Source organism: Ruegeria sp. YTSC003, assembly GCF_059609785.1.
Map to the genome: position 1 here is coordinate 112,991 of NZ_JBXWMK010000007.1, position 55,802 is coordinate 168,792.

At 58.4% G+C, this 55,802-nt stretch carries 58 protein-coding genes, 1 other RNA gene and 1 riboswitch (2 of these 60 running past the window's edge); of the genes, 28 read left to right on the top strand and 31 right to left on the bottom strand.

Annotated features, from left to right (window positions below; genetic code table 11):
- The 3 genes from AC2FFH_RS14330 to rsgA all read left to right on the top strand — a co-directional run.
- Positions 1-1,182, top strand: the 3' portion of a protein-coding gene (locus AC2FFH_RS14330; protein WP_496768464.1) for a bifunctional 2',3'-cyclic-nucleotide 2'-phosphodiesterase/3'-nucleotidase. Its footprint begins 648 nt before the window's first position; only the last 1,182 of its 1,830 coding nucleotides appear in the window; its start codon lies beyond the left edge, outside the window; its stop codon occupies positions 1,180-1,182.
- A 39-nt stretch (positions 1,183-1,221) separates the two neighbouring features.
- Positions 1,222-1,320, top strand: an RNA gene (gene ffs / locus AC2FFH_RS14335) — signal recognition particle sRNA small type.
- A 158-nt stretch (positions 1,321-1,478) separates the two neighbouring features.
- The gene (gene rsgA / locus AC2FFH_RS14340; protein ID WP_496768466.1) at positions 1,479-2,507 is read left to right on the top strand and encodes a ribosome small subunit-dependent GTPase A; all 1,029 of its coding nucleotides are present in this window, start codon (positions 1,479-1,481) and stop codon (positions 2,505-2,507) included.
- Positions 2,508-2,515: 8 nt separating this feature from the next.
- On the opposite strand, the gene AC2FFH_RS14345 is transcribed toward rsgA, so the two are convergent.
- Positions 2,516-3,373, bottom strand: a complete 858-nt coding sequence (locus AC2FFH_RS14345) for an alpha/beta hydrolase family protein (protein WP_496768469.1) — start codon at positions 3,371-3,373, stop codon at positions 2,516-2,518.
- A gap of 144 nt (positions 3,374-3,517) precedes the next feature.
- A riboswitch (cobalamin riboswitch) is annotated at positions 3,518-3,737 on the top strand.
- 84 nt (positions 3,738-3,821) lie between these two features.
- On the opposite strand from AC2FFH_RS14345, the gene AC2FFH_RS14350 reads away from it, so the two are divergent.
- Positions 3,822-4,229, top strand: coding sequence for a hypothetical protein (locus AC2FFH_RS14350; protein WP_282120274.1), 408 nt, complete (start codon positions 3,822-3,824; stop codon positions 4,227-4,229).
- Positions 4,230-4,236: 7 nt separating this feature from the next.
- On the opposite strand, the gene AC2FFH_RS14355 is transcribed toward AC2FFH_RS14350, so the two are convergent.
- On the bottom strand, positions 4,237-4,734 hold the full coding sequence (locus AC2FFH_RS14355; RefSeq protein WP_496844638.1) for a protein-tyrosine phosphatase family protein: 498 nt from the start codon (positions 4,732-4,734) through the stop codon (positions 4,237-4,239).
- Positions 4,735-4,891: 157 nt separating this feature from the next.
- On the opposite strand from AC2FFH_RS14355, the gene AC2FFH_RS14360 reads away from it, so the two are divergent.
- The 3 genes from AC2FFH_RS14360 (at position 4,892) to recR (ending at position 8,033) form a co-directional block, all read left to right on the top strand.
- Entirely contained in the window at positions 4,892-6,643 is a 1,752-nt protein-coding gene (locus AC2FFH_RS14360; protein WP_496768474.1) for a DNA polymerase III subunit gamma/tau, read from the top strand.
- Positions 6,644-7,030: 387 nt separating this feature from the next.
- Positions 7,031-7,375, top strand: coding sequence for a YbaB/EbfC family nucleoid-associated protein (locus AC2FFH_RS14365; RefSeq protein ID WP_496726610.1), 345 nt, complete (start codon positions 7,031-7,033; stop codon positions 7,373-7,375).
- Positions 7,376-7,439: 64 nt separating this feature from the next.
- The gene (gene recR, locus AC2FFH_RS14370) at positions 7,440-8,033 is read left to right on the top strand and encodes a recombination mediator RecR (RefSeq protein ID WP_496726609.1); all 594 of its coding nucleotides are present in this window, start codon (positions 7,440-7,442) and stop codon (positions 8,031-8,033) included.
- Positions 8,034-8,103: 70 nt separating this feature from the next.
- On the opposite strand, the gene AC2FFH_RS14375 is transcribed toward recR, so the two are convergent.
- Positions 8,104-8,601 (bottom strand): lactoylglutathione lyase family protein, encoded by a 498-nt coding sequence (locus AC2FFH_RS14375; RefSeq protein WP_496726608.1) that lies wholly within the window; start codon positions 8,599-8,601, stop codon positions 8,104-8,106.
- 198 nt (positions 8,602-8,799) lie between these two features.
- Here AC2FFH_RS14375 and AC2FFH_RS14380 point away from each other — a divergent pair, with 198 nt between their 5' ends.
- Positions 8,800-9,288, top strand: a complete 489-nt coding sequence (locus AC2FFH_RS14380) for a hypothetical protein (protein ID WP_496768476.1) — start codon at positions 8,800-8,802, stop codon at positions 9,286-9,288.
- On the opposite strand, the gene AC2FFH_RS14385 is transcribed toward AC2FFH_RS14380, so the two are convergent.
- The gene (locus AC2FFH_RS14385; protein ID WP_496726606.1) at positions 9,285-9,926 is read right to left on the bottom strand and encodes a ribonuclease T2 family protein; all 642 of its coding nucleotides are present in this window, start codon (positions 9,924-9,926) and stop codon (positions 9,285-9,287) included. The genes AC2FFH_RS14380 and AC2FFH_RS14385 overlap by 4 nt on opposite strands.
- Before the next feature lie 129 nt (positions 9,927-10,055).
- Between AC2FFH_RS14385 and AC2FFH_RS14390 the strand changes: the two genes are divergently transcribed.
- Together AC2FFH_RS14390 and AC2FFH_RS14395 are read left to right on the top strand one after the other, a co-directional pair.
- Positions 10,056-10,817 (top strand): DUF1013 domain-containing protein, encoded by a 762-nt coding sequence (locus AC2FFH_RS14390; RefSeq protein WP_496844641.1) that lies wholly within the window; start codon positions 10,056-10,058, stop codon positions 10,815-10,817.
- A gap of 51 nt (positions 10,818-10,868) precedes the next feature.
- Positions 10,869-11,258, top strand: a complete 390-nt coding sequence (locus AC2FFH_RS14395) for a hypothetical protein (protein WP_496768480.1) — start codon at positions 10,869-10,871, stop codon at positions 11,256-11,258.
- Between the two features lie 38 nt (positions 11,259-11,296).
- Here the strand turns inward: AC2FFH_RS14395 and AC2FFH_RS14400 are convergent, their stop codons facing one another.
- Together AC2FFH_RS14400 and AC2FFH_RS14405 are read right to left on the bottom strand one after the other, a co-directional pair.
- On the bottom strand, positions 11,297-12,325 hold the full coding sequence (locus AC2FFH_RS14400) for a permease (protein WP_496844642.1): 1,029 nt from the start codon (positions 12,323-12,325) through the stop codon (positions 11,297-11,299).
- The gene (locus tag AC2FFH_RS14405) at positions 12,318-12,626 is read right to left on the bottom strand and encodes an ArsR/SmtB family transcription factor (protein WP_058272522.1); all 309 of its coding nucleotides are present in this window, start codon (positions 12,624-12,626) and stop codon (positions 12,318-12,320) included. The genes AC2FFH_RS14400 and AC2FFH_RS14405 overlap by 8 nt, the downstream gene beginning before the upstream one ends.
- 134 nt (positions 12,627-12,760) lie before the next feature.
- Here AC2FFH_RS14405 and pdxR point away from each other — a divergent pair, with 134 nt between their 5' ends.
- From pdxR to AC2FFH_RS14435, 6 genes are all read left to right on the top strand, one after another.
- Complete coding sequence (gene pdxR / locus AC2FFH_RS14410; protein ID WP_496726604.1) at positions 12,761-14,221, top strand: MocR-like pyridoxine biosynthesis transcription factor PdxR; 1,461 nt, start codon at positions 12,761-12,763, stop codon at positions 14,219-14,221.
- Positions 14,222-14,345: 124 nt separating this feature from the next.
- Positions 14,346-16,121, top strand: a complete 1,776-nt coding sequence (xsc, locus tag AC2FFH_RS14415) for a sulfoacetaldehyde acetyltransferase (protein WP_496768485.1) — start codon at positions 14,346-14,348, stop codon at positions 16,119-16,121.
- A gap of 4 nt (positions 16,122-16,125) precedes the next feature.
- Positions 16,126-17,148, top strand: a complete 1,023-nt coding sequence (gene pta / locus AC2FFH_RS14420) for a phosphate acetyltransferase (protein ID WP_496844643.1) — start codon at positions 16,126-16,128, stop codon at positions 17,146-17,148.
- 78 nt (positions 17,149-17,226) lie between these two features.
- Positions 17,227-20,040, top strand: coding sequence for a molybdopterin oxidoreductase family protein (locus AC2FFH_RS14425; protein WP_496844644.1), 2,814 nt, complete (start codon positions 17,227-17,229; stop codon positions 20,038-20,040).
- Between the two features lie 91 nt (positions 20,041-20,131).
- A complete protein-coding gene (locus AC2FFH_RS14430; RefSeq protein WP_058279787.1) occupies positions 20,132-20,881 on the top strand; it encodes a 4Fe-4S dicluster domain-containing protein in 750 nt (249 codons plus the stop codon).
- Positions 20,881-21,753 (top strand): dimethyl sulfoxide reductase anchor subunit family protein, encoded by an 873-nt coding sequence (locus tag AC2FFH_RS14435; protein WP_496782798.1) that lies wholly within the window; start codon positions 20,881-20,883, stop codon positions 21,751-21,753. The genes AC2FFH_RS14430 and AC2FFH_RS14435 overlap by 1 nt, the downstream gene beginning before the upstream one ends.
- A gap of 130 nt (positions 21,754-21,883) precedes the next feature.
- Here AC2FFH_RS14435 and dapA read toward each other — a convergent pair whose 3' ends face one another.
- A complete protein-coding gene (gene dapA, locus AC2FFH_RS14440) occupies positions 21,884-22,756 on the bottom strand; it encodes a 4-hydroxy-tetrahydrodipicolinate synthase (RefSeq protein ID WP_496782800.1) in 873 nt (290 codons plus the stop codon).
- A 133-nt stretch (positions 22,757-22,889) separates the two neighbouring features.
- Between dapA and AC2FFH_RS14445 the strand changes: the two genes are divergently transcribed.
- Complete coding sequence (locus AC2FFH_RS14445; RefSeq protein WP_496782802.1) at positions 22,890-24,854, top strand: lytic transglycosylase domain-containing protein; 1,965 nt, start codon at positions 22,890-22,892, stop codon at positions 24,852-24,854.
- Here AC2FFH_RS14445 and AC2FFH_RS14450 read toward each other — a convergent pair.
- Both AC2FFH_RS14450 and mnmC2 read right to left on the bottom strand, forming a co-directional pair.
- Positions 24,828-25,697 (bottom strand): DMT family transporter, encoded by an 870-nt coding sequence (locus AC2FFH_RS14450; RefSeq protein ID WP_496768491.1) that lies wholly within the window; start codon positions 25,695-25,697, stop codon positions 24,828-24,830. The genes AC2FFH_RS14445 and AC2FFH_RS14450 overlap by 27 nt on opposite strands.
- Positions 25,697-26,359, bottom strand: a complete 663-nt coding sequence (mnmC2, locus tag AC2FFH_RS14455; RefSeq protein ID WP_496844645.1) for a tRNA (5-methylaminomethyl-2-thiouridine)(34)-methyltransferase MnmC2 — start codon at positions 26,357-26,359, stop codon at positions 25,697-25,699. The genes AC2FFH_RS14450 and mnmC2 overlap by 1 nt, the downstream gene beginning before the upstream one ends.
- Positions 26,360-26,408: 49 nt before the next feature.
- Here mnmC2 and AC2FFH_RS14460 point away from each other — a divergent pair, with 49 nt between their 5' ends.
- Complete coding sequence (locus AC2FFH_RS14460; RefSeq protein WP_496768495.1) at positions 26,409-27,449, top strand: NAD(P)/FAD-dependent oxidoreductase; 1,041 nt, start codon at positions 26,409-26,411, stop codon at positions 27,447-27,449.
- On the opposite strand, the gene AC2FFH_RS14465 is transcribed toward AC2FFH_RS14460, so the two are convergent.
- From AC2FFH_RS14465 to AC2FFH_RS14480, 4 genes are all read right to left on the bottom strand, one after another.
- Positions 27,441-28,241: an HTD2 family dehydratase gene (locus tag AC2FFH_RS14465; protein ID WP_496844646.1), complete on the bottom strand. Its 801-nt coding sequence runs from the start codon at positions 28,239-28,241 to the stop codon at positions 27,441-27,443. The two genes, AC2FFH_RS14460 and AC2FFH_RS14465, sit on opposite strands and share 9 nt — an antisense overlap.
- Before the next feature lie 49 nt (positions 28,242-28,290).
- Entirely contained in the window at positions 28,291-28,833 is a 543-nt protein-coding gene (locus AC2FFH_RS14470; protein ID WP_496768498.1) for an NADPH-dependent FMN reductase, read from the bottom strand.
- 114 nt (positions 28,834-28,947) lie between these two features.
- Positions 28,948-29,619 carry a YiaD family glycine zipper/OmpA-like lipoprotein gene (locus tag AC2FFH_RS14475; protein ID WP_058272535.1) on the bottom strand — a complete coding sequence of 224 codons (672 nt, stop codon included), beginning with the start codon at positions 29,617-29,619 and terminating at the stop codon, positions 28,948-28,950.
- Between the two features lie 108 nt (positions 29,620-29,727).
- A complete protein-coding gene (locus AC2FFH_RS14480; RefSeq protein ID WP_282152998.1) occupies positions 29,728-30,417 on the bottom strand; it encodes a helix-turn-helix transcriptional regulator in 690 nt (229 codons plus the stop codon).
- 103 nt (positions 30,418-30,520) lie between these two features.
- On the opposite strand from AC2FFH_RS14480, the gene AC2FFH_RS14485 reads away from it, so the two are divergent.
- Positions 30,521-30,706 carry a hypothetical protein gene (locus AC2FFH_RS14485; protein WP_496844648.1) on the top strand — a complete coding sequence of 62 codons (186 nt, stop codon included), beginning with the start codon at positions 30,521-30,523 and terminating at the stop codon, positions 30,704-30,706.
- 2 nt (positions 30,707-30,708) lie between these two features.
- On the opposite strand, the gene AC2FFH_RS14490 is transcribed toward AC2FFH_RS14485, so the two are convergent.
- Complete coding sequence (locus AC2FFH_RS14490; RefSeq protein WP_496768502.1) at positions 30,709-31,356, bottom strand: RluA family pseudouridine synthase; 648 nt, start codon at positions 31,354-31,356, stop codon at positions 30,709-30,711.
- Positions 31,357-31,453: 97 nt separating this feature from the next.
- Between AC2FFH_RS14490 and AC2FFH_RS14495 the strand changes: the two genes are divergently transcribed.
- Together AC2FFH_RS14495 and AC2FFH_RS14500 are read left to right on the top strand one after the other, a co-directional pair.
- Positions 31,454-31,864, top strand: coding sequence for a nuclear transport factor 2 family protein (locus AC2FFH_RS14495; protein ID WP_058279776.1), 411 nt, complete (start codon positions 31,454-31,456; stop codon positions 31,862-31,864).
- 2 nt (positions 31,865-31,866) lie between these two features.
- Positions 31,867-32,577: an SGNH/GDSL hydrolase family protein gene (locus AC2FFH_RS14500; RefSeq protein WP_496768505.1), complete on the top strand. Its 711-nt coding sequence runs from the start codon at positions 31,867-31,869 to the stop codon at positions 32,575-32,577.
- Here AC2FFH_RS14500 and rarD read toward each other — a convergent pair.
- The 10 genes from rarD to AC2FFH_RS14550 all read right to left on the bottom strand — a co-directional run bounded on the left by rarD (position 32,568) and on the right by AC2FFH_RS14550 (position 43,646).
- Positions 32,568-33,473, bottom strand: a complete 906-nt coding sequence (rarD, locus tag AC2FFH_RS14505) for an EamA family transporter RarD (protein WP_496844650.1) — start codon at positions 33,471-33,473, stop codon at positions 32,568-32,570. The genes AC2FFH_RS14500 and rarD overlap by 10 nt on opposite strands.
- Positions 33,474-33,618: 145 nt before the next feature.
- The gene (locus AC2FFH_RS14510; RefSeq protein WP_496768509.1) at positions 33,619-36,072 is read right to left on the bottom strand and encodes a GcvT family protein; all 2,454 of its coding nucleotides are present in this window, start codon (positions 36,070-36,072) and stop codon (positions 33,619-33,621) included.
- Between the two features lie 89 nt (positions 36,073-36,161).
- Positions 36,162-37,136, bottom strand: a complete 975-nt coding sequence (locus tag AC2FFH_RS14515) for a GlxA family transcriptional regulator (protein ID WP_496844708.1) — start codon at positions 37,134-37,136, stop codon at positions 36,162-36,164.
- Between the two features lie 10 nt (positions 37,137-37,146).
- Positions 37,147-38,040 carry a homocysteine S-methyltransferase family protein gene (locus AC2FFH_RS14520; protein WP_496768513.1) on the bottom strand — a complete coding sequence of 298 codons (894 nt, stop codon included), beginning with the start codon at positions 38,038-38,040 and terminating at the stop codon, positions 37,147-37,149.
- A gap of 12 nt (positions 38,041-38,052) precedes the next feature.
- Positions 38,053-39,105 (bottom strand): zinc-binding dehydrogenase, encoded by a 1,053-nt coding sequence (locus AC2FFH_RS14525; protein WP_496768515.1) that lies wholly within the window; start codon positions 39,103-39,105, stop codon positions 38,053-38,055.
- Between the two features lie 2 nt (positions 39,106-39,107).
- Complete coding sequence (locus tag AC2FFH_RS14530; protein WP_496768517.1) at positions 39,108-39,584, bottom strand: cupin domain-containing protein; 477 nt, start codon at positions 39,582-39,584, stop codon at positions 39,108-39,110.
- A gap of 18 nt (positions 39,585-39,602) precedes the next feature.
- On the bottom strand, positions 39,603-42,053 hold the full coding sequence (locus AC2FFH_RS14535) for a GcvT family protein (protein ID WP_496768521.1): 2,451 nt from the start codon (positions 42,051-42,053) through the stop codon (positions 39,603-39,605).
- 15 nt (positions 42,054-42,068) lie between these two features.
- Entirely contained in the window at positions 42,069-42,449 is a 381-nt protein-coding gene (locus tag AC2FFH_RS14540; protein WP_496844652.1) for a GFA family protein, read from the bottom strand.
- A 4-nt stretch (positions 42,450-42,453) separates the two neighbouring features.
- Entirely contained in the window at positions 42,454-43,077 is a 624-nt protein-coding gene (locus tag AC2FFH_RS14545; protein ID WP_496768524.1) for a LysE family translocator, read from the bottom strand.
- On the bottom strand, positions 43,077-43,646 hold the full coding sequence (locus AC2FFH_RS14550; RefSeq protein WP_496768525.1) for a helix-turn-helix domain-containing protein: 570 nt from the start codon (positions 43,644-43,646) through the stop codon (positions 43,077-43,079). The genes AC2FFH_RS14545 and AC2FFH_RS14550 overlap by 1 nt, the downstream gene beginning before the upstream one ends.
- A gap of 117 nt (positions 43,647-43,763) precedes the next feature.
- On the opposite strand from AC2FFH_RS14550, the gene AC2FFH_RS14555 reads away from it, so the two are divergent.
- Positions 43,764-44,045, top strand: coding sequence for a DUF1294 domain-containing protein (locus tag AC2FFH_RS14555; protein ID WP_496844653.1), 282 nt, complete (start codon positions 43,764-43,766; stop codon positions 44,043-44,045).
- A 112-nt stretch (positions 44,046-44,157) separates the two neighbouring features.
- Positions 44,158-44,547: an SHOCT domain-containing protein gene (locus AC2FFH_RS14560; protein ID WP_058279764.1), complete on the top strand. Its 390-nt coding sequence runs from the start codon at positions 44,158-44,160 to the stop codon at positions 44,545-44,547.
- Between the two features lie 50 nt (positions 44,548-44,597).
- On the opposite strand, the gene AC2FFH_RS14565 is transcribed toward AC2FFH_RS14560, so the two are convergent.
- Both AC2FFH_RS14565 and AC2FFH_RS14570 read right to left on the bottom strand, forming a co-directional pair.
- Positions 44,598-45,050 carry a GAF domain-containing protein gene (locus AC2FFH_RS14565; protein WP_496844654.1) on the bottom strand — a complete coding sequence of 151 codons (453 nt, stop codon included), beginning with the start codon at positions 45,048-45,050 and terminating at the stop codon, positions 44,598-44,600.
- A gap of 53 nt (positions 45,051-45,103) precedes the next feature.
- Entirely contained in the window at positions 45,104-46,276 is a 1,173-nt protein-coding gene (locus tag AC2FFH_RS14570) for a thiolase family protein (protein ID WP_496844655.1), read from the bottom strand.
- A gap of 102 nt (positions 46,277-46,378) precedes the next feature.
- On the opposite strand from AC2FFH_RS14570, the gene AC2FFH_RS14575 reads away from it, so the two are divergent.
- From AC2FFH_RS14575 to ggt, 3 genes are all read left to right on the top strand, one after another.
- Positions 46,379-46,717 carry an STAS domain-containing protein gene (locus AC2FFH_RS14575; RefSeq protein WP_496844656.1) on the top strand — a complete coding sequence of 113 codons (339 nt, stop codon included), beginning with the start codon at positions 46,379-46,381 and terminating at the stop codon, positions 46,715-46,717.
- 28 nt (positions 46,718-46,745) lie between these two features.
- Positions 46,746-47,207, top strand: a complete 462-nt coding sequence (locus AC2FFH_RS14580) for an ATP-binding protein (protein WP_496768538.1) — start codon at positions 46,746-46,748, stop codon at positions 47,205-47,207.
- Positions 47,208-47,403: 196 nt separating this feature from the next.
- Positions 47,404-48,981: a gamma-glutamyltransferase gene (gene ggt, locus AC2FFH_RS14585; protein WP_496844657.1), complete on the top strand. Its 1,578-nt coding sequence runs from the start codon at positions 47,404-47,406 to the stop codon at positions 48,979-48,981.
- A 34-nt stretch (positions 48,982-49,015) separates the two neighbouring features.
- Here the strand turns inward: ggt and hspQ are convergent, their stop codons facing one another.
- The gene (hspQ, locus tag AC2FFH_RS14590; protein WP_058272652.1) at positions 49,016-49,342 is read right to left on the bottom strand and encodes a heat shock protein HspQ; all 327 of its coding nucleotides are present in this window, start codon (positions 49,340-49,342) and stop codon (positions 49,016-49,018) included.
- Positions 49,343-49,422: 80 nt separating this feature from the next.
- Here hspQ and AC2FFH_RS14595 point away from each other — a divergent pair, with 80 nt between their 5' ends.
- Both AC2FFH_RS14595 and AC2FFH_RS14600 read left to right on the top strand, forming a co-directional pair.
- The gene (locus AC2FFH_RS14595) at positions 49,423-50,304 is read left to right on the top strand and encodes an AEC family transporter (protein WP_282120309.1); all 882 of its coding nucleotides are present in this window, start codon (positions 49,423-49,425) and stop codon (positions 50,302-50,304) included.
- A 60-nt stretch (positions 50,305-50,364) separates the two neighbouring features.
- The gene (locus AC2FFH_RS14600; protein ID WP_058272557.1) at positions 50,365-50,946 is read left to right on the top strand and encodes a transglycosylase SLT domain-containing protein; all 582 of its coding nucleotides are present in this window, start codon (positions 50,365-50,367) and stop codon (positions 50,944-50,946) included.
- Between the two features lie 12 nt (positions 50,947-50,958).
- Here AC2FFH_RS14600 and AC2FFH_RS14605 read toward each other — a convergent pair whose 3' ends face one another.
- The 4 genes from AC2FFH_RS14605 to AC2FFH_RS14620 form a co-directional block, all read right to left on the bottom strand.
- Positions 50,959-51,555, bottom strand: a complete 597-nt coding sequence (locus AC2FFH_RS14605) for a LolA family protein (RefSeq protein WP_282120310.1) — start codon at positions 51,553-51,555, stop codon at positions 50,959-50,961.
- A gap of 40 nt (positions 51,556-51,595) precedes the next feature.
- Entirely contained in the window at positions 51,596-54,493 is a 2,898-nt protein-coding gene (locus AC2FFH_RS14610) for a DNA translocase FtsK (protein WP_496768546.1), read from the bottom strand.
- A gap of 14 nt (positions 54,494-54,507) precedes the next feature.
- Entirely contained in the window at positions 54,508-55,689 is a 1,182-nt protein-coding gene (locus AC2FFH_RS14615; RefSeq protein WP_496844660.1) for an aminotransferase class I/II-fold pyridoxal phosphate-dependent enzyme, read from the bottom strand.
- Between the two features lie 108 nt (positions 55,690-55,797).
- A protein-coding gene (locus AC2FFH_RS14620; RefSeq protein ID WP_496844661.1) for an amidase crosses the window boundary here: on the bottom strand, positions 55,798-55,802 show its end. 1,324 nt of this gene lie beyond the right edge of the window; only the last 5 of its 1,329 coding nucleotides appear in the window; its start codon lies off the right edge, out of view — the gene reads right to left on this strand; it ends in the stop codon at positions 55,798-55,800.

The window sequence follows — 55,802 nt, forward strand, 5'->3', positions numbered from 1 at the left end:
AACGCGATAATCCCCCTTGCCGCGATTGAAGGCATTGACGCCATCATCGCCGGGCACACGCATCTGACCTTGCCGGGGAAGTCACACGCTGGGCTGGAACACGTCGATGCCACTGGCGGTATGGTGCATGGCACACCTGTTGTCATGCCGGGATCTGCCGGATCTCATCTTGGCGTGATTGATCTGACGCTGTTTGCCTCGGCAGAAAAGGGCTGGTCGGTCGCGGCTCATCGCACTGAACTGCGCCCGGTCTCAGGTGCTGAACCTTCGGCCGAAGACACGCTGTTGGTGGCGCTATTTTCGGATGTGCATTCCGCAACACGAAAACGGGCCGACGAACCGATTGGGCATACGGATCAGCACCTGCACAGCTATTTCAGCTTTTGCGCCAAGGATCGAGGGCTTGCGATGGTGGCCGCAGCACAGGCTTCGGCCGTGCGCCAGATCCTGAAGGGCACACCCCATGAAGCGACACCATTGCTGTCTGCCGTAGCGCCTTCGAAATTCGGCGGTCGCGCCGGGCCTCGCTTTTACTCGGACATTCCTGCGGGCGTAATGCGCATGCGCCACGTGGCCGATCTGAACATCTTTCCAAACGAACTTCGTTCGGTCGCGGTGTCAGGAGAGCACATCAGAGATTGGCTTGAAATGTCTGCGGGCGTTTTCAATCAGGTGAAACCCGGCGCGCAAACTGAATTGGTCAATCCTGATCGAGCCGGACACAATTTCGATGTTCTGTTCGGGCTAAGCTACGTGATCGACCTCAGCGTACCGCCTCGGTTCGATGCGGAAGGGCGACTGGTAAATCCGGCATACCGGCGCATCTCAGATCTTCGTTTCCAGGGCCACGCAGTGACGGCCGAACACCGCTTTGTCGTTGCACTGAACAATTACCGCGCCAGCGGCGGTGGACATTTTCCGTTCATACAAGACGCCGAAGTCATCAACGTTCCAGCCTTGCCGATCCAACACGCGTTGAAGGGCTACCTGACCGGTGCAATGCCCACAGAATCGCTGGAACAAGGTCCCTGCCCATTCCGTTTTGCGCCCATGCCAGGGTCCACTGTCCTGTTGAAGACCGGTCCAAAGGCACAGCGTCATCTCGCGGACATCGCAGAGTTCAGCCCAAAGCTGGCTGGCACGGATGCCGAGGGGTTTTTGCACATACAACTGTCACTGTGACGGGTTGTCATCTCTGCGTGTCTTCCCTATATCAAAATTCGAGAGGTTGGCGCGGGCGAGCGCCTCGCCAACCTGGTCAGGTCCGGAAGGAAGCAGCCACAACGAGCCCCGCTTGGGTCGATGTCCAACCTCTCACTTACTTGAACCGCTAGCCGCAGGAGGGCTTTTATGATTGTAGCAAAAACCCTTCAGGCAAAGCGTTTCTGAGGCCGACCCTCACACCTGCCTGAACACATTACCGCTGGATGCGCGACCGCCATCCAGACGGATTGCTGTACCTGAACACAGGCAGAACAATGTCTTTTACACTTTCGGACCTGGGATGGTCCTCACACTTTGCCGCCCAACATGCGGCCAATCCTTCGTGCGTTCCCTTTCGCATCACAGCCGTTCACCGTGATCGTCTGATCGGTGCAAACATCAACGGTGAAACACCTCTGCTCACCCTGGCCCAGCCGACGGGCGACTTCGCCGTCGGCGACTGGGTATTGGCGGATGATCATAACCGCGTTCAACAGCTGCTGGAACGCCGCAGCCTTTTGAAACGCCGCGCCGCCGGAACCGGGGCCCAGGCTCAGTTGATTGCTGCTAATGTGGATGTGCTGTTCATCGTCAGTTCCTGCAATGCTGACTTCAATCTGGCCCGACTGGAACGGTATTTGGCTTTGGCACACCAGGCCGGGTGCTATCCGGTGATCGTTCTAACCAAGGCCGATACCTGCGCCGATCCTGATAATTTCTCCAAAGCAGCCGAGTCGCTGGCTCCGTTTTTGACCGTGCTGGCTATCAATGCTTTGGATGCCCTGGACGTGCAGCAAGTTCTGTCCTGGTGCTCCACCGGGCAGACTGCCGCAATGGTCGGCTCATCCGGTGTCGGCAAGACAACATTGGTCAACGCCATGACGGGCCTGGATGAGGCAACGTCCGGCGTTCGCGCGGACGACGCGCGCGGGCGGCACACGACAACTGCCCGCGCGTTGCATCCGATGCAGAACGGCGGATGGCTGGTCGATACACCCGGCATGCGGGCTTTGCGGTTGCTGGATGCGCAGGATGGCGTCGATGAGGTCTTTTCTGACATTCTGGAATTGGCTCAGACCTGCCGCTTTTCCGATTGTCAGCATCAGGCCGAGCCGGGCTGCGCCGTGCAGGATGCGATTGCAAACGGATCACTGGACACCGAGCGGTTGGAGCGCTGGCGAAAGCTGCGGCGCGAAGATGAAAGGAACTCGGAAACCGTTGCGCAGTCTCGTGCGCGCGACAAGGCCTTTGGTAAGATGGTACGATCGGTGATGCAGGACAAGAAATCCCGCAAAAAGCTGTAAGTACCGGCTCAGGCGATTAACCGGGGCCATATGGCCGCATTTCGGCGCGCAAATGCGCCGATGTGACCGACCTCGGCCAATCCAAAGTCTTTCGGCGACAACTGATGCCGGCGGGCTTTGGGACCGTAAAGATCGGCCAGGCGCCAAACCGCGTTCGGGGGCACCACCTGATCATCGTCCATTGTGAACAGATCGACGGGTGTTTCCGACGCAGCCCAACGGGCGTCTGGAAGGCTTTTGCCGATATCCGGCACATAGCTCAGCGCAGCGGTGCACCATTTGCGCCACTGCCAGTAGACACGTGCCGGAAGGTCCGAGCCGAACCCAAGTGCCTTGCCCGGCAGGTATCCCAATGCCTTAACCAGCAATGGCGGGTGGGCATACCAGAACATTGTCGCCAGTGCGCGATACGGCCAGGGGTGGTCGGATACCGTCACCAAACCTGAACAGACACAGATCATCCGGTCGATCTGCTCAATATCGGGCTGAATTGGCCCCAGCATTCCACCCACCGAATGGCCAATGCTCCACTGCTGGGCGGCGGGAAATCTGCGCCGCATTTCGGCGCGAGCAGCGGGCATGTCGATCAACGCCCAGTCAGCCATCGTGGCCTGCGAATCGCGCAGGCGCCCGTGTAGAGAGTGGCCAAAATCGCGATAGTCATAGGTCAGACAGGCCATACCCTGTTCTTCCACCAACCACCGCGCAAAATGCTGGTAATAGTCGCGCGGTACGCCTGTGGCTGCATGGACTACAACCGCCACATCAGGTGCCGAGGCAGGCATATACAGCCGTGCCGACAGTTCGGCCTCTCCGGCAGAAAACGTGAAATCTTCGGTCAAAACGACCGGAGTGTTGTCCAACATGGTGCCCTCGCAAGCATCTGAACTATTCGGTTCACATATGGCATATCGGCGCTTTTGCGCGACTAGAGTCAACAGATTTTCAAAGTGACCAAGCGTCCACTTGAACGATGGAAAACAGCCCGCTTGACTCAAGCCACCTACAACCGCTAGCGATGAGGTGATGGTTCTCGTCCTTATATTGGGGCGGGATGAAAAGGGAACTCGGTGCGGTCCAGCCCGGCAATGCCGGAACAGACCAAGGCCGCGACTGCCCCCGCAACTGTAAGCGGTAAGCAATGCCGAAATACCACTGGCCGAAAGGCTGGGAAGGTCGGCAAAGCAATGACCCGCAAGTCAGGAGACCTGCCATCAAAGTAAAAACCGAAACTCGGGCGGGGTGTCCGGGCAGGTCTTCAGTACGCTGAGTTCCCTGTTCCACGTCCCCCGCTCACCGCGCGGAGGGCGCATTATGATCTGGAAGACAACGACCCACGAATTCACCGCCACCCTGTGCCAGAAAACGGGGAAAACATGCCCCGCATTGGCCCAAATGGCTCGGGCATTGGCCGAGGCGATGGCAACAGCACAACCAATGACGACCAGCGAATTTGAGGTGGACGGCTCCAGCGAACTGACCCATTGCGATGAGGGTTGCACCGCACGGTTTCGCGCCAGCCCGGCCCGGATCAGGGTCTATTGCGGGGCAAACACGGGCGACTCGGCCGACACGTTGGACGAATACGCCGATATGATGTTCAACCCTGACTTTTCCACTCTGCCTGCTGGTGTTTTGGCGGCCTTGCCTTGCGCCATGCTTCAGGCATCGGCCCTTGCACCGCGTCCATCGCATCAGGTTGTTCAACAAGCCACGGCCTGATCCTAGTTCACCGATCGCTCTGGGCCGGTTTCATGGCCCAAGCCATCTGCTCATCCGTTTCCACCGCGCATGGTCGGGCCAAGCGCAGCCGGTTTAGCGCGTGGTTTGGATCTTCACCGCTTTCCACCATGAGCCTCAGCGCGACCATCCCCGACCGCCCACAACCGCCCCGGCAATGCACCAGCACGCGTCCACCGCCGGACAGCACCTGCCGGGCGGCTGCGCTGGCGTCGGGCCAAAGAGTTTCGATTGGCAGGGGCGGCGTGCCAAAATCCTCGACCGGAAGATGCACCCAGGTCGCGGACCTGCTTTGAACGTCTCGACCAAAACCGCCTGCGCCGACCTGCCGCATCTCGGCCTCGGTGGTCATTGAAATCACCAGATCGGGGTTCCAGTCCTGTATCACCCTCAGATCATCCACATACCCACTGCCGCCGCTAGGCAAGGGGGACAGCGCCAAGGTGCCTGTGCCAACAGGCAGCGCGTAGATTGCAAATTTTGCCAAAGCTTATGCTCCTACTGCCACCGGCCCACCAGATTTTGACAGCCTATTTATCCCGCTTACAGACGCTGTCCAAACCGAAATTCCACAAAGCATGCTGTGGACGCGGGCGGCCCGGGTCTCTACGCTGCATTTCTGACACGAATCTGACAGAGCAGACATGACCGAAACGCCCAGCCCCGCCTATCAGGTTCTTGCCCGCAAGTACCGCCCTGAAACCTTTGCAGATCTGGTTGGACAGGACGCAATGGTGCGCACGCTGAAAAATGCGTTCGAAGCGGATCGGATCGCGCAGGCCTTTATCATGACCGGTATTCGCGGCACCGGCAAAACCACCACTGCCCGGATTATCGCCAAAGGTATGAACTGCATCGGTCCCGATGGTGAAGGCAAGCCAACGACCGAACCTTGTGGTCAGTGCGAGCATTGCGTTGCCATCATGGAAGGCCGGCATGTCGACGTGATGGAGATGGACGCCGCCAGCCGCACCGGCGTGAACGATATCCGCGAGATCATCGACAGCGTTCGCTATCGTGCCGCCAGTGCGCGTTATAAGATTTACATCATCGACGAAGTTCACATGCTGTCGACCAGCGCTTTCAATGCGCTGCTCAAAACGCTTGAGGAACCGCCCGAACATGTAAAGTTCATCTTTGCGACGACCGAAATCCGCAAGGTCCCGGTGACAGTGCTGTCGCGCTGCCAGCGGTTTGACCTGCGCCGGATCGAACCCGAAGATATGATCGGTCTGCTCAACAAGATCGCCGCGGCGGAAAACGCACAGATCGCCGAAGACGCGCTTGCTTTGATCACACGTGCGGCCGAAGGCTCTGCCCGCGATGCGACCTCGCTGTTGGATCAGGCGATCTCACATGGTGCAGGGGAAACCAGCGCCGATCAGGTTCGGGCAATGTTGGGCCTTGCAGATCGCGGGCGCGTGCTGGATCTGATGGACATGATCCTGCGTGGCGATGCGGCTGGGGCATTGACTGAGTTGAGCGGCCAGTATGCCGAAGGGGCCGACCCGCTGGCCGTGCTGCGCGATCTGGCCGAGATCACCCATTGGGTTTCCGTGGTCAAAATCACGCCCGATGCCGCCGATGACCCCACCGTCTCACCGGATGAACGTGCGCGCGGTCAACAGATGGCCGAGGCGCTGCCGATGCGGGTGTTGACGCGGATGTGGCAGATGTTGCTGAAAGCGCTGGAGGAGGTCTCTGCAGCACCCAACGCGATGATGGCCGCCGAAATGGCAATCATTCGTCTGACTCATGTGGCCGATTTGCCAAGCCCCGAAGAACTTATCAAACGACTACAGGATGCGCCTCCACCCCCACCGAACGGGGGACCTGGCGGTGGTGTGGCTGTGCCAACTCATGCACCTACGCAGGCGACTTCCTCTACGCATCTCTCGGCCCAGCGCGGGCCGGCAGGGGCACCCACCGCAGCGCTTGCTCAGGACATCCAGACCGCGCTGGCACGCTATCCAACCTTCGAACACGTGGTCGAGTTGATCCGCACCAACCGGGACGTAAAACTGTTGGTTGAGGTCGAAAACGGTGTGCGTCTCGTCTCGTATTCCCCGGGACGGATCGAGTTCACGCCGACGGACAAAGCGCCGACCGATCTGGCGCAAAGGCTTGGTTCAGCCTTGCAACGCTGGACCGGAAACCGATGGGCCGTCTCAATCGTGGCCGATGGGGACGCGGCAACAATCGCCGAGGTTCGAGACGCGGCTGATCTGGCGTTGAAAGCGCAGGCCGAACAACACCCATTGGTTCAAGCCGTTCTGATGCAGTTTCCCAAAGCGCGCATCAAACGGATCGAAACCCCGGAGGAACGCGCCGCCAAGGTAGAAACCGAAGCACTGCCTGAGGTCGAAGACGAATGGGACCCGTTCGAGGAGGATTAACACCTGCACTTTGCACACATCGATGCGGTCTATTACGAAGCATGCGAAGTATTTAACCCTGGCTGGGATGGCGAACCGGTTAGCGAATTGGTCGAAGCAGTTGCTCTCACCTTGCATCCGGTATCCATGGTCTTGCTGGTGTTGTCTGCTATAGCAATCTGGCGCGGAAACCTATGGATCGCATTGGCGACGTCCTTCGCTTGGGCGATTTGGGCGGCTCACATTTTTGTCGACGACTTGATGGATGACTCGCGTAGATCGGCGGCAGACATCGGGTGCATCGGTCATTCCAGCCTGATCATAGGGCTGACAATTGCGCTATGTGCGTCGATGACACTTTACGCTGTATATGTTCGCCTAAGGCGATCACAATTTAGGAGACAGTAAATGCTCAAAGGACTCGGCGGTCTGGGCGATATGGCCAAGATGATGAAATCCGCACAGGATTTGCAGACCAAGATGACGGATATGCAGGAAGAGCTGAACAACATGATGGTTGTGGGCGAATCCGGTGCGGGGCTGGTGAAGGCTACCGCCACCGCAAAAGGCGAGCTGAAGGGTTTGGACATCGATCCGTCGATCTTCAACGGCGACGATAAGGAGGTTGTCGAAGATCTGATTCTGGCCGCTATCAAGGACGCGCAAACCAAAGCGGCCGAGCGCTCTCAGGCCGAGATGGCAAGGCTGACCGAAAGCATGGGTCTGCCCGCAGACATCAAGCTGCCGTTCTGATAGACACTCCTGACGACCCAAAGGCCGGGCACCCCTGTCCGGCCCTTTTGCAGGAGCACACGCCGTGAGTTCGAACAGCGATATCGACAATCTGATCGACCTGATGGCCAAACTGCCCGGCCTCGGCCCCCGCTCGGCCCGCCGCGCAGTGCTGCACCTGATCCGAAAGCGCGCCCTGCTGCTGACGCCCCTGTCGGACGTAATGCAGCAGGTGGCTGCCACCGCCCGCGAATGCCTGAATTGCGGCAACGTAGGCACGACAGATATCTGTGACATTTGCGATAGCGAGGATCGTGCAACCGGAGAGTTGTGCGTGGTCGAAGATGTGGCTGATCTCTGGGCGATGGAACGCGCTGCAGTTTTCAAGGGTCGCTATCACGTTTTGGGCGGCACATTGTCGGCTCTGGATGGGGTCGGACCGGACGAACTGCGCATTCCCCGACTCAAGGATCGGGTGATGGCCGAAGGGATTTCTGAGGTCATTCTGGCCCTAAATGCCACTGTCGATGGCCAGACCACCGCCCACTACATCGCGGATCAGTTGGAGGGACAGGTCCGCCTGACCTCACTGGCGCAGGGTGTTCCGATTGGGGGCGAGCTTGATTATCTGGACGACGGGACGATTACGGCGGCGCTGAGGGCACGAAAAGAACTCTGAGTCTTGCGATACGGCGACAACCGGAAAGGATTCGCCTCTTCCGGTTGCACACCAAGGTCTGTTCCGATTGTCAGGTGTAAGCACCCGACGAATACGTCAATTCATAGGAATGGCTGTATATCTCGAAGACGATACCAAATGGGTCTTCGACGTAGACCATGCGATAGGGTTTCTCACCGGGATAATAGTATCGGATCGGCATCCGTTGTTTGCCGCCAGCCGCCACGATTTTTTCTACCAAGCCTTCGACATCCGGGTCCTGGACGCAAAAATGAAACGTACCGTTCTGGCGAAAGTCGATATTGTTTTCAGGCACATAGTTCCCGTGAAACTCGAAAAGTTCAAAACCAACGCGATCAGCGGTCGCGAGATGCGCAATACGCAGTTTTTTCCATTCCGGACCAAACACATCAGTGCACATGACACCGATATCCGTGTCATCCTCTACCACGTCCGTTGGTGGCATGATTACGTAAAAACCAAGGACTTCAGAGTAGAACTTTACAGCCTCGTCAACGTTTGGGACGGACAATCCGATGTGAGAAAATGTTCTTGGATGTTGCGGCATGGCACGCTCCTTAATTTTATGGGGCGAAAACTATTGTGCCACAGCCGAGTTTCAAGCGTTTGCCCTGTGAGGCATAGCCGGGTTCCGCTGTGCACATAGGTCTTTGTTCGCGGCCGCATTAATCAAGAATGGCCTTTGCCTCTTGCACGCGGCGTGTACTATGGCTGCGACCTTATCCATTTGATATTGGAAACTGTTATGAAACGCCTATTTGCCCTCGCGCTTGCCGCCTTTACAGCCACCGCCGCGTTTTCGCAGGAACTGATCGACAAAGGCTTTGTCGAGGGCTGGAACATTATGATGGACCCAGCGCTCGGAAACGGCTGTCTGATTCAAACGATCTACCAAGACCTCTCGGTCGTGCGGTTGGGCTATGATGCGCTGGATAATCGCGGGTATTTCGCCGTCTACAACAAGGCGTGGGGCGATATCAAACAGGGCGAGAGTTATCCGATCCGGTTCGATCTGGACGGCAAAAGCTATGACGCCACGGCCATCGGCTTCAATCAGCGTGACGTGCCTGGCGCGACTGTGTTTTTCACCGACCGCAGCTTCGTCAACGCAATTGCCCAGAACAAGACCATGACGGTTTACAACCCTGCGGGTGAGACGGTGATGGCGATTGATCTGAAAGGTACGGCCAAAGCGCTGGAATATGCGCGAGAGTGCCAGAACAGGAAACTCTAACGAATCGGATCGAAAAGCGCGTCTTTGGCCGTACAATCGCGGATCACGTCACGACCACAGGGAACGGGTTCAAGGTCGCGCGACAGGCACAGTCGGACCTCTTCTATATAGCCCTGCTTGCAGGTCACTGTGATCATATCGCGCTCAAGGCCGGGGTTGGCTTTCAGAAAGGCTTCTTCCACGACCGATGCAGGCAGTTTGACCGAGGCGTCCAGCTTGCGGAATACCTGAGGACGCTCAACCGCCTCATACGCCTGCCGGGACAGCGCATAATAGTCGGACGCACTGAGGCCCGAGCAGGTTCCATGCTTTTTCCATTGATGCCACGCCAGACCGGAACTGCCCTGAATATCGGTCATTTTGCGTGACATAGCCCGCGATGGCGGCGCCTCGGGCGTACGGCAGAAGGCGGGCCAGCCCTGATGGTACTGAGGCCACAGACCATGCAGGATCCAGCCATGGTCATGCCGGGTGTCGCATTGATCCGATCCGCGCGCGTCGCCTTCGCGGGCGCACCAGTTTGGCGACCAGCTAAGCGACAAGACGTAGTAGTCAAACTCGCCTGCCTTTTCGCCATCGCCCAGCGCCGCCATTGCACCGAAAATCCACGAAACCAGCCCCAAAACAACCCAGCGCATTCGCCTCTTCCCTTCTTGCCTTGGCGCGACTATATACGGACCAAGTTCCCCGACAACGGAAACCTGCCCCAAAAAAAGGGGCCGCCGAATTCCGGCGACGGGAAAGATGTATTTATAGGAGACGGGCTGATGGCAAAACCGCTTATGGCCAAGGCAACAGCCGTATGGCTGGTGGACAACACCACGATCAGCTTCAAGCAGATCGCGGATTTCGTAGGCATGCACGAGCTTGAGGTGCAGGGCATCGCGGACGGCGATGTGGCCGCTGGCGTGAAAGGCTTTGACCCCATCGCCAACAACCAGCTGACCCAGGACGAGATCGACACCGCGCAGAACAACCCGCTGCACAAGCTGAAGCTCAAGTTCAACCCCGCTGCAAGCGGCGAGGAAAAGCGTCGCGGTCCGCGCTATACCCCGCTGTCCAAGCGTCAGGACCGTCCGAACTCGATCCTGTGGCTGGTCAAGTTCCACCCGGAACTCAGCGACGGTCAGATCGCCAAGCTGGTGGGCACCACTAAGCCGACCATCCAGTCGATCCGTGAACGGACCCACTGGAACATTTCCAACATGCAGCCGATCGACCCCGTTGCCCTGGGCCTGTGCAAACAGTCCGAGTTGGACGCGATCGTGCAGAAGGCCGCAGCCAAGAAAGCTGCCGAAGGTGGCGTCATGAGCGATGACGAGCGCCGCAAGCTGGTCTCGACCGAACAGTCGCTGGAAATGGACGCGGCGCCGAAGATCCCGACTGCCATCGAAGGTCTGGAAACCTTCTCGCTGTCGGACGAGCCTGCGGAAGAGAAAGAAGAAGAACCAATCCTCGACGCGGACAGCTTCTTCAACCTGCCCAAAGGCGGTGCCGACGACGAAGACGAAGACGATCCGCGCGCCTAAAGCACAGACAGCCCCGGCCTGAACGGACCGGGGCTTTTTTACGAGAAAACCATGCTGAACGTTCTTTCCAAACTATTTGGACCGCATCGCGCCGTTTCGATCTATGCCTTCCTGAAGACCTGGGGTTTGCCCATGGCAGGCGGTGTTGGTCTTGTTGCCGTCGCTGCTGGTTTGCTGATCTTCAACGACAGCGGCGAGCACGAGCATGAGGCATTCATGACCGTCAACGTCTTGTCAGCGACACCCATCAACGGGGACCTCAAGAACGGCGTCATTGCTTCGGTCCGGCTGCCGGACGGGTCTGCGACCTCGATCACTTCAACCGACGCTCCGGTCTCACAAACCGTTGGCACGACAGCCTGCATCGAGAAACGTGTGTACGTGGACAGTGGCGAGGCCCGGTATCGGTTCAAACTGCCACGCCACTGCGAAGCAGGATAAGAAAAGCCGCCCGATAAGAACACCGGACGGCTTTGGTTTCAGATCATCTGGAACAGGATGCCGGCGGTGATGGCCCCGATAATCCCCAGTCCCAAATAGGTCGCAAAAACCCTCGGTTTGACCAATGACCAGACGGCGGCCATCGCTGGGATCGAACTGACGGCACCCGCGACCATGAATGACATCGCGGCCCCAGCGCTCATCCCCTGTTCCATCAGGCCTGCCAGCAGCGGCGGCGCGACGTAGGAGTTCAGGTAAGCGGGCATCCCGACCAACGCGGCAATGACAATGGGTACAACACCGTCACCGCCGACAACGCGCGCGATCAGATCGGCGGGCACATAGCTGACCAACAGCGCCTCAAGCACATAGGCCAGAGCCAACCATTTCAACAGAAACAGGCTGTTGTGAATGAACTCGGACCGGAAGCGCTGACGACGCTCGGGTACCTGCCAGAACTTCCAGACAGGTTTGTCCTCTGTTTTAGGTCCGCATCCGCAGCCAGCCGGTTTGTATTCGCGCAGAGGCTGGGCAAACGCACCACCTCGCATCAGGGCACGGACGGCAAAGCCCCCAAACAGACCCAATGCGACAGCTGCAATGGCCTTGCCGATTGCAAATGGCCAACCCAATGCGCCTGCCGTGATCAACAGGGTAGGTGGATCAATCAAGGGCGAGCTGAGCCAGAACGCCATGACAGCCGACAATGGCGCACCAAGCGCCAGCAGACCAGCAATAAACGGAATGACTTCGCAAGAACAGAACGGTGCGAGGCCGCCGAAGACTGCGGCCAGAAAGATCATCCGCGTCTCGCGCCCCTCAAAGGCGCGCGCAACCATCACTTCGGCACCTGTCGCCTTGAGGTAAGACAGCAGCAAGACGGCGAACAGAATGTACTGGCCCGTATGGGCAAGGGCTTTACCCGCAAAGGTTACAACCTCTCCCCAATTGCCGGGGTCAAGGACAGCCACAAGCGCCAGAATGGCCACGATCACCGCCCATGGGGTTTTGATCAGATCAACGGCCACCTTTGCCGGTGCCTTTGGGTTTTGTGTCAGCTCAGCCATCGTTCGCAGCCTTTCCCACTTCGTCCGCGCAGCATTCGCTAAGAATGAACTGCGCGAGGCCTCTCAATTCTTCATAATTTGCGCGGTTGATGGTGGCGCGCCCGATTTTCTCTTGCTCGACAACACCGCCGGCCGCGAGAAACCGCAGGTGATGGGCCAATGTCGAAGGCGCAATGCCTGTGCGGTTCTGGATTTCCCCAACGGTCAACCCCGCCTCACCAGCCCGAACCAATGTCTTGAGAACCTTCAGTCGCGCTTCAGAGCCCATGGCCGAGAATCCTGCTGCAGCTGTTTCCCACATCTGACTTCTCCATTAAACTAAATTTCTAGTTATTTAGGTGAGTCGTTCTTTTTCGTCAAGCGCCTTGTTCACGAATTCTCGAGACGAGATTAAGTCCAGATTGCCCTCGCCTTAAGTCCACCCTATAAGGCGCTATGGGAATATCGGTCGACACATTCTTTCTGGAATTGAACGGACAGGGCACGCTGCAGGCGCAGATCCAGCAGATGATTGCCGAAGGCATCCTGTCTGGCCGGTTCCACGTTGGGGAAAAGCTGCCCTCGTCTCGTAAACTGGCGGCACACCTAGGTGTTAGCCGGATCACGGTGACATTGGCGTATACGGAACTTCTGGCCAATGACTACCTGACTGCCAAAGGCCGGTCGGGGTATTTCGTCTCGCAAAACGCGCCCGTGCCACCCAAGTATTCGCCTGTGCAAAAACGCGATGAAAATGTCGACTGGGACACGGCACTCGCACGCAGGTTCTCGGACGGGGACGTGCTGCCCAAGCCCAGTAATTGGCGCGATTACAAATACCCTTTCATCTATGGTCAGGCAGATCGGAAATTGTTTGACCACGCCAACTGGCGTCTCTGCGCGGTCCGCGCGTTGGGTCACAAGGATTTTGCATCCCTGACCGGGGACTACATGGATCAGGATGATCCGCTGCTGATCGAATTCATCGCCCGTCACACGTTGCCGCGCCGTGGAATCGCCGCCCGCCCCGAAGAGATCTTGATCACTATGGGCGCGCAAAACGCACTGTGGCTGGCCTCACGCATTCTTTTGAACCGCAACCGCACAGCGGTGATTGAAGACCCCTGTTACTATGCGCTGCGGGATCTGTTGAATCACTCCGATTGCAAGGTGTCGCCACTGGCCGTCGACAGCGACGGCCTGACCCCGGATGCGCTACCTGACGAAACAGACGTAATTTTCACCACCCCCAGCCATCAAAGCCCGACAACGGCAACCATGCCCGTTGAACGCCGCTACGAGCTGCTGAAACGCGCCCGCGAACTGGACGCCATGGTGGTCGAGGACGATTACGAGTTTGAAATGGCCTTTCTGGGATCCCCGTCCCCGGCCCTCAAGTCAATGGATCGCGACGGACGGGTGATCTATGTGGGCAGCTTCTCGAAGTCGCTGTTTCCCGGATTGCGGCTAGGCTACATTGTTGGGTCCGAGCCCTTTATCCGCGAGGCACGAGCCTTGCGTTCTTTGGTGCTGCGCCACCCGCCGGGCCATATCCAGCGCACTGCGGCCTATTTCCTGTCACTGGGCCATTACGATGCTCAGATTCGGCGTATGTCCAAGACCCTTGCCCGGCGCCGCGAAGCGTTGGATGCTGCAGTCGAACAGTACGGGCTTACCGCTGCCGGACGCGGAATCATGGGCGGCTCGTCTCTTTGGATGTCGGCCCCCGAGCGTGTGGACACGACGAAACTTGCCCAAAAGCTGCAGAGCCAGGGCGTCCATATCGAACCAGGTGCCCCGTTCTTCAATGGGTTGCACCGACCGCACAACTTCTATCGCCTTGGATACTCGTCCATTGGCCGGGACCGCATCGGGCCGGGGGTGAAACTGATCGCGGATGCCATCCGATCCGCCTAGCACGACTCTGGACATATCCCGCCTAACGTTCTGGCCCTAACGCCGCTTCGCCCCTTGCGCCAAAACCGTATCAAAGGCGGGTGCTGTGCCCGAACCTTTCTTCAATTGTGCGGAGAACACTCAGATGAAAATGACCACTGAAGAGGCCTTTGTTAAGGTTCTGCAAATGCACGGTATCGAACATGCGTTCGGTATCATCGGCTCGGCGATGATGCCGATCTCGGATATCTTCCCGGCTGCAGGCATCAATTTCTGGGACTGCGCCCACGAAGGTTCCGGCGGCATGATGGCGGACGGCTACACCCGTGCCACCGGCAAGATGTCGATGATGATCGCGCAGAACGGCCCCGGCATCACCAACTTCGTCACCGCCGTCAAAACCGCATACTGGAACCACACCCCTGTTCTGCTGATCACTCCGCAGGCTGCCAACAAGACCATCGGTCAGGGTGGCTTCCAGGAAATGGAACAGATGCGCATGTTTGCGGACTGTGTTGCCTACCAGGAAGAACTGCGTGACCCCAGCCGTGTCGCCGAAGTTCTGAACCGCGTCATCCTGCAAGCCAAGCGTGCCTCGGCACCTGCTCAGATGAACATCCCGCGCGACATGTGGACTCAGGTCATCGACATCGAGCTGCCCAAGATCGTCGAATTCGCCGCGACTGCTGGCGGCAACGAAGCACTGGACGAAGCCGCAGCCCTGTTGTCCGACGCCAAATTCCCGGTCATCCTGAACGGTGCTGGTGTTGTTCTGTCCGGCGCGATCCCTGCGTCAGCCGAATTGGCCGAACGTCTGACCGCACCGGTCTGCGTTGGCTATCAGCACAACGACGCCTTCCCCGGCTCGCACCCGCTGTTTGCCGGTCCGCTGGGCTATAACGGCTCGAAAGCCGGTATGGAGCTGATCGCCAAAGCGGACGTTGTTCTGGCTCTGGGCACTCGTCTGAACCCGTTCTCGACCTTGCCTGGTTACGGCATCAACTACTGGCCGACCGATGCCAAGATCATTCAGGTTGACCTGAACCCTGATCGTATCGGCCTGACCAAAGACGTGACCGTTGGCATCGTCGGCGACGCCAAGAAAGTGGCCGAAGGTCTGCTGGAACGTCTGGGCGACAACGCCGGTGAAGCAGGTCGCGAAGACCGCAAGAACCTGATCGCCACAACCAAATCGGCTTGGGCGCAAGAACTGAGCTCGCTGACCCACGAGAACGACGATCCGGGCACCACCTGGAACGAGCGTGCACGTGCCGCTAAGCCAGACTGGATGAGCCCCCGCATGGCATGGCGCGCAATTCAAGCGGCGCTGCCGACCGAGGCAATCATCTCGTCCGATATCGGCAACAACTGCGCCATCGGTAACGCGTACCCGTCCTTCGAAGAAGGCCGCAAGTACCTGGCACCTGGTCTGTTTGGCCCCTGTGGTTACGGCCTGCCTGCCGTTGTTGGCGCGAAAATTGGTTGCCCGGACGTTCCGGTTGTCGGTTTCTCGGGTGACGGCGCATTTGGTATCGCTGTGAACGAACTGACCGCGATTGGCCGCGAAGAATGGCCCGCCGTGACCCAGATCGTTTTCCGCAACTACCAGTGGGGCGCTGAAAAGCGTAACTCGACCCTGTGGTTCGACGACAACTTCGTTGGCACCGAACTGGACCAACAGGTCTCTTATGCCGGTATCGCAACCGCATGTGGTCTGAAAGGCGTCGTTGCACGCACTCAGGACGAGCTGACCGCGGCCCTGAACCAGGCGATCATCGACCAGAAAAATGGCATCACCACTCTGATCGAAGCCATGATCAACCAGGAACTGGGCGATCCCTTCCGTCGCGACGCCATGAAAAAGCCGGTCCGTGTTGCCGGTATCGACGCGGCTGACATGAATACGTCGGCCGGGGCATAATCGCGTGAAGCCACTACGCACAATTCTCGGAGCTGCTAGCAGCTCCGACAAGATCATCGCCCTCGCTGAGGGCGATGATCCACGTGTTGTTGAAGGTGCTTTGAAGGCCCGCAAGGAAGGTGTCGCGCGCATCATTCTGGTTGGTGACAAAGCCAAAGTAACTGCCCTGCTGGCCGAACAGGCTGGTCAGGATGTCGACGGCATCGAAATCCACGATCCATCGGACTCTCCCCTTGCCGAAGCGTTTGCAGCTGAGCTTTTCGAGCGGCGCAAGCACAAGGGCATGACGCCTGAAAAGGCCGCTGACGAAATCAAACGCCGCCTGAACTATGCCGCGATGCTGGTTCATACCGGTAATGCCGACGGAACTGTCGGCGGAGCTGTTGAGACCACGTCGGCCACAGTGCGCGCCGCTTTGCAGATCATCGGCAAAGCCCCCGACGCGGCCATGGTTTCCAGCTTTTTCCTGATGCTCTACTGCCGCGATCACCACACGGTCCGCGGAGCGCACATCTTTGCCGATTGCGGCCTGGTTGTTGATCCGAACGAACAGGAATTGGCCGAAATCGCCCGGGCATCTGCCGCGTCTTTCAAGGCGCTGACGCATGAGACACCCCGCGTTGCGATGCTGTCCTTTTCCACCGGCGGCAGCGCCAATCATCCGAAAGTCACGAAGGTCAGCGAAGCCACGCAGATTGCAAAATCGGCTGACCCCGATCTGTTGATCGACGGCGAGCTGCAGTTTGACGCCGCATTCGTCCCCGAGGTGGCTGCAAAGAAAGCCAAGGATTCGCCCCTGCGCGGCGAGGCAAATGTCTTTGTGTTCCCGAACCTCGACGCAGGCAACCTTGGCTACAAGATCGCGCAACGTATTGGGGGTGCCGAAGCAATCGGCCCGGTCCTTCAGGGACTGGCGAAACCGGCCAACGACCTTTCACGCGGATGCTCCGCCGAGGACGTTCTGCACATGATCGCGGTTACGGCCGTGCAAGCAGAAACATCCAAAACCCGGACAGACGCCTCGTAAATCCGGCTAAAGCGAAATACTGTTTCGATTGATCTCTGCTCATGAGAATAATCGGATCAAAAGCCACAGGGACCAGAAATGAACCAGCCAATCATTAATACCTCTCCCAAGGTCTCTGACGAGGTCAGAAAAACAACGTGCTACATGTGCGCCTGCCGCTGCGGCATCAACGTACACATGAAGGACGGCAAGGTTGCCTATATCGAAGGCAACCGCGATCACCCGGTTAACAAGGGCGTCCTGTGCGCCAAGGGCTCGGCAGGGATCATGCAGGTCAATGCCCCGTCCCGCTTGCGCGCCCCACTGAAACGCGTCGGGCCGCGTGGCTCGGGCAAGTTCGAAGAGATCAGCTGGGACGAGGCGCTGGACATCGCCGTTGGCTGGCTCAAGCCGATCCGCGAGGATAACCCCGAAAAATTGGCGTTTTTCACCGGCCGGGACCAGAGCCAGAGCTTCACCAGCTTCTGGGCGCAAAACTTTGGCACCTGCAACTATGCGGCCCATGGTGGTTTTTGCTCGGTCAATATGGCCGCAGGCGGCATCTACACGATGGGTGGAGCATTCTGGGAATTCGGCCAGCCCGACTGGGATCACACCAAGCTGTTCATGCTGTTCGGTGTTGCCGAAGACCACGACAGCAACCCGATCAAGATGGGCATCGGCAAGATCAAAGCCCGTGGCGCACGGGTGATCGGCGTCAACCCGATCCGCTCGGGCTATAACGCGGTTGCTGACGATTGGGTCGGGATCACTCCTGGTACTGATGGGTTGTTCATCCTGTCGATGATCCACGTGCTGATGAAGGCCGGCAAGATCGATCTGGACTATCTCAGCCGTTACACCAACGCGCCGGTTCTGGTCGACGCGTCCGAAGGCCCCACAAAAGGTCTGTTCCTGCGCGATGAGAACGGCAAACCGCTGGTTGTTGATCGCAACACGGGCGAACTGACGGCGTTTGACAAACCGGGGGTCCGCCCCGACCTGTCGGCGACCTTTGAGAAGGATGGCGTCACCCACCGGCCCGTGTTCCATCTGATGGCCGAACGCTACCTCAGCGACGAATACGCGCCCGAGAACATCGCCGAGCAGTGTGGCATCCCCGCCACCCGTATCCGCGCCATCGCGGGCGAGTTGGCCCGCGTTGCCTTTGACGAGGCGTTCGAGTTGGAGCGCGAATGGACTGATTTCCGCGGCGAAAAACACACCAAGATGATCGGTCGCCCGGTTGCAATGCACTCGATGCGCGGTGTCTCGGCTCATGCCAACGGTTTCCAGACCTGCCGCGCACTGCACGTGTTGCAGATCATCCTTGGCACAGTCGAAGTCCCCGGCGGCTTCCGCTTCAAACCGCCCTATCCCAAACCGGTCGAGGCGCACCCGAGACCGCACTGCAAGGTGACCCCGAACACGCCGCTGGACGGCCCGCATCTGGGCTTTGTTCAAGGGCCAGAGGATCTGGCGCTGAAGGCAGACGGCAGCCCGGCGCGGATCGACAAGGCATTTACGTGGGACAACCCGATGTCCAGCCACGGGCTGATGCATATGGTGATCTCGAACGCACATGCGGGCGATCCCTACAAGATCGACACGCTGTTCATGTACATGGCCAACATGTCCTGGAACTCATCCATGAACACCAAAGGTGTCATGGAAATGCTGACGGACAAAGATGAAAACGGCGATTACGTAATCCCGCATATCATCTATTCCGACGCTTATTCGTCGGAGATGGTGGCCTATGCCGACCTGATCCTGCCGGATACCACGTATCTGGAACGGCATGACTGTATCTCGCTGCTTGATCGCCCGATCTGCGAAGCGGATGCCGCAGCCGACGCAATTCGCTGGCCGGTGATTGAGCCCGACCGGGATGTCAAAGGTTTCCAATCAGCGCTGGTCGAACTGGCCAACCGCATGGGCCTGCCGGGCTTCACCAACGAAGACGGCAGCGCCAAATGGACAGATTACGCCGACTATATCGTCAACCACGAGCGCAAGCCCGGCATCGGCCCGCTTGCCGGTTTCCGTGGTGAAAACGGCGACAAGGAAGGCCGCGGCGAGGTCAACCCTGACCAGCTGAACCGCTATATCGAAAACGGCGGCTTCTACGTGGCCCATATCCCCGAAGGCGCGGATTACTACAAACCATGGAACACTGCTTATCAGGATTGGGCGGTCGGCATGGGCATTTATGACAGCCCACAGCCATACCTGTTCCAGCTCTATTCCGAGCCGATGCGCAAGTTCCAGCTTGCCGCCGAAGGCCATGGCGAACGTCAGCCCCCGGAACACCTACGGGAACGCATCAAAGAGACATTGGACCCGATGCCCATCTGGTACGAAACCGACCAGACCGGCAACGAAGGCTTCACTGTCAACGCTCTGACCCAGCGCCCCATGGCAATGTATCACAGCTGGGGAACCCAGAACGCATGGCTGCGCCAGTTGCACGGGCGTAACCCACTTTATGTTCCGACCAAGCTGATGCGCGAGAATGGCCTGAGCGACGGTGATTGGGCCAAGGTGACCTCGCCGCATGGCGAAATCACGGTACCGGTCATGGAAATGGCGGCGCTGAACGAAAACACCGTCTGGACCTGGAACGCGATTGGCAAACGCAAAGGTGCCTGGGCTTTGCAGGACGACGCACCAGAAGCCACCAAGGGCTTCTTGCTGAACCACCTGATTCACGAGCTGCTGCCGCCCAAGGGCGATGGTCTGCGGTGGGCGAACTCTGACCCGATCACCGGTCAGGCCGCATGGTTCGACCTGAAAGTGAAGATCGAAAAAGCTGACCCACCAACGGATGCGGAAAGCCAACCGGAATTCCCACCGATTGAATCTCCGGTCGGAACTGGACCGAAAGATTTGGCGTGGAAGGTAGGCAAATGATCCGATCCCTGCTTCATCTGGCTAAAAATATCCCCGGGTCTGGGGCAGCGCCCCAGCCCGCCATCACCACAAAAGCGGAGGCAAGGTAGTCATGACCCAGCTCCCCACATCCACCGACCGCAAGATGGGTCTGGTCATCGACCTGGACACCTGCGTTGGCTGCCACGCCTGCGTCATCTCATGCAAAGGCTGGAACACGGAAAACTACGGCGCGCCGCTATCCGATCAGGACGCGTACGGCGCCAACCCGTCCGGCACGTTCCTGAACCGGGTGCACTCTTACGAGGTGCAGCCTGCGGAAGGTCATGCCCAGCTGATCCACTTCCCCAAATCCTGCCTGCACTGCGAGGACGCACCTTGCGTCACCGTTTGCCCCACAGGGGCCAGCTACAAGCGGGTCGAGGATGGCATCGTTTTAGTCAATGAAAGCGACTGCATCGGTTGCGGCCTGTGCGCTTGGTCCTGCCCCTACGGCGCACGTGAACTGGATCAAGCCGAAGGTGTGATGAAGAAATGCACCCTCTGCGTTGACCGGATCTATAACGAGAACCTGCCGGAAGTGGACCGAGTCCCATCCTGCGTACGCACCTGCCCCGCAGGCGCGCGCCACTTCGGTGATCTGGGCGATGCGGACAGCGATGTCAGCAAACTGGTCGCCGAACGCGGTGGCATGGACCTGATGCCGGAAATGGGCACCAAGCCCGTCAACAAATACCTGCCGCCCCGGCCCAAGGATAATGTCGAAGATCAGATCGACATCCTGGCCCCGCTGCTGGCCCCGGTCGCTGAAGAACCCAAAGGGTTCCTTGGCTGGCTCGACAAGACTTTGGAGAAGCTCTGATGCATCCAGCACCTTCCGTTATCATCTTCACGACACTGTCGGGCCTTGGCTTTGGACTGTTGCTCTTTCTGGGGCTTGGTCTGCCTGACGTCTCTGGCTGGGTCGCTTTTGTCTTTTTCGCGATCGCCTACGCCCTGTCCGTTGGCGGGTTGATGGCGTCCACCTTTCACCTTGGCCACCCCGAGCGGGCCTGGAAGGCGTTTACGCAATGGAAGACCAGCTGGCTCAGCCGCGAAGGCTGGTGCGCGGTCATCGCTCTGATCGTCATGGGGCTTTATGCGATTGGCGTGATCTTCCTAGGCCAGCGCTGGAGCCTTCTTGGCTGGATCGGTGCGCTGTTTTCGCTACTGACCGTATTCACCACGTCGATGATCTACACGCAGCTCAAAACCATTCCCCGCTGGAATATGAACCTGACTCCGGCCATGTTCCTCAGCTTCAGCCTGGCAGGCGGTGCCCTGCTGGCCGGACAGGCACGTGTTGCGCTGCCGCTATTGCTGATCGCTGCTTTGGTGCAGATCCTGTACTGGAAAAAGGGCGACAAAGCTCTGGAGGAGTCCGGCACAAATCTGGGCACCGCAACAGGATTGGGCGATCGCGGCACCGTGCGTGCATTCGAGCCTCCTCATACCGGCACCAACTATTTGCTGCGTGAATTCGTTCACGTCGTTGGCCGCAAACATGCCGAAAAGCTGCGCATCATCTCGTTTGTGTTGGCGTTTGTCCTACCGGTTGTCCTGCTGCTGTTGCCATTCGGCCATTTCTTCGCGCTGCTGGCAGTGCTCTCCCATCTGGCCGGTGTAGCGACGTCACGCTGGTTGTTCTTCGCACAGGCCGAGCATGTCGTCGGACTGTATTACGGAAAACGATAGGGGCTCTGCCCCCCGTCGCGACAAGCCGCGACTCCCCCGGGATATTTTGGTCCAGATGAAGCCTGGATCCGGAACAAAAAAAGGCGGCGCTCGAAGTTCGAGGCCGCCTTTTTTCACTTTTGAATTCGTTCTAGATGAGACCTGCGTGCTGAAGCGCCGCGTCTATCGCGGATTTGGTGCTGCTTTCCAGCCCGGATAGGGGCGAGCGGACTTCCTCGCTGCACAGACCCAATTTGCTGAGCGCGTATTTGGCACCCACGAGGCCGGGCTCGATAAAGATCGCTTCGTGCAGGGGCATCAGGCGGTCCTGATACTCTAACGCCTTGGTGTAATCGCCGTTCAGCGTCGCCTGCTGGAATTCGGCACACAGTTTGGGCGCGACGTTCGCGGTGACCGAGATACAGCCCACACCGCCATGCGCGTTGAACCCTAGCGCAGTCGCGTCCTCGCCAGACAACTGACAGAAGTCCGGGCCGCAGGAGGCACGCTGCTGGCTGACACGTGCCAGATCGCCGGTCGCGTCCTTTACACCGACGATGCGCGGCAGTTTCGCCAACTCACCCATGGTTTCAGGGGTCATGTCGATGATCGAACGGCCGGGAATGTTGTAGATGATGATCGGAATATCCGCGCAATCATGCAGCGCGCGAAAATGCATCAGCAGACCCTTTTGCGTGGGCTTGTTGTAATATGGCGTCACGACCAGAGCTGCATCGGCGCCTACTTTCTGCGCGAATCGCACAAACCGGATGGCCTCGACAGTGTTGTTTGACCCAGCACCTGCGATCACAGGAACACGACCAGCCGAGGCTTTGACAACCTCGTCGACAACCGTTTCATGCTCTTCGTGGCTCAGGGTGGGGCTTTCGCCGGTGGTGCCAACGGGAACCAACCCGGTGGAGCCTTCCTGAATCTGCCATTCCACCAAGTGTTTGAGCGTCTTCAGGTCCAACTCGCCGTTGCTAAACGGTGTGACGAGGGCTGGCATAGAGCCTTTGAACATGACACGCTCCTTAGGTGCAGTTTGTAATTTTTACGCCTCGGTTTGCCAGAAATCTGTCTTTCTTGAGTTGAACCCGACGGCGCAAGCTTTATCCTGAACGGCTGTATCCTTGGTTGGTTGGGAAATGCAAGGGATGACACGCTTTCTGGCGTTTTTGACGGTCGTAATTCTGATTTCGGGCACACAAGTGCGGGCCGACGCCGCCGGTGATCTGCGGGCCGGTATGAATGAAATGCGCAAGGGGGACTGGAATGAAGCCCTGCGTGTTTCTGGTGCGCGGGGTTCAGTGTCTCGGGACATCATCGTCTGGCACTGGCTTCGCGAAGGGTTTGGCAGTTCGGGTGACGTTCTGGTGTTCTTGGATCGTCGTCCAGACTGGCCTGGTCTGGCTTGGTTGCGGCGCAAAAGTGAGCCCGCCTTTACTGGCGCCGATCCAGACCGCGTTCTTAAATTCTATGCCGAACAGCCGCCGCAAACCGCAGAGGGTGCATTGAACTATGCAGTCGCATTGAAGGCAAAGGGGCGTCAGGGAGATGCTGAAGCCGATATCGTCGCGGCCTGGCGGACGATGCCAATGGGCTCGGGTCTGCAAAAAGACTATCTTGAGAATTTTGGCAAGCTGCTGAAACCCCATCACGCCGCCCGTCTGGACCGGATGCTATGGGACAACCACCTTGTCAGCGCAGGTCAGATGCTGCCGCTGGTCAGCGCTGATCAGCGTAAACTGGCTGAGGCGCGGATCGGCCTTCAGAAACGGCAACCCGGCGTCGACGGCAAGGTGGCGGCAGTTCCGAAATCGCTGGGTGATTCACCGGGCTTGGCTTTTGACAGGTTCGTCTGGCGTGACAAGAAAGAGTTGGACGACAGCGCGATTGACTTGATGCTGGCGCGTTCTTCCGGCCCTGATGCGTTGGGGGAACCTGACAAATGGGCCGAAGGCCGCCGTCGGTTGGCCCGACTTGAGATGCGAAATGGGGACCAGAACCGCGCTTATCAGATTGCTGCCAATCACCACATGACGCCAGAAATGGGCTATGGCTATGCGGATCTGGAGTGGCTTTCCGGGTTTCTGGCCTTGCGGAAGCTGAATGATCCTGCGACCGCGATCCGGCATTTCCAGAACTTCTCGGACGCGGTGAAATCGCCGATCTCGAAAGGACGCGCCGGGTATTGGTTGGGTCGTGCCTATGCGGCCCATGGTGACGCCGAAAAAGCCTATGACGCCTATGCAATGGGTGCAGATTATCAATCCTCTTTCTACGGCTTGCTGGCGGCGGAACAGATCGGGCGTCCTTTCGATAGTGAGTTGGCCACCCCCCGCCGGGCGCCACACTGGAAGCAAGCTGAGTTCTCCAATTCAAGCGTACTGGAAGCCGGGCTACTGCTGCTGAAGGCTGACGAAGACACCCTGTCTGAACGGTTCCTGACCCATCTGGTTGAAGGGTTGGACCCGGTTCAGGCCAATCAGTTGGGCGATTTGGTGATCGAGTTAAAGCAGCCGCATCTGGCCGTGATGATCGCCAAACGCGCTGCAACAGTCGGCCTGGTTTTGCCAGCCGCCTATTACCCGGTGCATCCGGTGGCCGACATGGGTTTGCCCATGGCTAAGGAAATGACGCTGGCCATTGCCCGTCGGGAAAGTGAGTTTGACCCCGTTGTGATCAGTGGAGCCGGCGCGCGCGGGCTGATGCAGGTCATGCCGGCCACGGCAAAGCTTGTTGCCAAGGAATTGGGTATCCTAAGCGGCCACAAGACGATCAAGCTGACTTCGGACTGGCAATACAACGCCAAGCTGGGTGCCAATTACCTGTCCGGTCTGGCCGCTGATTTCAACGGAAACGTTGTGATGATGGCTGCAGGATACAACGCAGGTCCACGTCGGCCGATGTCGTGGATGGATCGCTATGGCGACCCGCGCGCAGGTGAGATCGACGTGGTCGACTGGATTGAGACGATCCCGTTCAGCGAGACCCGCAACTACGTGATGCGTGTGTCGGAAAGCCTGCCGGTCTATCGCGCCCGTCTTGGCCAACCTGCCTTGCCGATCCCGTTCTCGCAGGAACTGGTCGGGTCAACGCTGGCGTCTTTCGCGCCATAGGGTGAACAGCCCGGCGGCGACAACCAGCGCTGCGCCTATGACCACTTCGGGGCGCAGCGTTTCACCAAAGACCGAGATTCCCAGGATCGCGCTCCAGACCAGGTGGAAATAGGCGAAGGGCTGCACCGCGCTGGCCTCGGCCATCTCATAGCATTTGATCAGCAACCAATGCCCCAGAACGCCGCTCACGCATAGCAGCGCCATCCAGGCCCAGTCCGTCTGGGCCATCGGCTCCCAGAACCACATTCCCACGAGCGTCATGGCGACGGCACCGCTGACGCCTGTCCAGAAAAAGCTGGTGGCGGAATTGTCCCGGCGGGATACGTAACGGGTCAGCAAACCATAGACTGCAAACATGAAAGCCGAGATCAGCGGTACAATGGCCCAAGGGTTAAAGACCCCTACACCGGGCTGCAGGATGATCAGAACACCGATGCACCCAACGCCGATTGCGGCCCAGCGTCGCCAGCCGAACTGTTCGCCCAATACCGGCCCGCTGAGAGCAGCGATCAACAACGGGTAGCAGATGAATACGGCCATCGCGTCAATCAGGCCCAGAACAGTGAAACTGAACACAGCGACGCAGATCTCGGCCGCCAACAGCAGGCCACGAAATATTTGCAGCTTAAGTTGGCTTGTCTGGGTGGTGGCTTTCAATCCGCCGGGCGCACGTGCGGCCAAAGCGATGACAAAGGCCGCAAAGAACCAATACCGGATCATCACTACCATGTAGGTGTTGTAGGTTCCTGCCAGATGGCGCGAGATACCGTCCTGCAGTGCAAAGACGATGGTCGCCCCGATCATCAACGCAATCCCGGCGCGCGTATTGTTCTGTTGCGTCATTATTTGACAGCGCAGGTCATGTGGCGCTTGCGGCCATAACCGGGTGCGCGTGTAACTATGAAACCGGCATCCTCAAGCCCCCGTCGCACGAACCCGGCGGCTGTATACGTCGCCGCCGTCCCACCAGTGGCCGTGTGGTCGGCGACCTGCTGCATCAGGTCTGCGCCCCATAATTCGGGGTTTTTAGCCGGAGAGAACCCATCCAAGAACCACGCATCGGCGGCACCTTCCCATTCTTGCAGGGTTTGACGTGCATCGCCTTCAACAACCTCAAGCCGCAGGGTGCCCAAATCACATGTGCCTCCCTCCCATTGCGCAAGGAACCGGTCAGACCAAGGCGCAAGTTCAGGAAAGGCTGCCAGCGCTCGGAACATGTCCACGGGTGCCATCGGATAGGCCTCAAAACTGGTAAAGGACAGGGGCGTCGTCTGGCCGGAATTCTCCCACTCTGACCAGACAGTCAGCATGTTCAAGCCGGTGCCAAAGCCCAATTCAGCAATGTGGAAACCAGATGCGAACCGCGCAGGCAGCTCATTACCCGCCAGAAACACATGCCGCGTCTCTTCCAGCCCGTTCTGCAACGAGTAATACGGATCGTCGAAACGATCCGAGACCGGGATCTGATCCTCAGTCCATGTCAGTTCGGCGCGCTGGTCTGCCATCGGGGAATCCTGTAGCTAAGCGGCGCGACACTGAACAAGGTAAAGGGGAATGGCAATGGTCGATGTGACGGTGCGCGGTGCAGGGATTTTCGGCCTGTCTATCGCCTGGATCTGTGCCCGGCGCGGCGCAAAGGTGCAGATCGTCGATCCCTTTGGCCCCGGCGCTGGTTCCAGCGGTGGCCTGGTTGGCGCACTGGCACCGCATGTGCCTGAAAACTGGAATGCCAAGAAGGCGTTTCAGTTCGACAGCCTGATCATGGCCGAACCATTCTGGAAACAGGTCGAGGCCACAGGCGGCGTCTCACCCGGATATGCGCGGCTGGGACGGTTGCAACCTATCATCGACACCCGAACGCTGGAACTTGCCCATGCCCGCGCCATCACAGCAGCGGAACTGTGGCAGGGTCGCGCTGAATGGTGGGTCGTCGAAACAGCCGCGGTCGGTACATGGTGTCCGCCCAGTCCTACCGGTTTTGTCATCCATGATACGCTGAGCGCTCGCATGCATCCGCGCCGGGCCTGTGCGGCCTTGGTTGCGGCATTGGCTGTGATTGGCGTCGAGGTCGTAGCCGACGCACCAGATCGCGGACAGGTTGTCCATGCCACCGGGCTTGCCGGACTGCAGGAACTGAGCGAGGCTTTTGGCAAAACCGTTGGCAACGGCGTCAAGGGTCAAGCCGCACTTCTGCGGTTTGATGCGGGAGAGGTTCCACAACTGTTTGCGGACACAATCCACTTCATACCGCATGCGGACGGGACGTTGGCAATCGGTTCGACCTCGGAGCGTGGCTATGACGACCCGACCAGCACGGATGCAGCTCTGGATGACGTTCTGGACCGGGCGATGCGGGCCGTTCCCGTCCTGCATGGCGCAGAGGTCATCGAACGATGGGCGGGTGTACGGCCGCGCAGCAAAAGCCGCGCACCAATGCTGGGCGCGCACCCGCTGTACGAAGGGCAGTTCATCGCCAATGGTGGCTTCAAAATCGGCTTTGGCATGGCCCCGAAAGTGGCCGAGGTCATGGCGGATCTGGTTCTTGAGGACCGGGATGCGATCCCGGGTGACTTCAGACCCGAAGCATCACTCTGATCGCGGGACAAACTCGGCGGACATGCATTGCCGCCCATCGGGTCCGCGCACCCACATCGCCTGGCCATACCGGCACAAGGTTGCCGTCTCAAAGTGCATCAGCGGCGATGACGCGCGAAAGGAGAACTGAGCCAATGGACCTGCCAGATCCTCAGCAAACAGCATCAATAGTTGTGCCAGCAGCGGGCCATGAACGACCAGACCGTCATACCCTTCGACATCCCGCGCGTAGTCCAGATCGTAATGGATACGGTGCCCATTGAAGGTCAGCGCCGAGTATCGAAACAGCAATGTGCTGTCGAAGGTGACGTCTCGCCTGTCGGTTTCATCGGTACGGGCCATAGGTGGCTTGGGCTTTATGTCGGAACTCGAAGGGTCTGGTCGATAAACCAGATCCTGCCATTCGCTCAGACACAATTGACCGTCCTGAGAAATCTCGTGTCGCAGTGTAACAAACCCCAGCGGTCCCGTCCGTCCGTTTTTTGCCGCCTCACTTTCAAGAACAGACCGGCGCACGGCTTTTGAGCCCGCGACCAGCGGCGCGTGAAACTGCAACCGTCCCCCGGCCCACATCCGACGTTGCAAGCCCATATCGGGAATCAGACCGTCCCCAACCTTTGGATGCCCGTCCCGCCCCAAATTGGCAGGCGGCTGAGGCGACCAAAAATACAGCTGGTGAAAGAACAGCGGCAGTTGATCGCCTGCTGCGACCCTGTCGTTGGATCCAAGCGCTACCAATAGCGCAGAGGCGCGGGCCGGGTCCATCACATCGGTCAGTATTTCGTCAGTCATGGCGGCAGACTATGCAGACCGACCAGACCCGGCAAGCAGCCTCTCGATCTTAGAACCCAGCCTCAGCACGCAGTTTCTGCATGAGTGTCCGCAGAGAACTTTCGTAACGGTCGCTCAGCAATTTGCCGTGCTCGTCAAACTCGTTCGAACTGCTGGCGAGATGAATCTCTGGCCCCTGCAGGATGCGCGGTTGGAAGGGAACCATATAGCCGCGCAGAACCATCTGCGCCCGCTCACCACCCGCACGCCCTGCGGCGGCGGACATCACGGCAACCGGTTTGTCGGCCCAGGGGCGGTCATCTGTTCGGCTGACCCAGTCCAAAGCGTTTTTCAGAACACCCGACGGGCCTTTGTTGTATTCCGGGGTCGAAATGATCACGGCATGGGCTTGGGCGATCTGATCGGAAAGGGTTTGTACGGCTTCGGGGATGCCCTCGCCATCTTCAAGATCACCATCATAAAGCGGCAGGTTCAGATCAGCTTCGATATGCGTTCCCGGCTCGAACAACCGGGCCGCTTCGCGCAGCAGTTTGCGGTTGGTCGCGCTTTGGCGCAATGAGCCGGACAGGCTCAGAAGGATGGGTTCAGACATTGGGAAACTCCGCTTTGGTGTTGCCCAATAGCTAGCGTAACTTTCGCGCGCACCAAAGACCGGATGACGCGCAGTCAATGTGCGAAAAATGGGCACCCGAAAGTGCCCATATCATTATGTGTTTCCGTTCGGAATGATCTCGATGTCGACCCGGCGGTTCTGGGCCTTCCCCTCGGGCGTCAGGTTAGAGGCAATCGGGCGGTTTTCGCCCTGGCCGATGGTCGAGATGCGTGCACCACTTACACCATTGGCTTGAAGAATATCGGCGACAGAGCGCGCCCGGCGTTCGGACAGGCCCTGATTATACGCAGCGTCGCCGTCGCTATCGGTATTGCCGATGACCTGCACGTTCGAGTTGGGGTAATTCACCAGATTCTGCCCCACCCGGACCAGATCGGCCCGCAGTGCCGGGCGCACGGTCGCGCTGTCGGTGTCAAAGGTGATATCATTCGGGACGGTCACAATCAGTCGGTCGCCCGCGTTGGTAACGATGATGCCCTGATTGGCCAGTTGCTGACGCAGTTCTGCTGCTTGTTTGTCTAGTTGGTTGCCTATCAGGCCGCCTCCTGCTGCACCGATTGCTCCGCCTGCTACGGCCCCCAAAAGCGGATCAGATCCATTGGCAATCGCGCCGACACCTGCGCCGATCAGACCGCCAAGGAGTGCACCCTGCTTGGCGTTCTGGTTCGGGTCCGAGGGCAGGTTCAATGTGCCAGGGTCCGTACAGGCCCCCAAAAACATGGCCGAACACAGCCCTGCGGCAAGAACACTCTTGGAAATCGTCATGTAATCACCTTCTGCTCTGGGGCCCGTTCACCGAACCCGCTTTGTTTGGCGCAGTATATCGCGTTACCTTATCTTAGGCTCAAGCAACAATCGGGTGAAGTCGGCAAATTACCGCCGTTCAACAGGATCCAATTGGTTCTGGTCTTGCCAGATCGCTCGCAGAGGCTCCCCCTGCCCGCAGAAATGATCGTCTGTAACGTCGCAGGCCCAAATGCGATCCGTACGAAAATGGCGAAACCCATTCCTCAGCTCACACCACGCCGCCAACATCGTGCATTCAATGTGGTAGATAAGGGCGACGGGCCTGACGATCCGCTCGGTTCGCTCACCTTCGGCATTCACATAGGTGATGCGAATTTTGCGTTCAGAGCGGATAGCCTCGCGATAGTTTACGACAGGCACGCACCCCTTGGCCGGATCATCCATCGGTGCACCCCATGGGGCGACTTGCAGCCAATCTGCAGGCGCGCGCAAAGCGTCGATCTTGCGGCAAACACGGTCCGCAGCTTGTTGCAGGGTGCTATCCCCGGTGCGCGCCAGCATCGACAACCCGACCCACAGCGCCTCGACCTCTTCAGCGTCGAAATTCAACGGTGGCAGGTCATATCCCCGCCGCATCAAGTATCCCACGCCGGCTTCACCCTCGATCGGGGTTCGCTGTGCCTGCAAAGCGGCGATATCGCGATAGACGGTACGCGCTGACACTTCCAGCTTTTCTGCCAGTGCCTCCGCCGTCACAGGCATTTCGGCCGAACGCAGGATCTGGATGATTTCAAAAAGGCGGGTTGAGCGGCGCATAAGGTTCTCCGGGCGGTCTGCTGACATCCTAGCACACCCCACTGACAGGGTGGTGTCAGGAGTGATCTGCGATCTTTGGGAAACAAACCAAAGGAGGTCGACCATGCCATACCTCGACAATCACGTGATGATGACATTGAAACTGGACCGCTGGGCGCAGGATCACACTTTGCGCGCGTTCGAGATCGAACGTGAAATTATGGCTGCCCGTCAGCCCTGCGCACCGCGCAATCGGACCAAGCGGTTCTCGTTGGGCAACCTCAAGATGCTGTGGACAAGCACGGCCTGAGGTCAGAAATCAGCCGGGGCGCGGAATTTCATTGAAACTCCGCCCTCGGGGCTTTTTAGGCGCAGTTCCTCAGAATGCAGCATCAGACGCGGGAATTCGAGCGCAGGTCCGTCGGCGTAGAACGGATCGCCCAGAATCGGGTGGCCCAGCGCTTGCATATGAACGCGTAGCTGATGAGACCTACCTGTTTTGGGGAACAATCGGACGCGCGTCGTCTCACCCTCGTGTTTTACAAACCGCCAATCAGTGACGGCGGGTTTGCCAGTCTCGTGACAGACCATCTGGCGAGGGCGGTTGGGCCAATCCACGATCAACGGCAGATCGACGGTTCCGGACTTTTGCTCGATGCGCCCCCAAACACGCGCAACATAGGTCTTGCGGGTCTGGCGTTTTTCAAACTGCATGCTCAGATGCCGCTGTGCGTGCGGTGACTGGGCAAACACCATGACACCCGACGTATCCCGATCCAACCGATGCACCAGCAAAGCTTGCGGAAATGCCGCCTGCACGCGGGTCAGCAGGCAATCGGCTAGATGCTCTCCCCTCCCAGGCACGGACAGCAGACCCGAGGGCTTGTTGACCACGATAAGCTGCGCATCCTCATGCAGCACATCCAACGGCGTATTCGGGGGATCATAGGTCTCGCTCATGCGCGCCTGCCTAACGCACGGATTTGGTTCCCGCAACGTCGGGCTTGCCTGAACGAAACGGTTCAGCAAATCTCGGACCCAAAGCGGAGGAGAACCCATGCACCCCACAATCGCGCGCATGCAAGACGTTGTCGCCAAGGGCGATGAAACCCTGATCCACGAATTGCTGGCCGAAGACGTACGGTTTTCCCCGCCAACTTACTACAGCACCTGGACCGGACGCGAACCGGTGGCGGCTGTTCTGGGTCACGTGGGACAGGTGTTTTCCGACTTCCGCTATCGCCGGATTATGGGTGAAGGCAAGGATTGGGCGCTGGAGTTTCAATGCAAGGTCGGGGATCTGGACGCGGTCGGCGTCGATCTGATCACGTTGAACGATGAGGGTTTGATACAGGAATTCGAGGTCGTCATGCGCCCTTACAAGACCATCGGTGCCCTGCGCGAGGCGATGATGGCTCGGGTTATGACGGACGCCCGCTTCCTCGAATACAAAAACGCGCTCAGCTAACCATGACTGCCCCGATTGCCGCCGATCAGATATTGCGCGTCCCGCTGTTGCCGGTTCTGGCAGCACAGGCGATTTCCGTGCGTCGTAACGCTCAGCTGCTGCCCGAACCGTCCGGCCCGCGCCAAGGGCGCGAAGGGCGCGGCCCCCGATTGCGGCTGCTCATCGCTGGTGACAGCTCGGCCGCGGGTGTGGGGGCTGGGCGACAGCAACAGGCACTATCGGGGTTTCTCGTGGCGCGGTTGGCCCGCCATTACAGCGTGGAGTGGCGGCTGGAAGCGACGACGGGTCACACAACACAGGATACGCTGGAACGATTGAACCGCCTTGAAGGCAGCTATGACGCCGCCGTGACTGCCTTGGGTGTAAACGACGTCACGCGTGGAGTATCCCGGCAAAAGTTCACGGGTTTGCAGACCCAGCTTCTGGATCATCTGACGAGCAATCTGGGTGTTCGACGTGTCGTGGTTACCGCCGTGCCACAAATGAACCGTTTTCCGGCCCTGCCCCAACCGCTGGCCTGGGCACTGGGGCGACAGGCGGCCCGGCTGGATCGGGGTTTGCAAAAGGCCGCTGCGACATTCCCGCAAGCCCGGCACCTGTCATTGGAGTTTCCGGATGACCCGGCGCTGGCTGCTCCGGACGGATATCACCCAAGCCCCAAAGCCTATCGCTTGTGGGCAGAGGCCGCGGCCGACTTATTGCATCAGCGCTGACCCCGCATCTGACGAATCATCGGGATCGTATAGATCACCAAAGCCGCCCAGATCAGTGGGAAGGCGATCATCCGGCCCCGATCGATCTGTTCCCCGAACACGGTAATCGCAGTGATAAAGATCATCGTCGGCGCGATGTACTGCAGGATTCCCATTGTGGACAACCGCACCAATTTGGCCCCGTTGGCATAGACCAGCAGCGGAACAGCGGTGACAATGCCGGCACAGGCCAGCAGCATGGTGTCCCCAGCGGCTGCGCCAAAGTGGCCGGTTCCTTTTGCCCCCAACCAGGTGATGTAGACCAAGGCTGGGATCAGCAGGATCAGAACCTCTAGCAGAAAGCCCTGATTGGGGCCGATGGGCAGCGAGCGTTTGAAGAAAGCATAAAACCCCCAACTGACCGTCAGGGCCAGCGCGGCCCACGGCAGCCGACCCGCTTCGACGATCAATACCAGCACACCCAAAGCAGCTAACCCCACTGCCGCCAATTGCGTACGATTCAAAGGCTCACGTAACAGGATCGCCCCTAGCGCAATGCTGAACAGCGGGTTGATGTAATAGCCCAACGCTGCGTCCAATGCGTTACCGCTGGCAATCGCCCAGACGTAAATGGCCCAATTCACCGAGATCAAAGCCGCTGTTAGACAGGCCATGCCCAGCATCTTCGGGTTTTGTAAGGCAGCCTTCAAATCCCCGGTTCGCCCTAGCGCCACCAGCAACAGCCCGGCCACAGGCACCGACCATACAATCCGATGCGCCACGATCTCGACCGGCCCGATATGCGCCAGAGCTTTCATGTACAGCGGCAGGAAACCCCATAGAACGTAGGCGGTCGCCGCCAGAGCCAATCCTTTTGGCGTGTCCTCATTGTGGGGTGATGTTGCGACGTCCGCCATCATGGATCTCCGGGTGATACCGTTTGTCTATACGGCTGTTCCGGAGGGTTTGGAAACTGCGAAAACCGTGAACGGTCGCATCAAGAAAATTGATATGTACCAAGAAAACGGGGCGCCGCAGCGCCCCGTGTGTCGAACCTTGGCGCTAAACTTTAACGCGCTCGGATTTTGGATCGTACATCGGCTTGAGTGATGCCTCGGCTTTCACCTTCACACCGCAGACATCGATCTCGTAGGTCGAAGCCAAAACGTCAGCCGCTTTTTCGCCTTCGCAGGGCACATAACCCAGACCGATCGCACCGCCCAGCGTGTGGCCATAGTTGCCCGAGGAGAGGTATCCCACATACTCGCCATCCCGAATGATCGGCTCATTGTGGAACAGCAGCGGTTCCGGATCGGTCAGCTTGAACTGAACCAAGCGGTTATGCGGTCCGCTTTCCTTACGCGTAATCACCGCTTCGCGCCCGATGAAATCGCTGCCCTTATCGACCTTGACCGCAAAACCAAGACCGGCATCGACGACGTGGTCCTCGCAAGTGATGTCGTGGCCGAAGTGGCGGAAGCCTTTTTCTATCCGGGCGCTGTCCATCATATGCATGCCGCATAGTTTTAGCCCCATGTCCTGTCCGGCCTCGTGCAGGGTTTCGAACACATGTCCCGCCATGTCGGACGAGACATAGATTTCCCAACCAAGCTCACCGACATAGGTCACACGGTGGGCTCGAGCCAGACCCATGCCGATCTCGATATCCTGCGCGGTGCCAAACGGGTTGGTCGCGTTGGTGAAATCGTTGGGCGAGACCTTTTCAAGCAGCGTACGCGCATTTGGACCCATAATGGCCAGAACGCCCTCACCCGCAGTAACATCGGTGACAACGACGTTGAAGTTGCCCGCATGGCGCTGCATCCAGGTCTGGTCAGCCAAGCGGGTCGCTGCCGGGGTCACCACCAGATAAGCGGTCTCGGTCAGGCGGGTAACGGTCACGTCCGCCTCAATCCCGCCTGCGCGGTTAAGGAACTGAGTATAGACGATCTTGCCATTCGGGACCGAGTAATCGCCGCCACCGATATAGTTCATGAATGCTTCGGCATCCGGGCCGTCAACGCGGATTTTGCCAAAGGACGACATGTCATACATGCCGACATTCTCGCGCACGGCTTTATGCTCGGCAGCCGAGTTCTCGAACCAGTTCTGGCGTTTCCAGCTGTACTGGTACTCGCGCTCCTGCCCCTCGTTCGCGAACCAGTTGGCACGTTCCCAACCCGCCAACTCGCCCATGACCGCGCCCTGTTCCAGCAGGTGATGGTGGAACGGCGTCCGGCGCACGCCACGTGCGGTGGCCTTTTGGCGATAGGGATAATGGTCGGCGTAGAGCAAGCCTAACGTCTCTTTCGAGCGCTCGAAAAGGTACTGCTTATTGCCCTGGAACGGCTGCATCCGGCTGATGTCCACGTCGCCCAGATCGAAAGGCTTTTCACCGCTGTCCATCCATTCGGCCAGCGCCATGCCAGCGCCACCGGCGGACTGGATGCCGATCGAGTTGAAGCCCGCTGCGACCCAGACGTTGTCCATCTCGGGTGCCAGACCCAGATGATAGGCGTCATCAGGGGTAAACGATTCGGGCCCGTTGAAGAAGGTATGGATACCGGCCTCGGCCAGCATCGGCATACGTTCACACGCGGCTTCGAGAATCGGTTCGAAATGGTCGAAATCCTCGGGCAGCTGGTCGAATTCAAAGGTGTCAGGAATACCGTCCATCGCCCAGGGCTTGGCATTCGGTTCAAATGCACCCAACAGGATTTTGCCTGCGTCCTCTTTGTAATACGCGCATTCATCGGGAACGCGCAGAACCGGCAACTGAGTTAAACCGTCGATATTTTCGGTAACGATGTAGAAGTGTTCGCAAGCGTGCAACGGAACATTGACGCCAGCCATCTTGCCGACCTCATGCCCCCACATACCGGCACAGTTCACCACCATGTCGCATTCGATATGACCAGATGCGCTGCCGTCATCTGCGACCCAGTCAACACCGCTCACCTTGCGGTCTTGTTTGACGATGTCGGTGACCTTCACGCGTTCCTTGACGATACCGCCACGCTGACGGGCGCCCTTGGCCAATGCCAAGGCGATGTTGGCCGGGTCACCCTGACCGTCCAGCGGTAAGTAAACAGCACCCTTCACGCCTTCGAGGTTGATGTGGGGATACAGCTCCTGAACACGTTCATTCTCGATTTCTTCGACCTCGACGCCGAAAGCGCGCGCCATGGCCGCCTGACGGTAGATCTCTTCTTTGCGCTCTTCGGTTAGCGCAACAGTGATTGATCCACAGCGTTTAAAGCCTGTGGCCACACCGGTTTCTTCTTCGAGCGAACCATAGAGTTCCTGGCTGTACTTCGCCAGCTTTGTCATGTTCGCCGTTGCGCGCAGCTGGGCGATCAGACCCGCCGCATGCCAGGTCGTGCCGCTGGTCAGCTGCTTACGCTCCAGCAGGACAACGTCTTTCCAGCCTTTCTTGGTCAGGTGATACGCCACCGAACATCCGATGACACCACCACCGATAATGACAACACGGGCCTTGTTTGGAAGATCAGCCATTCTCATGATTCCGCTTTATGAGTTTCCACCCAAAATGACACGGAAGAGCGACACAGAATGCACGAAAAACGTCAGACCATTTGCAAAAATCAACGTTGTTTGACTTGCCGTTTTTCACGTCTCAGCACAAAGGGGGTTACGCCGAAAAAGCTTTTGTAGACTGACGAGAAACCGTTGGGAAACCCGCAGGCAAGACCAATTTCGCGAACACTCATCGTTGTGTTCAGCAGCAGGTTATTGGCCTTGGCCAGCCGCATTTCGCGGTAAAAGCCGTTTGGTGTGGTTCCGAAATAGTTCTTGAACTTCCGTTCCAGCGATCGGTTCGAAAGCTTTAGCGCTTCGACGATTTCGTTAATCGGCAGCGGCTCTTCGATATTGGCCTGCATCACCTTGATGCACTGGTCCAGTTTGGCGTCACCTGTAGCGGTGGTCTTTGATCCGGAAAATGGCTGGAGAGACGAGAAATCCCGAATGTTTTCGTGCAGCATGATGTCGGCCACGGTCATTCTTGTTGGCCCGGAAACATGACGCCCGATCACAGCCAGCGCGACATCGGTAGTGGCCTCCATCCCGGCGCAGGTCACCACGGCGCCCTGTTCTGTTGCAATCGACAGTTTGGCCTCGAACCGGGCGCGACGTTCACGCAGGAAGGACGCGTTTTCCCAGTGGGTCGACATATCCTCGGTCCCCTGCTCGTCGATATACCGGCTTGCAGCTTCGGACAACAAAAAGACCTGTGCACCGCGGAAAGTATAATCCGACACAACACGCCCCAGCGATAGATCAGGATGATCGGGGTCGGAATTTCCGATGACGAACAAATAGTCCGCGTTGGGCTGCGACGGAATGCGCTCAGTCTGGATCGTCGCCTCGCTGCTGCTGGCGACCGGGCCACCCCTCAGAGAGCGATAGGCATAGGTGAATGGCGGGCTCGGGCATACGCGGTTGGCCAGCCGCAGCACCTCAACCAATGACGCCAGTTCCAGCAGCACATAGCCCGGTGCGACAACGATGTCGAAATGTCGCTGCGCGTTAGAAGCCGGGATGTTCGACGGCGATGGCATCACTTTCCTTTCAGACAATCCGGTGCCCGGCGGACCGCAATCGATCGGCAAGGACCTCAATGTGGTCCGGCCCGACTTCGCAGCATCCGCCAACTATTGTTGCCCCCTGTGCTACCCATTCCATCGCATGATCGGCATAAGCCTCGGGTCCAAGATCGTGGCGCTGTGTCAACACGTCGACAGTCGGCGCGTCTTTCAGGAAATCCTGTGCAATCCCGGTGAACCCATTTGCATAGGCCCCAAATGGCCGCCCCATCGTGGCGATGACCTTCAGCGCGGCGGGGACGGCCTCGGGGCGCGAACAGTTTATCAGAACAGCGTCAGGGTTAAACCGATCCACAAGAGGCGCAATATCGGCAAGCGGTTCACCGGATCGCAGCCGTGTTCCGTCATCATCCATCACAGAAAGCGCCAGCCAAACCGGTTTGCCTGCCTCCGCCGTACCACGCAGGGCCCCTTCGGCCTCTTGCACCGAGGAAACGGTTTCGATCAGGAAAAGGTCGACGTCATCGGACATGAGGTTAACCAACTCGGCAAACTTTTCGGCGGCGTCTTCCACATCAGGATTCAGATCGGGGCGATAAGACGCCAGCAAAGGACCCAGCGCCCCGGCGATGCGCCCGGAACCGCCCGTGCGCGCACGGTTCGCCTGAGCAACCGCAGCATGGACCAGGTCGGGCAGTTGATCCTCCATATCCAGACGCTCCAGCCGAGAACGATGGACCGCGTAGGTGTTGGTCGTTGCAACCGTCGCGCCACGGCGGAAATATTCGGCGTGGACCTCTTGCACCAATTCGGGATGGTCGATCATAACGCGCGTCGACCACAGCGGAGTGGGTTTGTCCCCACTGCGTTTGACCAGTTCTTGCCCAATCGAGCCATCCAGAAGCGTGATTTCTGCCATTTGCCAACCTTCCTAAGGAATCAGAACGAGTTTTCCCGGCAGCACCTTGGACTGGAAGTCCTCTTGCGCCTTGGCGATGTCTCTTAGTGGATAGGTCTTGGAAACCAAAGGCTTGATGCGGCCTGCATTCATCATCTCGACAAGGCGGCCAAAGACTTCAAATGCCTGATGTGTGCAGCCGTGAATCGTGATGTCGCGCAGGTAGATCTCACGCAGGTCAGCCGAAACGATTGGTCCTGCGATTGCCCCGGAAACGGCATAATGACCGCCGGGTTTCAGGGCCAGGATCAGGCCGGGCCAAGCCCGGCCTCCGACAACGTCGATCACGACGTCGAACATGTCCTTGGGCAGCGGCGCGTTGCGGTCAAAGGTGTCCATGGCCCCCTGCGCTTTGACCACCTCGGCTTTGGCTGAACCCGTAACGCCCCAAACTGTCGCCCCGCGTAGAGACGCCAGTTGCACAGCGGCAAGGCCCACGCCACCCGAGGCACCGGTAATCAGCACCTTATGCCCAGCGGCCACGCCAGCACGGGTTAACAGGTTCTCGGCCGTGCCAAATGCACAGGGGATGGCGGCGATTTCGACATCTGACTGGGGTGAGGCCGTCACGTCATACAGGTCGTCGGCCTGAACTAGACAGTATTGCGCAAATGCTCCGTCGATTTCAGAGCCTAATGCGATAAAGCCAGTCGGATTGCCGGGACGTGGGCGCGGCAAGTTGATCGGGCAGGTCACCCGTTGCCCGGCTTGAAACCCGGTCTCTTGCCCTGCCAATTCGACTATCCCACACAGATCGCCACCCTGAATGCGCGGAAACGCCAACGCGCCTCCCCAGCCTCCGGCATCAACATCCTGATCAACGGCGTCCGTTGCCCCGGTCACGTCCGAGGAATACCAACCGACCCGTGTATTTATGTCCGTGTTGTTTACCCCTGCGGCCGCGACCCGAACCAGAACCTGCCTCGGTCCAGGCGTTGGAACCGGAATATCCTCGCGCCATTCCAGCGCTTCGGGGCCGCCGTGGCGCGTCAGGTAAACACCAGACATTTTTGTGGGCGTGGTCATCTTCAGACCCTGTCTTCCGGATGGGCTGGAACCGGTCCCATCGGCACAATGTCGTAACGCGCGTTCAGTTCGGCCATTTTCGCCTCATCTGCAAAGTCAGCCTCGGTCATTGTCGCCAGTTCGGCCAGAAACCCGTCGAACCCCGAGGGTTGAAAGATCATCAGCATTCTGGCGGGTGTGCCATCGGCGACGCGACACGCGTGGGGTACTCCCGGCGGGACATGCATGGTTGTGCCCGGAGTACATCGATGCCAGTTGCCATCAACGTAGAAATCCACTGCGCCTTCCAGAAAGTAAAAAGTCTCGGCGTGGGTATCATGGCGATGAAGACCAAGCGCGAAGCTGGCCTTCAGATTGTCTTCCATGAGCGTGTATGCGCCATCTGTATCCTGACCAGACACCTTCACAAAGGTGTGGTCATTTTCCCAGTCATAGTTGGGGCCCTCGCCGGGTCCCAGTTTGGCGTATCGTTTGCTCATGGCGGTCTCCGTGAGAAGTTAAGCGCGTAACCGCTCGTTCTCGGGATCCCAGAGCGGCTGATCCTGCTCTACCACAGCGCGGCACTTTTGGCCGTAGATTTCGACCTCAAGCTCGGTGCCGGGGTTGGCAAGCTCGGCCTTGATCATGCCCAGCGCGATGGATTTGCCAACGCGGTATCCCCATGCGCCTGACGTGGTTTCGCCCACGATTTGATCGCCCTGCCAGATACACGACATATACGGCGCGTCGCAATCGCCCGCATCCACTGTCAGCGTGACAAACGACTTCTTCACGCCCTGCTGCTTTTCGTTCAGGATTGCAGCCTTGCCGGGGAAATCCTGCGGCTTGTCGAGTTTGACGAACCGCCCAAGACCGCCTTCCAGCAGAGAGTAGTCGGTCGATAGGTCCCCCTTCCATGCACGGTATCCCTTTTCGATACGCAGCGAGTTCAGGGCATACATGCCGAACGGTTTGGCACCGGCATCGATGATCGCATCATAGATCGCGGGCATATGCTCGTTCAGAGCGTGGACTTCCCATCCTAACTCACCCGCGAAGGAGACGCGGATCAGATAGGCGGGCTGGCCTGCAACGGTCGCAGACTGATGAGTCAGCCACCCCGAGGTCAGATCCGCATCCGTCATAGTCGACAGTATATCGCGCGACTTCGGACCAGTGACGATCAGTGTATCCCGTGTCGTGGTCACGTCTTCAATCGAAACACTCGCAGGCATCGCGTTCATCAGGATGTCCCGATCATGCCACTGTGCAGTTGCGGCGGTGATCATGATGAACTCATCCTCACCAAGACGGATACAGGACATCTCGGTCAGAATGCGGCCACGGTCGTCAGAGATATAGATGAGGTTCATCCGGCCGACCTTTGGCAACCCACCGGTTGCGAGGCCGCGCAGCGCCTCAGCGGCGCCCTCTCCCTTGACCATGAAGCGCGAGAAGCCTGGCAGATCTAGTACGCCACAATGGTCTCGCACGGCCTCGCATTCTTCTTGGATTCGTTGCTCCCACGGGCCGGACCGACCCCAGGTATGGGTTGCATCAAGCGACGTGTCATCGCCCGGCTTCGCGAACCAGTTGGCCCGCTCCCATCCGTTATAGGCACCCATCACGCCGCCCAGCGCTTTGACCTTGTCATGCACCGGTGACAGTTTCTTGTCGCGCGCCGCGGGCCATTCATGATGAGGGAAATGCATGGCGTATTCGTTGCCGTAAACTTCCAGACCTTTCTGGTTGCAGTAGTCCTGATCTGTGTAATCGGTGTAGCGACGCGGGTCGACGGCCCACATATCCCATTCGGTCGCGCCATCGACGATCCATTCGGCCAGCACCTTGCCTGCACCACCGCCCTGAGCGATGCCGAAGGTGAATGTGTGTGCCTCGAACGCGTTTTTCACACCGGGCATTGGGCCGATCAGCGGCAGCCCGTCCGGCGCATAGGGGATCGGGCCGTTGATCACACGGCCAACGCCGGAGGTCGCCATCAACGGCACCCGCTCCATCGCGTCAGTGACGATATCCTCGATGCGGTCGAGATCGTCATTCCACAGCTGGAACGAGAAATCCTCGGGCATAGCATCGTCTTCAGTCATCCAGTGGCCCTTGCAGTTAGGCTCATACGGACCAAGGTTGAAGCCATTCTTTTCCTGCCGCAGGTAGTACGAGATATCCACGTCGCGCAGCAGTGGCAGTTTCTTACCACCGTTCGCTTTGGACCATTCTTCAATTTCTGGAACTTCGTCCGTCAGCAGGTACTGGTGGCTCATCACCATCGCGGGAACTGTGCGGCCGCCAAAGGGCTTGAACCACTCTCCCACGCGCTGCGCGTAATACCCAGCGGCGTTCACAACATAGTCGCAGGCTATATCGCCTTTGTCGGTGTGTACGGTCCAGGTGCCGTCGTCGTGCTGAGTTACGCCAGTTGCCGGGCAAAAGCGGATGATCTTCTGGCCCATGTCACGGGCACCCTTGGCCAGTGCCTGTGTCAGCTGCGCCGGATCAATATCACCATCGGTGGGATCGTACAGAACGCCTTCAAGATCGTGCGTCTCCAGGAAAGGATAGCGCTCTTTAGCTTCTTCCGGGGTCCACATCTCCATCGGGATGCCTTGATAGCGTCCCATCGCCATGGCGTGTTCGAACTCTTGCATCCGCTCCTTGCTGTGCGCAAGACGGATCGAGCCTGAAACGTGGTAGTTCATCGGATAGTCGACCTCTTCGCCCAAACGCGAATACAGCTCGGTTGAGTACCGCTGCATGTTCATGATCGCCCATGAATTCGAGAAGGTCGGAACGTTACCCGCCGCGTGCCAAGTCGAGCCAGCGGTAAGTTCGTTCTTTTCCAGCAGAACACAATCAGTCCAGCCCTTCTTGGCCAGATGGTACAGCGAGGAGGCCCCCACCACACCGCCACCGATAACAACCACGCGGGCTTTTGTCGGAAAATCGCTCATTGGTCTTGATCCTTGTTACTGTGCCCGTTGGGGCAGATCGTCTGTGATGTCGTAGTAATCGCCCCTGTCGGCGACAAAGATATGCTTCGAGAGCGTTAGACCCGTGGGCTCGCTGAGCGCACCCATGGAAATTGAAATCGTGTCCTCGTCATTGTGCTGCCAGAAGAGGAACGAGCCGCAGGAACGGCAGAAACCGCGGCGGGCGGTGTCCGAAGCGCGGAACCACGTAAGCGTGTCGCTGGCGGTGAAGCTCAAGTTATCCTGGTGTGTCCAGGTCGAAGACCAAACATGGCCGGATTGCTTGCGGCATTGACCGCAATGGCAGGCCGAAGGCGGTGAAAGCTCTCCTTCAATCGTGAACGCGACAGCGCCGCAGAGGCAAGAACCAGTTTGCATGTGACTACCCCCTTGCTGTGGGCGTGGAGCTGGCCCCCAGCAACACGCCATAGATGATGAAACAGGCGGCCATGACACGACGCACCCAAGTGTTGAAAACCGCTCCCAGCGCAGCCTTGCCCATCAGCGCGCCCAACACGGTGAACCCGGTGTAGCTGAGCGTGGTGATGATCAGCGCCGTAGGCATGATGACGACCATCTGCTGCCAGATCGGAACATCAGGCTGCACAAACTGGGAAAAGGCAGCGAGGTACCCTGCCACGCTTTTAGGATTGATCGTAGCGACCGCCAGTGCGTGCAGATACACATGGCGCGCGGGTCGTTCACTTGCCGGGGCCGGGCGCGTGGCATTCATCCAGCCGCGAACCCCAACCCAGATCAGGAACCCTGCCCCTACCAGTTTGGCGATAAAAAACCCGGTTGGGGATGCTGCGATCAACGCGGTCACACCCAGCGCTGACAGGACAAGAAACGTGCTGGCCTGCGTTAGAATCGCCAGCACGCCCAGCATCGCTTTGGGAAACGGCAGGCTCATCCCGTTTGAAATGCAATTGACCGCGTTCGGCCCCGGCGTGGTGACGAACACCACCCAAAACAGCGCGAATATGGTCCAGGCTTCAAAGCTCATCAGTACACCGGCGGAGCGATAACCCAGATGGCCACTGCGGGCTCATCATAGGGGTTCGACCATTGATAGGGTTCATGTTTGATCCGAAAGCTGTCGCCGGGGCCGACCGAAAACTGGCGCCCACTGATCGTCAGTTCCAACCGCCCTGACACCATGTACCCAACCTCCTGCGTTGGTCGGTTGGCCGGGGTTTGCATTTTCGATCGGGGCTTGAATGTGGAATGCACCATTTCGAAATCATCGGTCAGATCGGGCGACAGCAGTTCTTCGATCAACCCTTCCTCACCGGACCCCATCGGGCGGCGCGTTCCGGCGCGCACCACATACCCCTGCTCATCTGCCGGAGAGGAAGAATGCGCGAACAGCATCGACATCGGCACGCCCAGACATTCGGCAATCTGGCGCAGGTCGGAAATTGAGGGGTCGGACTTGTCGCGCTCGACTTGGCTAAGCCAACCAACAGAACGACCCAGACGTGCGGCGATCTCAGTCAGCGTCAACCCACGCGCCTTACGCAAAGCCCGAAGATCGGCTCCGAGTGTGGCGCTGTGCGGGGCTTGGCTGTTCACTGAACGCTCCGGGGTTTGGTGAAATTTTCTCCTCGTTTTTCACGATGCGCTGATTCCGTGAAAAAACCAAGATATTTTTCACTTGGACGCACAACATTGTTTGGGTATCCGTCCACAATGTGGATTGCGGTGATTTACTTATGGACCATCAACGCCCTGACTTTACTTGCCTTTGGCTGGGATAAACTGCGGACAAGACGGCGGAAAAGGCGCATCTCGGAACGAAAGCTATTGTGGTTGGCGGCGCTAGGCGGCAGTCCAGGCGCATTGCTGGGGCGGTGGATTTTCAGACACAAAACCCGCAAGCGGCTGTTTTCATACTACATCTTTGGGATTTTCGGCGCTCAGGCTGTCCTGGCCTATCTTCTGGCGGCCTTGGAATTGCCCAGCCTAGTCTAGCGCGAGAAGTCCATCAGGGATTAGGTGCTAACCATTTGGGAAACTGTCTGCTACACTCCCATTCTATCTGAATATGATTATTCTTACGCATTCGCAAAGGGTTGAATGACAAATGGACAACGGCATCGGTTTCTTCGACATAGTCTGGTCAATCTTCTGGCTGTTCCTGATGGTGGCCTGGTTCTGGGTGATGATTTCGGTTGTGGCCGATGTCTTCCGATCCAAGGACCTAAGTGGCGGTGGAAAGGCAGTCTGGATTGCCTTTGTCATCCTGATTCCTTGGATGGGTGTTCTGGCCTACCTGATTGTCCGCGGCGACAAAATGCACCAGCACAATGCCGAAGCCATGAGCCAGATCGAACAGGCGCAAAAGGACTATATCCGCTCAGTCGCGACCGTATCTGCTGCGGATGAGCTGGAACGGCTTGCAGCGCTCAAGGAAAAAGGCGTTCTGACGGATGAGGAATTTGCAGCGCAGAAAGCCAAGCTTCTGAGCACCTGATAGGAAGCACACACTAATCAATATGGCCGGGGGTACGCCGCCGGCCATTTTTACTTGGCGAATACGCTGGACAGAATTCCGCTCAGTTTCTTTGCGTCTTGTTCATTAAACGCGTTGGGTTGATCACTGTCGATATCGAACACCGCAATGACGTCACCGGCGGCGTTGTGCACAGGCAGCACCACCTCGGATCTGGTCGAAGATGCGCAGGCGATATGGCCCGGAAACGCATCCACATCCGGCACCAACTGTACCTCGCCCGTACGGGCGGCAGCGCCACAGACACCGCGGTCGAACGGGATAACCAGACAACCGTGCCCACCCTGATAGGGTCCGATCTTCAAAAGCCCGGGCTCAGTGACACGGTAGAAACCTGTCCAGTCAAACCGATCATCGGAATGGTGCACCTCGCACGCAATTGTAGCCATCAGAGCCACGCTGTCGGTTTCCCCCTCGGTCAGGGCGGCGATGGTTTTGGCAAGTGTGTCGTAATCAGCTGTCATGTCGGAACTCGTGGCAGGGGTTTGCGCCGGAGTATTTGGAAAAAGAGGAAGCGTCAAACGCGTTCGATGGCTATCGCCGTGCCTTCACCGCCGCCGATGCAGATCGCCGCCACCCCGCGTTTCAGGTTTCGCTTTTCCAACGCGTTCAGCAGCGTGACCATGATCCGCGCACCCGACGCACCGATCGGATGCCCAAGTGCGCAAGCCCCGCCGTTCACGTTGACGATATCGCGGGGCAGCCCCATCTCGTGCATGAAGGCCATCGGCACGACCGCAAAGGCTTCGTTAACCTCCCACAGATCGACATCTTCTTTCGACCAGCCGATGTTTGTCAGAAGTTTCTGCGCGGCCGGAACAGGTGCCGTCGTAAACAGCCCCGGTGCCTGCGCATGGCTAGCGTGGCCGACGATACGGGCACGAACGGTCAGACCCTGCGCTTGGGCTGCATCCTCGGATGCCAGAACCAATGCAGCCGCGCCATCCGATATCGAAGAGGAGTTTGCTGCGGTGACAGTACCGTCCTTACGAAACGCCGGCTTGAGGGTAGGGATCTTCTCGGGCCGCGCCGAAAGCGGCTGTTCATCCGTGGCCTGCGTGACCTCACTCTTTCGGGTGCGGACCGTAACCGGCGTGATTTCATCCGCGAATGCGCCGTTTTCCTGTGCGGCCAGCGCATTTGACAATGAACGCAGCGCATATTCGTCCTGCGCTTCGCGCGTGAACTGATAGGCCTCGGCACAGTCTTCGGCGAATGTGCCCATCAGGCGACCTTTGTCGTAAGCGTCCTCGAGCCCGTCCAAGAACATATGATCCATTGCCTGCGTATGACCCAATCGCGCGCCTTCGCGCATTTTGGGTAAAAGGTATGGCGCGTTCGTCATGCTCTCCATCCCGCCTGCGATCATTGTATCGGCATGCCCTAAAGCGATCTGGTCATAGGCCATCATGGCCGCTTTCATGCCTGATCCGCACATTTTGTTCAGCGTTGTGGCGGGAACGTCTTCGCCCAACCCTGCCGCAAAACCGGCCTGGCGCGCGGGCGCCTGCCCCTGCCCGGCCGGCAAAACACATCCCATAAGGACTTCGTCAACGGTTTCAGTACCGGCCCCTTGCAACGCTGCCCTGATGGCGTCGCCGCCCAGATCGGCCGCTGTCACGGTATCGAACATCCCCTGAAACCCACCCATCGGGGTCCGCGCCGCGCCGGCGATAACGACTTGCTTCATCTGGATGCTCCTTCGCTTTTCTACTGAGATGGATACCGAATGGTAAGAATTGCCGTCTAGCGTATTTCTACGAGTGATTTTCAGTTTAGAGAACCCGCGCGCATGGCCCTGACCAGTAAGATAACAGACACAACGCAGATCATTACCGTGCATTCGGACCGGATTGATGCCGCAATGGCTATTCAGTTCAAGGAAGACATGCGCAATGAGGCCGAAGGCGGCGCGCCGCGTGTGGTCCTGGATTTAACGGGCGTCGAATTCATCGACTCAAGTGGCCTTGGGGCCATCGTCGCGTCGATGAAGCAACTGGGCAGCAACCGCAGACTGGATCTGGCTGGGCTACACCCTTTTGTCGAAAAGGTGTTTCGGCTGACCCGTATGGATACGGTTTTCAATCTTTACCAGACCCTGGACGACGCCCTTGAACGGTCGGCGGAATGAATTCACGGATTGAATAGGCGCGATGTCCATGGGGAATGGGAACTGCTTGGATCTGAGCTTTGCTGCCACCGAAACCGAAGCCAGCGTTGGCATCGCCCAGCTTAGCAAAGGGCTTGAGGTGCAGGGCCTGCCGTCACACAAGGCGAGCGACGTTAAAATCGCGCTGGCCGAGGCGATCAACAATGTGGTCGAGCATGCCTATGCGGGCGTCACTCCGGCCAAGGTCAGGGTGCATTGTCGGCTGCATCAAAACTGGCTGGATATTCTGATCTCTGACACGGGGAATCCTCTGCCCGGATTTCGCGTGCCGGATGGTGTGCCTGCGCCTTTGGGATCGACGCTCGATGAGTTACCCGAAGGCGGGTTTGGCTGGTTCCTGATCCATGAACTGACCAGCGACATTCGCTATGAGCATCGCAATGGCTGCAACCGGTTGTCACTGCGGTTTGACTTCCCAAACCGCTCCGCCGGACTCAAAAAGGCCACATAAAGGCCCCGATCGCACCATTGGCGCGCCGCAAACAAAGGGCAAAAAGATATCTGTAGCTCAGATAGCTTCCCTCGGCGCCTCGTGTCACAGCCCCCACCCAGTGAACGGCGCCGAGGATCTCCCTTCCCGCTGATGTGACTAGACAATCCCTGACCGCGCTTTACGTTCGGCGTGTTCAAAAGGGGAAGGCAAAGCTATGCGGGATTTTCACACTCCAGGTCGGTCCGAAGTTCTGGCAACCGAGGGAATGTGCGCCACATCGCATCCTCTGGCCGCGCAGGTTGCCGTAAAAATCCTGCAGCAAGGCGGCAATGCCATGGACGCTGCCATCGCAGGCGCTGTGCTGCTGGGCATTTGCGAGCCGCAGATGACGGGCATCGGCGGCGATTGCTTTGTCCTGTTCAACCGCGCAGGCGAAGATCAGATACGCGCCCTGAACGGATCCGGGCGCGCGCCGGCGGCTGCCAATGCGGACAAGTTGCGGGCCGAGGGGCTGGATATAGTGCCGTTGAACACACCCGATGCGGTGACCATTCCCGGTGCGATTGATGCCTTTTGCCATCTGGCAGAAACCGAGGGCAGGCTTGGGCTGGATGAGATACTGGCACCTGCCATTCACTATGCCGAGGCCGGTGTCCCGGTCGCACCCCGGGTCGCCTATGATTGGAAAACGGGGGCTGACACGCTGCAGGGGGCAGCGCGCAGGCACTACCTGGCTGACGGCGAAGCGCCGAAAACAGGTCAGGTCTTTCGCGCGCCAGGGCAAGCCGAGGTTCTGCGCCAGATTGCCCGCAATGGTCGTGACGCCTTTTATACCGGTGAAATTGCACAGGATATGATTGACGCCCTAACAGCATTGGGTGGTGTTCACACGGCCGAGGATTTTCTGGCCACGCAATGCACAAAATCCCAGCCTGTCAGCGGAAACTACAACGGCATCGATCTTGTCGAACACCCGCCCAACGGCCAGGGTGCGACTGCAATCCTGCTTTTGAACATCCTAAAGAACTTCGATCTGGCCGGTCTTGACCCATTTGGCCCAGAACTCATCCATCTTGAGGCCGAGGCCTCGAAACTCGCCTATGACGCGCGCAATCGGTTCATTGCGGACCCCGATCACACGACCCACGCTGAACGATTCCTCGACCAGAGCGTGGCGGACAAGCTGGCCGCGTTGATTGACCCCAAGCGCGCCATGCCGGCGGCAGCCCCACTAACCGAGTCCATTCACAAGGACACGGTCTATATTACGGTTGTTGACCGGGATCGGATGGCCGTTTCGCTGATCTATTCCATATTTCACAGCTTTGGGTCTGGCATCGCATCGGAAAAATACGGGATTTTGCTGCAAAACCGCGGCTCAGGCTTCAACCTGAGCCCCGGTCACCCAAACGAGCTTGGCCCGGGCAAACGCCCGATGCACACGATCATTCCCGGTATGCTCAAACAGGATGGCCGTGTGCTCATGCCATTTGGCGTGATGGGCGGAGCTTTTCAACCAACAGGCCATGCACGCCTATTGTCCAACCTCACTGATCATGGGTTGGGTTTGCAGGCCTCTGTGGACGCCCCGCGCGCCTTTGCAGACGGCGGCGTTCTGAAACTTGAACGCGGAATTCCGCCCAGCACATCTCAACAATTGAGCGATTTTGGGCACAACGTTCAGGTTCCAGAAACGCCCCTTGGCGGAGCGCAAGCAATCCGAATCCGCACAGATGGTGTTCTGGAAGGCGCAAGTGACCCCAGAAAAGACGGTTGTGCGTTAGGTTATTGACCACCTAGGCGCGCAATCTGGCGCACCAAATCACTTAGTTCAAATTAAAGTGCAGCGGGTACGCGCCATTCTCGAAAGGACCGAACATGTCAGGAATATCAGGATGCTCCACCGGTTCCCCGGATTGGTCCGCAATCAGATTTTGTTCTGAAACATAAGCCACATAGAAGGATTGGTCGTTTTCTGCGAGCAGATGGTAAAACGGCTGATCCTTGATGGGCCGGCTGTCCTCGGGAATGGCCTGATACCACTCTTCTGTGTTGGAAAATTCCGGGTCCACGTCAAAAATCACCCCTCGGAAAGGATGCTTTTTATGGCGGACCACCTGTCCCAGGCGGTACTTGGCATTTGTCTTCAGCATTATCTCAGCCCCCAGAGATCTTACTACCTCTTTCCGGGCCGGAATGCCAATCATTGATCGGAAATTAAAGGAAACAGTCTGTGAACATCTTACTGACAGTGTTCGAAATTGTGGCGCCGGTTTTTCTGCTGGCGGGCATTGGATTCACCTGGGTCAAACTTGGTTTTGAGTACCGTTTGGAGTTTGTGACGCGCCTTGCCGTGACGCTTGCCGTGCCCAGCCTGATCTTTGTGGCGCTGATGCAAACCGAGATCCCGGCAGGAGAGTTGACCCGCTTCACTCTGGCCGCAATTGCGGGTCATATTGGCCTTGCCGTGGCCTTTGGCGTTTTCGTTCGACTTTCAAACCTGGACCGTCGGACTTACCTGTCGCCACTGATTTTTGGCAATACCGGAAATCTGGGCCTGCCGCTGTGTATTTTTGCGTTTGGTCAGGCAGGTCTGGGTTTTGCAGTCATTTTCCTGGCAATTACCGCCCTGTTTTCTTTCACCTATGGAATTTACCTCGTCGCTGGAAAGGGTGCATTCGGCAAAGTTGCGCGCGAACCGATGGTTTGGGCAACCCTGCTTGGGGCCTTATTCCTATGGCAAGACTGGGAAACGCCACTGTTCCTGACCAATACGCTAGAGCTGCTAGGCCAAATGGCCATCCCCATGATGTTGATTACAGTCGGCGTGGCAATTGCAAGGCTGACGACCCGCAAATTGGGTCAGGCGATCTGGCTGTCCGTCCTGAAGCTGCTGGTCTGCTTCGCGCTCGGCTGGGCAATAGCTCGATTCTTTGATCTGGACGCAACCGCTTTTGGAGTATTGGTCCTGCAGATGTGCACCCCGGTCGCGGTTACATCGTACCTGCTGGCCGAGCGGTTTGACGCGGATTCGGACGCGGTTGCAGGGATGGTCATGGTATCAACTGTGCTAAGCGTGGGCGCTTTGCCCATAATTCTAGCCATTGTTCTATAACGATTGTGATTTCCTAATCGCTCAATTTGCGCTAGAATAAAGAAAAAAGGCACGAGGCACATGAGCAGAATTCTTTTCGTACTCTTCGGGGTGCTGCTTTTGGCATCCTGCGGTGGCGGGTCCAAACAGCCACCGAGCAGATTGAATGACGCGTGCAGCATTGCGCGCGAACGGCCTGATTTTATCAAGGCGTTCAAAAGCACCGAACGAAAATGGGGCGTCCCAATTCACGTTCAAATGGCGACGATCTATCAGGAAAGCCGCTATAAACACGACGCACGTACGCCGCACCAATACGTTCTGGGTGTGATCCCCATGGGCCGTCAAAGCAGCGCCTACGGATTCAGCCAGGCGCTGGACGGCACCTGGGATGAATATCGCAAGGAAACCGGCAAACGCCGCGCCAAGCGGGACCGCATCCGCGATGCGTCAGATTTCATCGGCTGGTACATGAACAAAAGCCATCAGCGGAACGGTATTCACCCCACAGATACGCGCAACCAGTATTTGGCCTATCACGAGGGGCACACCGGCTTTGCCCGCGGCAGCCATAACAGCAAATCCTGGCTGTTGAACGTCGCCAATGACGTGGATGCACGCGCCAAGCTCTATCAGGCGCAGCTGGCCAATTGCCGCTACTGACAGGAGTGCGGGTCAGCGATTGCCTGACCCGCTTCTTTTTGATCTGGAAAACAGATCGTTGCTGAGATTTCCGCCGGTACTCAGCTGCCCCAGCAGAACGGTCGTCTGACTGCCGGCATTGTCGTGAATGACCCATTTGCGCAGCTCGATCGGGTCCCCCGTGAACATCAGTTCAATCCGGCCGGAATCGGGGTTCTTTGGGTCCCGAGCGGTAACAACCGTGGCCGTCCCGTCAAAATCATGGGCAACCACCATATTCGCCTGCCCCAGATTGACGTTACGCGCCAGCACCAGCGACAGGGGTGTGCGTTTCAACGGATACTGTTCAGGGGGCTGGTTAGATTTCGGATCAAAGATCTGCACCGTACCTGCGCGCGCCAGAACCACAGCGCTGTTGGGCGGGTCATATTCGAACCGCATCTTACCGGGGCGTTCTATCCACAGCTTTCCGGTGCTCAGCGAGCCGTCATCGTTGACTTGTGTAAACGTGGTCTCAACGGTTTTGAGGCCATTGAGGTAGTTTGAGATTTGGGACAACGGCAGCTTATCAGCCGCCCAGGCCGCAGGCGCGGCGAGTGTCAAAGCAAGGGCAAAGGCAATCTGTTTCATAACTCCCCAGATAAGCGCTCTGCCCTTGTTATTAAATATCCTATTGCTCAGGGACGAGGATTTCGCGTTTCCCGACGTGATTTGCCGACGAAACAACACCTTCATCCTCCATTTGCTCAACAAGTCGCGCAGCTTTGTTATAGCCAATGGCAAGTTTCCGCTGAATGTATGAGGTCGAGCATTTGCGATCCTTGATCACAATCCCTACCGCCTGATCGTACAAAGCATCCTCGCCATTCGTATTGCCGCCCGTGTTCAGGCCCAGAACCGCGTCGATGTTGTCGGCTTTGTCCTCAGATGGACCGTCCAGCACGGTGTTCACATAGTCCGGTGGGCCGAACTGTTTCAGGTGGTTGACGATTTCCTCGACTTCCTCGTCCGAAACAAACGGGCCGTGGCAACGGGTGATCTTGGCGCCACCTGCCATATACAGCATGTCGCCCTGCCCCAGCAGTTGCTCGGCCCCCATTTCGCCCAGAATAGTGCGGCTGTCGACTTTCGAGGTCACCTGGAACGAAATCCGGGTTGGGAAGTTCGCCTTGATAGTACCGGTAATCACATCGACCGAGGGGCGCTGCGTGGCCATGATCAGGTGAATACCCGAGGCCCTTGCCATCTGCGCCAGTCGCTGGATACAGGCCTCGATCTCTTTGCCCGCGACCATCATTAGGTCCGCCATCTCATCAACGATGACGACGATGTAGGGCATCGCTTCGGGCGCGAACTCTTCTGTCTCGAACGTTGGCTCGCCGGTTTCATCGTCGAACCCGGTCTGCACGGTGCGGCTGAACATCTCGCCCTTGGTCAACGCGTCCTTCACGCGACCATTGTAACCCGCGATGTTGCGCACGCCCATCTTGGACATTTTACGATAGCGGTCCTCCATCTCGCCCACGACCCATTTCAGCGCGACAACCGCCTTTTTCGGGTCGGTCACAACGGGCGACAGCAGATGCGGAATGCCATCATAGACGGACAGTTCCAGCATCTTGGGGTCGATCATGATCAGGCGACATTCGTCCGGTGTCAGCTTATATAGCAGCGATAGGATCATGGTGTTGATCGCAACCGACTTACCGGAACCGGTTGTCCCCGCAATCAACAAGTGGGGCATCTTGGCCAGGTTTGCGACCATGGATTCGCCGCCGATATCCTTGCCCAGCGCCAGTGGCAGCGCGTGGTTACCATCACCAAAATCACGGCTGGCAAGGATTTCGCGCAAAACCACCATCTCGCGGTTTTCATTGGGCAATTCGATCCCGATCACCGAGCGGCCCGGCAGGGTCGAAACACGTGCCGACAGTGCCGACATCGAGCGCGCGATATCGTCGGCCAGACCGATAACCCGGCTGGCTTTCAGGCCCGGCGCAGGCTCTAGTTCGTACATGGTAACGACCGGGCCGGGGCGGACGCTAGTGATCTCGCCCTTGACGCCATAGTCGTCCAGCACGTTTTCCAACATGCGCGCGTTTTCTTCCAATGCCTCATCGCTGAGGTGATGGCGCTGAATGCTAGAAGGGTTGGACAGCAAGCTTAGAGGCGGCAGCTCAAAGTCCGAATGCCGGTCTTCAAAGGACAGCCCAGGCTGCGCTTCGGCCTGGGCACGACGCGACGGCGCAGGGGTGCGGCGAACAGGCTGTGCCACTACGGGTTTGCGCGGTTCGGCCACTGGAATTTTCATCGCAGGAAGCGGGGCCGGTTCGGGTTCGGGTGCGTCTTCAAATACGGCCTCATCCTCATAGACGGGCTCGGGCGCAAAATCATGATGCAGGGGTTCCTGCTGCCAATCGGGTTCTGGCTCTGCTGTCAGCATCGGCTCAGGCGGCAGACCGTCCAATGTCATCGGCGGCTCGGGCGGAAGCTCCTCTCCGCCTCTGGCGTTCAGGATCAGCGGATCCGGCCCCCGGCCACGCCCTTTGGTCAAAGGCAGGGTTGGATCGACCTCTGGCGCCACTTCACCCGCGGCCACTTTGCGATTGCGTACGGCTGCGGAAATCTTGGACTTAATACGATCTTCACCCGGCATTTCATCGAATCCGGCAACCGGTTCGCGAGCGACCAGTTCAGGTTCCGGCATGGGATCGGCGCGGCGGATCAGGCTTGGCATCCGCGCCAGCAGACCGGGTTTTGCGGGTTCGGGCTCTTCGAAATCCGGCTCTTCGAACATCGGATCGGCATACGCCATATCATCGTCAAACACCGCGTCGTTGGCCTCTGCGCGGATGGCCTTGCGCTCTTCCCACTGTGCCCGGCGATCTCGTGCCGCCTGTGCGGTAACCGACGCACTGCGACCCAAGAGGTTCATCAACATGTCATAGGACATCACAAGGCCCAACAAGAAGGCACGCGTGCCTTTGCGCACGTCGGCTTTTGTGAATCCAAGGACAAATGTACCCAGCACCAGCATGCCAGCTGCCATCGCCAGCGACATCAGTTTGACCATGAAATGGGATGAGATGGGCAGCAGTGTCAGCAACGCACCCATGACGGTATCACCGAACAAGCCCCCCAGACCAAAGCTGTGGGTCGTGCGCCATGCCTCACCCGGCACCAAAGTCGCGGCATAAACGGAAACGATGGCAATCCAGATCGGAGCAAAGATAAGGCGGGCCACTGCGCGGTCCTCGCCGAAGTGCCCGGCAAAGCGTATGCCCCAGCCAATCAGCACCAGCGCGATGCTCCAACTGCCCCATCCGACGATCATGAACAGCGGCGCGGCGATCGACGCCCCAATCCGCCCCATCCAGTTCTGCACTGGCGCGTCTGTCGACACCATCCAGTTCGGATCATCCGGCGTGTAGGACCAGATCATCGCGGCTGAAGCCAGCCCCAGCAGGATCAGGGCGATCCCGATCAGTTCCTTGCTACGCCTTTCGATGGCGGCCTGGGTCGTACTGTCCAGCAATGGATCGCGGTTGCGCGCGTTATATGATGCCATTTTGCCCTCGTACCTCACGAATAGATGCAGTCACGGAGCGTAATAAGCCCCTGCCGCAACTCTGTTTTTGGGGCCACCATTGCGACCCGGATAAATTGCTCGCCCGGGTTTTGCCCCGGATCACCTTGAGAAAGATATGCACCAGGCAGCACCCGAACACCGGTTTCCTGCCACAGCCTTAATGTGGTTTCCTCGCCATTTTCGACCGGCAGCCATAGGAAAAACCCGGCTTCAGGCGCCAAATAGCCCTGCACGCCCGCGAAAACCTCATCCGCGATCGTGTACTTTTCCTGATACAGCGCGCGGTTCTCGACAACATGCGCCTCATCTGCCCAAACTTTTGCGGCGGCAGCCTGCAAAGGTAGCGGTAAAGGCGCACCTGCGTAGTTGCGTAACTGCTTGACCCTCTTGATGGTCTCGGGACCACCGGCGATCAGGCCCGAGCGCAGACCAGCCAGATTGGACCGCTTCGACAGTGAATTGAACAAGGTGATCCGCTCCGGATTGGCCCCTAGTTCCTGCGCAACGGTCAGTACACCGGTTGGTGCCGTGTCACGGTAGATCTCGGAATAGCACTCATCCGCGAAGATGCGGAAATCATAGGTCTCGGCCAGTTGGATCAGTTCGACCCAATAATCGCGCGAGGCGACTGCGCCCTGCGGGTTCGCGGGAGAACAGATGTAGGCCGCCACGGTGCGGTTCAGAACATCCTTTGGTAGCCCCGAATAGTTCGGCAAGTGACCTGTGGCGGCAGTTGCGGATACGAATACAGGCTCGGCACGAACCGACAGCGAGGCCACCATATAGACCTGGTAGAATGGATTCGGGCACAGAATGGCGGGCTTTTCGCCATTTTTCTGCTCGGGACACAGTGCCATCGCCGCGTTGTACAATCCTTCGCGCGTGCCGTTCAGCGCCATCACGTTGGCGTCGGGGTCCATCGAAACGCCATAGCGGCGATCAATCCAACCTGTAATCGCCGACCGCAACTCGGGCGATCCTTCGTTTGGCGGGTATCCCTTAAACCCGGCCGCGTTTTCTGTGATCACATCGGTGACCCACGCCGGAAAATCATGCATAGGCGCGCCGATGGTCATGTGAATCACTTCGCCACCCGGCTGGTGGTGATCCAACAGGGTGCGCAAACGCGGGAATGCATATTCCGGTAGGTCCGAAAACCGTTCGGGGAAATTCATAACTACTGCCTCAATACCGGGATCATTTCGCCCCGTTTTACAGGCAGACTACAGATCGCACCCGGTTTCGTCCAGACAAAGAGGTGGCGAATCAGGGGATTGTGGCATTCAGG

Coding starts and splice junctions, on each gene's coding strand:
- rsgA (WP_496768466.1), top strand. CDS start 1,479: ATGTCTTTTACACTTTCGGACCTGGGATGGTCCTCACACTTTGCCGCC.
- AC2FFH_RS14345 (WP_496768469.1), bottom strand. CDS start 3,373: ATGTTGGACAACACTCCGGTCGTTTTGACCGAAGATTTCACGTTTTCT.
- AC2FFH_RS14350 (WP_282120274.1), top strand. CDS start 3,822: ATGATCTGGAAGACAACGACCCACGAATTCACCGCCACCCTGTGCCAG.
- AC2FFH_RS14360 (WP_496768474.1), top strand. CDS start 4,892: ATGACCGAAACGCCCAGCCCCGCCTATCAGGTTCTTGCCCGCAAGTAC.
- AC2FFH_RS14365 (WP_496726610.1), top strand. CDS start 7,031: ATGCTCAAAGGACTCGGCGGTCTGGGCGATATGGCCAAGATGATGAAA.
- AC2FFH_RS14375 (WP_496726608.1), bottom strand. CDS start 8,601: ATGCCGCAACATCCAAGAACATTTTCTCACATCGGATTGTCCGTCCCA.
- AC2FFH_RS14380 (WP_496768476.1), top strand. CDS start 8,800: ATGAAACGCCTATTTGCCCTCGCGCTTGCCGCCTTTACAGCCACCGCC.
- AC2FFH_RS14385 (WP_496726606.1), bottom strand. CDS start 9,926: ATGCGCTGGGTTGTTTTGGGGCTGGTTTCGTGGATTTTCGGTGCAATG.
- AC2FFH_RS14390 (WP_496844641.1), top strand. CDS start 10,056: ATGGCAAAACCGCTTATGGCCAAGGCAACAGCCGTATGGCTGGTGGAC.
- AC2FFH_RS14395 (WP_496768480.1), top strand. CDS start 10,869: ATGCTGAACGTTCTTTCCAAACTATTTGGACCGCATCGCGCCGTTTCG.
- AC2FFH_RS14400 (WP_496844642.1), bottom strand. CDS start 12,325: ATGGCTGAGCTGACACAAAACCCAAAGGCACCGGCAAAGGTGGCCGTT.
- AC2FFH_RS14405 (WP_058272522.1), bottom strand. CDS start 12,626: ATGTGGGAAACAGCTGCAGCAGGATTCTCGGCCATGGGCTCTGAAGCG.
- pdxR (WP_496726604.1), top strand. CDS start 12,761: ATGGGAATATCGGTCGACACATTCTTTCTGGAATTGAACGGACAGGGC.
- xsc (WP_496768485.1), top strand. CDS start 14,346: ATGAAAATGACCACTGAAGAGGCCTTTGTTAAGGTTCTGCAAATGCAC.
- AC2FFH_RS14425 (WP_496844644.1), top strand. CDS start 17,227: ATGAACCAGCCAATCATTAATACCTCTCCCAAGGTCTCTGACGAGGTC.
- AC2FFH_RS14430 (WP_058279787.1), top strand. CDS start 20,132: ATGACCCAGCTCCCCACATCCACCGACCGCAAGATGGGTCTGGTCATC.
- AC2FFH_RS14435 (WP_496782798.1), top strand. CDS start 20,881: ATGCATCCAGCACCTTCCGTTATCATCTTCACGACACTGTCGGGCCTT.
- dapA (WP_496782800.1), bottom strand. CDS start 22,756: ATGTTCAAAGGCTCTATGCCAGCCCTCGTCACACCGTTTAGCAACGGC.
- AC2FFH_RS14445 (WP_496782802.1), top strand. CDS start 22,890: ATGACACGCTTTCTGGCGTTTTTGACGGTCGTAATTCTGATTTCGGGC.
- AC2FFH_RS14450 (WP_496768491.1), bottom strand. CDS start 25,697: ATGACGCAACAGAACAATACGCGCGCCGGGATTGCGTTGATGATCGGG.
- mnmC2 (WP_496844645.1), bottom strand. CDS start 26,359: ATGGCAGACCAGCGCGCCGAACTGACATGGACTGAGGATCAGATCCCG.
- AC2FFH_RS14460 (WP_496768495.1), top strand. CDS start 26,409: ATGGCAATGGTCGATGTGACGGTGCGCGGTGCAGGGATTTTCGGCCTG.
- AC2FFH_RS14465 (WP_496844646.1), bottom strand. CDS start 28,241: ATGACTGACGAAATACTGACCGATGTGATGGACCCGGCCCGCGCCTCT.
- AC2FFH_RS14470 (WP_496768498.1), bottom strand. CDS start 28,833: ATGTCTGAACCCATCCTTCTGAGCCTGTCCGGCTCATTGCGCCAAAGC.
- AC2FFH_RS14475 (WP_058272535.1), bottom strand. CDS start 29,619: ATGACGATTTCCAAGAGTGTTCTTGCCGCAGGGCTGTGTTCGGCCATG.
- AC2FFH_RS14480 (WP_282152998.1), bottom strand. CDS start 30,417: ATGCGCCGCTCAACCCGCCTTTTTGAAATCATCCAGATCCTGCGTTCG.
- AC2FFH_RS14485 (WP_496844648.1), top strand. CDS start 30,521: ATGCCATACCTCGACAATCACGTGATGATGACATTGAAACTGGACCGC.
- AC2FFH_RS14490 (WP_496768502.1), bottom strand. CDS start 31,356: ATGAGCGAGACCTATGATCCCCCGAATACGCCGTTGGATGTGCTGCAT.
- AC2FFH_RS14495 (WP_058279776.1), top strand. CDS start 31,454: ATGCACCCCACAATCGCGCGCATGCAAGACGTTGTCGCCAAGGGCGAT.
- AC2FFH_RS14500 (WP_496768505.1), top strand. CDS start 31,867: ATGACTGCCCCGATTGCCGCCGATCAGATATTGCGCGTCCCGCTGTTG.
- rarD (WP_496844650.1), bottom strand. CDS start 33,473: ATGGCGGACGTCGCAACATCACCCCACAATGAGGACACGCCAAAAGGA.
- AC2FFH_RS14510 (WP_496768509.1), bottom strand. CDS start 36,072: ATGGCTGATCTTCCAAACAAGGCCCGTGTTGTCATTATCGGTGGTGGT.
- AC2FFH_RS14515 (WP_496844708.1), bottom strand. CDS start 37,136: ATGCCATCGCCGTCGAACATCCCGGCTTCTAACGCGCAGCGACATTTC.
- AC2FFH_RS14520 (WP_496768513.1), bottom strand. CDS start 38,040: ATGGCAGAAATCACGCTTCTGGATGGCTCGATTGGGCAAGAACTGGTC.
- AC2FFH_RS14525 (WP_496768515.1), bottom strand. CDS start 39,105: ATGACCACGCCCACAAAAATGTCTGGTGTTTACCTGACGCGCCACGGC.
- AC2FFH_RS14530 (WP_496768517.1), bottom strand. CDS start 39,584: ATGAGCAAACGATACGCCAAACTGGGACCCGGCGAGGGCCCCAACTAT.
- AC2FFH_RS14535 (WP_496768521.1), bottom strand. CDS start 42,053: ATGAGCGATTTTCCGACAAAAGCCCGCGTGGTTGTTATCGGTGGCGGT.
- AC2FFH_RS14540 (WP_496844652.1), bottom strand. CDS start 42,449: ATGCAAACTGGTTCTTGCCTCTGCGGCGCTGTCGCGTTCACGATTGAA.
- AC2FFH_RS14545 (WP_496768524.1), bottom strand. CDS start 43,077: ATGAGCTTTGAAGCCTGGACCATATTCGCGCTGTTTTGGGTGGTGTTC.
- AC2FFH_RS14555 (WP_496844653.1), top strand. CDS start 43,764: ATGTGGATTGCGGTGATTTACTTATGGACCATCAACGCCCTGACTTTA.
- AC2FFH_RS14560 (WP_058279764.1), top strand. CDS start 44,158: ATGGACAACGGCATCGGTTTCTTCGACATAGTCTGGTCAATCTTCTGG.
- AC2FFH_RS14565 (WP_496844654.1), bottom strand. CDS start 45,050: ATGACAGCTGATTACGACACACTTGCCAAAACCATCGCCGCCCTGACC.
- AC2FFH_RS14570 (WP_496844655.1), bottom strand. CDS start 46,276: ATGAAGCAAGTCGTTATCGCCGGCGCGGCGCGGACCCCGATGGGTGGG.
- AC2FFH_RS14575 (WP_496844656.1), top strand. CDS start 46,379: ATGGCCCTGACCAGTAAGATAACAGACACAACGCAGATCATTACCGTG.
- AC2FFH_RS14580 (WP_496768538.1), top strand. CDS start 46,746: ATGGGGAATGGGAACTGCTTGGATCTGAGCTTTGCTGCCACCGAAACC.
- ggt (WP_496844657.1), top strand. CDS start 47,404: ATGCGGGATTTTCACACTCCAGGTCGGTCCGAAGTTCTGGCAACCGAG.
- hspQ (WP_058272652.1), bottom strand. CDS start 49,342: ATGCTGAAGACAAATGCCAAGTACCGCCTGGGACAGGTGGTCCGCCAT.
- AC2FFH_RS14600 (WP_058272557.1), top strand. CDS start 50,365: ATGAGCAGAATTCTTTTCGTACTCTTCGGGGTGCTGCTTTTGGCATCC.
- AC2FFH_RS14605 (WP_282120310.1), bottom strand. CDS start 51,555: ATGAAACAGATTGCCTTTGCCCTTGCTTTGACACTCGCCGCGCCTGCG.
- AC2FFH_RS14610 (WP_496768546.1), bottom strand. CDS start 54,493: ATGGCATCATATAACGCGCGCAACCGCGATCCATTGCTGGACAGTACG.
- AC2FFH_RS14615 (WP_496844660.1), bottom strand. CDS start 55,689: ATGAATTTCCCCGAACGGTTTTCGGACCTACCGGAATATGCATTCCCG.